The following is a 45,117-nucleotide window of genomic DNA, read 5'->3' on the forward strand; positions in this document are numbered from 1 at the left end:
TCCAAAACGACGCACACCAACGGCAAGCCCACACGCTCGCGGCTTGACAAACATAAGGGAACCTCTGGCCATCTGCCTGCATTGCACGGACGTCGATACCGGTGTCGGGCCATGAGGAGCCCGGTGTCGCTCGGCCACGGCCCTGATGCGATCACCCGCTGAACCATCCCGGCAGGGAAGGGGAAACGGTATGCACCGGACTGGCTGACACCAGGACGGAGAGCGGTGGGTGCCGCAATGGCGCTCGCCGGCAGGCCCAGGCTGGATCGAAGGATCAGCGGCCAAGGGCCAAGAGGTCGGCCCCCTGAAATGCAAAAGGGAGGCCAGGGGTCTCACGGCTCGTGCCGGTGAAGGTCAAAGCCGCAGATCGGAGGCCTCGGGCGTACGTCGAAGGGCCAGAAGCGGAAGCAGAGGAAGGAGGCGGCAGGAACATGACGATCACAACCATGACCACGCCCTCCGCTGGCTTCTCCCGCATCGCCGCCCGCCCGGCGCCGGGATCGAGCCGAACCAGCCCGGCCCACCCGATAGCGACGCGACCGACCCCGCTCCGGCGACCCACCCCCGGGCCACCTCCCACCACTCCTTCGCTGAGTGCCTGAACCTCGCGCCAGACCCGGCTCCGGCCAGACACCCTCGGGCAACCACTCACCACTCCGTCGCTGATCGGTTGAAGCCCCATCGAATACCAGCCCGGGTCGGTCCCGCCCGTGCGCAAGACGTCCGCCACCGAGTCCGGCGGGAACCCTGTCACTACTAATGAACGACGACACCCGGCGATCACCAGGCATGACACCCTCGCCAAACCCGTAACCGAACAGCGTTGCGCCTAACCGCCGTAGTTCCGTTGGAGCTCGCGCTTAAGGATCTTCCCGCTGGGGCCCAACGGGAACGCCTCGACCACGTGGACCACGCGCGGGTACTTGTACGCGGCGATCTTCTCCTTCATATAGGCCACGAGTTCGGCAGGATCGGCCTCGACGCCCTCGGCCGGGACGACCGCCGCGTGCACCTCCTGGCCGTGCGTCTCGTGCGGCACACCGAAAACCGCGGCGAGCGAGACCGCCGGGTGGCGGGAGAGCACGGCCTCGACCTCGGTCGGATAGACGTTGTAGCCGTTGCGGATGATCATGTCCTTCTTGCGGTCGACGATCGTGATCACCCCTTCCTCGTCCACAGTGCCCAGATCGCCGGTGCGGAACCAGCCGTCGACCACGGCCGTGGCGGTCGCGTCGGGGCGGCCGAGGTAGCCCTTCATCAGGTTGTGGCCGCGCGCCACGATCTCCCCGAGCGCGCCCGGCTCGGGCAGAAGCACGATGCGGTCCTCGACCTCGGGGTCGGCGATCGCGACGTCCACGCCCCAGATCGACTTGCCCACGGTGCCGGGCCGGATCGGCTCCGATTCGAGGTTGAAGCTGCACACCGGAGAGGTCTCGGTGAGCCCGTAGCCCTCATGGACCGGCGCGCCGAACGCCGCTTCGAACGCCTCCAGCAGCGCGGTCGGCAGCGACGCACCGCCCGAGAGCGCTGAGCGCAGCGGTGGGCGATCGGGTGTGCGGTTCGCGGCCGCGACCATCGCCGCGTAGTTCGTCGGCACGCCCGCGAACACGGTCGCCTTGTGCTGCACCAGAAGCCGGAGTGCTTCGTCGGCGTCGAACTTCGGCAGCAGGATGATCGCCGCGCCGCGCCGGAAACCGGCGTTGAGGACGACGGTCTGCCCGAACGTGTGGAAGAACGGCAGCCCGCCGTAGAGCACGTCGTCGGGCCGGTAGGTGAAGGTGTCGATCAGCCACGTGTGGACCTGCTCGACCAGCGCGAGGTGCGAGCCGACCGCGCCTTTGGGGGTGCCGGTGGTGCCGGAGGTGTAGAGGATCGTCGCGGCGGCGAGCGGGTGCATCGAGGCGTAGCGCTCGATCGGTTCGGCCACGAGGGCTTCGTCTTCAAGGCGCGCAACGGGTTCGCCGTCGAGCGCGAAGCCTTCGGGTGTGAGGACGGTGAGGAGAGGGACCCCGGCGAGCGCGGCCGCAGGGGCGGCTTCGGCGAGGAGCGGGGCGGCGGCGACCATCAGGTCGGCTTCGGCGTCTTCGAGCACGAAGCGGATCTCTTCGGCCTTGAACAGCAGGTGGACCGGGACGACGACGGCGCCGAGGGCGAGGGCGGCGTAGTAGACGCGCGGGAAGTCGGGGACGTTCGGGACGAGCATCGCCACTCGCGAGCCGCGTCCGATGCCGCGCGCGGCGAGCGCGCCCGCGTAGGCGCGGGTCTGCTCCCAAAGGGCCCCATAGGTGATCGTGTGATCCATGAAGTGCAGGGCGGGAGCTTCGGGTCTGCGGCTCGCGGCCTCGGCGAGGACGGCGGCGATCGAGAGGGTCCCCTGGCCGGGGCCGTCGACCGCGTCGTCGTGTGCGCGTCCCGGCGCGTCGTCCTGTGCAGGTTCTGGCTGGTGCGACATTGCACGCCTCCTTCGTTCACCGCTCATCCTGCCCTGCTCGGGCGGGATTTGTCACCGTGTGGAGGCGAGCCAATCCGTGGGGTCGCGGCGGATGCGGTCGACGACGGCCATCGCGGCGCCGATGGCGGCGGCGTCGGGGCCGAGGGTGGCGGGGCGGACGGTGATCGGGGCCCAGCGGGCGGAGAGGACGCGCTGGTTGATCTCGGCTTCGACACCGGCGATGAGCCAGGAGGAGAGGAGGGCGAAGCTGCCGCCGAGGAGGACGGTGTCGATGTCGAAGAGGTTGAGGACGTTGGCGACGGCGACGCCGAGGGCGGTCGCGGCGGTGTCGAGGGCGGCGATGGTTTCGGGGCGGCCGGCGTCGGCCCAGGCGAGTAGGGCGGCGTCGGCGGTCTGTCCGGCGGGGGGTGTCTCGCCGCCGAGGATGGCGGCGAGGCTGGCGTAGGTCTGGAGGCAGCCCCGGGAGCCGCAGCGGCAGGGTTTGCCGTCGGGGTCGACGGTGAGGTGGCCGAGTTCGCCGCCCCAGCCGTGGGAGCCGCGCATGAGGCGGCGGTCGAGGATGATGCCCGCGCCGATGTCGAGTCCGCCTGAGACGTAAAGGAAGTGGTCGGGTGTGGCGCGGTGAAGTTCGCCTCGGGCGGCGAGGTTCGCCTCGTTGTCCACAGAGGTGTGGAGGTCGAGGTGGGCGAGGCGTTCGGCGAGGAGTGCGCCGGCGTCGACGTCGCGCCAGCCGAGGGAGGGGGCGGTGCGGACGATGCCGCCGTCGGTCGGGCCGGGGACCGCGAGCGTGGCGGTGACGACGGTGAGGCCTTCGGCGGATGCGGCTTCGGCCGCTTCGTTCGCCATGTGCGCCAAGCGGTCGAGTACGGCGGGGGCTTCGGCGTCGGTGAACGGCGCGAAGGCGAGGTGGCGTACGGCGCCGCTGAGGTCGACGACGCAGGCGGCGAGGCCGTCGGTGCGGATGTCGAGGCCGAGTCCGGCGGGGCCGCGGCGGGAGACGGTGAGTCCCATGCGGGGCCGTCCGGCCCGGCCGTCGGGGGTCGCGCCGGTCTCGGTGACGAGCCGGCCGGCGATGAGTTCCTCGACGATGCGGGTGATGGTGGGCCTGGTCAGGCCGGTCGCGGCGGCGAGTTCGGTGCGTGAGACCGGGTTCTCGGCGGCGAAGACCTGCCGGAACACGAGTTCGAGGTTCAAGGCGCGCAGGCGTTCTTGGCGGGCGGGGTCGTTCGAGCGGGTGCTCCCGGGGGCGTTCATGCGGGGGGCCGCGCTGCTTCGGCGAGCGCGGCGGCCGCGTCTTCGGTGAGGTTGCCGTCTGCCACGACAGCGAGGATATGCCGTTCGATCTGCTCGCCCGGATCCAGCACCATGGGGCGGTCCCAGGTGAGCGATGAGCCGACGCCGAGGTAGTCGCGGGCGCGCACGAACCAGCGGTCCCCGGCGGTGGTGGCGTCGGCGGGCACGAACAGCATCGTCCATTCGCGACTTTCGCGGTCGGCGCCGGAGACGGAGAGCCACGGGGCGGTCGTGCCGTGGACGGCGCGCACGCCGGCCCCGGCCGGGCTCTGGACGCGGACTTCGCCGTAGAGGGCCGGGCCGCGCCAGAAGAAGCCGCCGTAGCCCGCACCGACGCGGCCGAGCGCGGCGGGGCTGCGGATCTGCAGCGGCCGGTCGGTGGCGTTGGTGAGCCGGGTCTGGACCGAGAGGGTCCAGGCGTTCGATGTCAAAGGGACGCAGGCGATCGCGCGGCGTTCGCTCAGCAGTGCCGCGCCGTCCCGGTCGATCCAGTTGAGTGTGTGCGCGAGTTCGGCGTCGGTGTGGCGCAGCCAGCGGCGGTGCCGCTGGGCGCCGTGGTCGTCGAGCCAGGCCGGGCCGTGCCCGGCGACGAAGGTGCGGCCGCCCCAGAAGTTGCGGCCCCCGATGTCGGGCGCGGCGATGCTGATGCCGAGCTGGTGGGTGTGCGAATGGGGGCGGGCGTCGGTGACGACGCATCCGGCGAGGGTGCGCACGGGGTGGAGGAACGGCCGGGGCGCCGTGGAGGCGGGCAGCTCGGAGTGCCACACGTAGCTGGCCACTTCGCGGCCGTCGACCTGCAGCGGGACCGGCTGGTCGGCGTCCAGGGCTCGGACAGTGCCGGAGTGCTCCATTGCGGCTCCAATCACTTATGCCTCGCGGGGTGCGGGGCTCGCCGCGACGGCTTCCACCAGGCCCTCGATCGATCGGGGACCGAGGTCGCCGTCGGCGACTACCGTGATGATACGACGACGCGGGCCCTCGCCCGGGGCGGCCGTCAACGGCTCCGACCAGGCGAGCGCGGGGCCGACGCCCACGTAGTCGCCGCCGCGCACGAACCACGGATCGCCTTGGCCCGCAGCGTCTATGAAGACGAGCGTCCAGGGTTCGGGGCCGGTGGCGCGGAGTGCGAGCCATGGGGCGGTCGAGCCGTGGAGGCGTTCGACGCCGGAGACGCCGGGGCCGAGGATCGTGACGGTGCGCAGCCCGCGGCGGGCCCGCCAGAAGAACCCGCCGTATCCGGCTCCGGTGCGGCCCTTGGCACCTGGGCTGGAGATGACGAGCGGTTCGGGCGTGAGGTTCTGGAGCGAGAAGCGGAAGTCGAGGGCCCAGGCGCGGTCGTCGACGGGGCGGGCGGCGATGCGGCGGCGTTCGCGCAGGAGTGCGGCGCCGTCGGGGCCGATCCAGTGCAGCTCGTGCGCGAGGACGCTGTCGCCTCGCGCGTCCCAGCGGTGGTGGCGCTGCACGCCGTGGTTCGGCAGCGGCACGGAGCCTTTGCCGCGCACGTAGGTACGCCCGCCCCAGAAGTTCGCGCCGCCCGCGTCGGGCACCGCGAGGCTCACCCCGAGGTGGTGGAGGTGGTCCGGCGGCATCGCCTCGGTGACCGAGGTACCGGCGAGGGTGCGCACGGGATGCAGGAACGGCCTGGGCGACAGGGTGTTCGGCACGTGTGGTCGCCACACGTACTCCGCTACCGTCTGGCCGCCCAGCGTCAGCGGGTGCGTCTGGGCCAGGGTCAGTTGTTCATCCATGGGCGTCCGGGGCGGTGGGGCACGGGGTGGTGGGGCGCAGTCGCACCGCGCCGAATACGCCCGCTCCGCTCCCCTTGCCGTGGGCGAAGAGTCCGATGGCGGCGCCGACCCAGCGTCCGGCGGTGGCCTGGAACGGCGGCCCGACCGGGCGCAGCGGGGTGCCGGCGAGGAACTGGCAGCGGCCTCCGGCGTCGACTTCGACGCCGAGCGCGATGGTGTCGCCGTCGACCGGAGTCGCTGGGGCGGCGTCGTGCTCGATGTCGCCGTCGGCGGTGCGGTGCACGAGTTCAAGGCCCGTGTAGGTGCGGGCCAGGCCGATCCAGGCGTAGGTGTCGCCGACTACCGCGAGTCCGGCGCGGGCGCCCGGTTCGGCGTCGTCGAGGCGGAGCGTGGTCTCGGTCCGGCTGGGGTCGCCGGGCAGGTGCCGTCCGAGCAGGTTCGGCAGGTGCCGCAGGTCCTCGGTCCCGGTGTCGACGCAGGCGAGGCGGAGGTCGGGGCCGGTGCGCGCCCAGTGCGGCTCCGGGTTGGCCTGCCAGGTCCATTGCAGACCGATGCCGTTCGTGAAGTCCTCGGGGGGAGCGGTGGCGGTCCCGCCGGGGACGGGGACGGGGCCGTGGGCGACCGGTGTGCCGTCTTCGCCGATCACGGGCCAGCCGTCCTCGCCCCAGCGCATCGGCTGGAGGTGCACGACCCGCCCGAACGGGCCGCGGTCCTGAAAGTGCAGGAACCAATCCGATCCGTCCTCAGTGGTCACCCAGGCGCCTTGGTGGGGCCCGTTGACGTCCGAGTCGCCCTGTTCGAGGACGATCCGCTCCTCGTAGGGCCCGAAGGGATCACGGGAGCGGAACGCGGACTGCCAGCCGTTGGTCACACCCCCGGCGGGCGCGAAGATCCAGTACCAGCCGTCGCGCTCATAGAACTTGGGGCCCTCGAGGGTGCGGTAGCCGGGCAGTGCGTCACCGTCGATCACGACCGCACCGTCATCGAGGAGCGCGGTCGCGTCGTCGTTCATGCGGTGCACGGTGAGGCGGTTGCTGATCCCGGAGCGGCTCTTGGCCCAGCCGTGCACGAGGTACGCCGAACCGTCCTCCGCCCAAAGGGGACACGGGTCGATGAGTCCCTTGCCGGCCTTCAGGAGATGCGGCCTCGTCCACTCCCCCGCCGGGTCCTCGGCGCTGGTGACGAACAGGCCGCGGTCGGGATCGGGGTAGACGATCCGGTACCGGCCCGCGTGGTGACGGATCGCCGGGGCCCACACGCCGCCGCCGCGCTGCGGGGTGCGGAAGTCCGCTTCGGGCACCTGGCGTTCGAGCGCGTGGCCGATGATCGTCCAGTGCACGAGGTCGCGGCTGTGCAGGATCGGCAGGCCCGGCACCCGGTGGAAACTGGAGGCGGTCAGGTAGAAGTCGCCGCCGACCCGGATCGCGTCGGGGTCGGACCAGTCCGCGTTGAGGACCGGGTTGCGGTAGACGTCGTTCAAGGCGTTCCCGTTCGTCGGTTGCGGCCGCTTTATTTCAGGCCGGTTGTGGCGATGCCCTTGACCAGGTATTTCTGGCCCGCAATGAAGAAGCCGATGATGGGCGCGAGCGACAGGACCGACATCGCGAACATCTGGCCCCACTGCGACTGGCCTTCGGAGTCGATGAACTGGCGCAGCGCGAGCGGCACCGTGTACAGCTCCGGGTCGGTCAGGTACAGCAGCGGCCCGAAGAACTCGTTCCACACCGAGATGAACGTGAAGATCGCGGTGGTGGCGAACGCCGGGCGGCACAGCGGCAGGATGATGCTCCAGAAGGTGCGGAACGGGCCGCACCCGTCGATGCGCGCCGCGTCGTCGAGCTCCTGCGGGAGCGAGCGCATGAACTGCACCATCAGGAAGATGTAGAACGCGTTGGTGGCCAGGAAGTTCGGCACCAGCAGCGGGTAGTACGTGTTGAGCCAGCCGAGCTTCGCGAACAGGATGTACTGCGGGATGAGCAGCACGTGGCCCGGCAGCATCATCGTGCCGAGCATGAGCGCGAAGAAGAGCTTGCGGCCGGTGAAGTTCAACCGCGCGAACCCGTACGCCGCAAGGGAGCACGAGAACAGGTTCCCGACGATGCTCAAGACCACGATGACGATCGAGTTCGAGAAGTAGACCCCGAAGTCGTACTCGAGGGCGTTCCAGCCCTCGGTGTAGTTGGACGGGCTCCACTCGGCCGGCCACAGGGACAGGTCCGAGAAGATCAGGTCGTTCGGCTTGAGCGAGCTGGAGACGAGCCACAGCAGCGGGTACATCATGACCAGGCCGATGACGCACAGGATCACGTGCCGGGAGAAGCGGCTCTTACGGGTGCTGCCGAAGCGCTCGATGAGCGCGTCGGCGTCCTCGTTGGGCTTCGCGGCCCGCGGGGATTGCAAGGTCGATGACATGGGAGGGACCTCAGCTGTCGTAGTTGACCCAGTACTTGGCGGTGAAGAAGGTGATCGCGGTGAACACGGCGATGATCACGAGCAGGGTCCAGGCCATCGCCGAGGCGTAGCCCATGTTGAACTGGCCGAAGCCCTGCTGGTAGAGGTACAGGTTGTAGAACAATGTGGAGTTCGCCGGTCCGCCGCCGCCGTTGTTCATGACGAAGCCCTGCGTGAAAGTCTGGAACGAGGCGATGAGCGACTGGATCAGGTTGAAGAAGATGATCGGACTCAAGAGCGGCAACGTGATCGAGCGGAAGCGCCGCCATTTGGAGGCGCCGTCGACGGCCGCGGCCTCGTAGTACATGACAGGGATCTGCCGCAGGCCGGCCAGGAAGATCACCATGGGCGAGCCGAACGTCCAGATGTGCAGGATGATCAGCGTCGTCAGCGCGTAGTCGGGGTCCGAGGTCCAGGAGATGGCGTCGACGCCGAACCAGCCGAGGAACGCGTTCACGATTCCGTCGAATCCGAAGACGTAGCGCCACAACAGGACGACGGCCACGCTCGCCCCGAGGAGCGAGGGCAGGTAGAACACGGCCCGGTACCAGGGCAGGCCCCTGATGCCGCGGTTGAGGATCATCGCGACGCCGAGTGCGGCCGCCAGCGACAGCGGCACCGACACGAAGGTGTACACAAAGGTCACTTTGAGCGACTTGAGCAGCACCGGGTCGCGGAACATGTCCGCGAAGTTCTCCAAGCCGATCCACTGTGGCGAGTTGAGCAGGTTGTAGTCGGTGAAGGCCAGGTAGAGCGAGGCGAAGAACGGGACGATCGTGAAGAGCATCCCGATGAACCACGGCAAGAGGAACAGGTAGCCGGCGCGGTCCTTTCGCGCCCTCCGGCCGCGGCGAAGCTTGCGAGCCGTAAATTGGCTCAGTCGCTTGCGCCGCGGCGCAGGAGGGGCGACCGCCCCCGGCATGACGGCGGTTTCGGTGGACGTGGTCACCCTTCGATCGCCGCCGTCGCCTCGGCGATGAACTGGGCGGCTCCGTCGGCGGGCGTCTGGCGCCCGAACTCGACTTCGACGGCGATGACGTCGAGGAAGTCGGCGATGGCGCTGCCGCCCGGCGGGTAGGTGTAGGAGCGCGGCAGGTCCTCGGCCTGGAGGCCCATGAGGTATTCGGTGGCGACCAGGTCGTCGGGCTCCAGGGCGTCCTTGATCTCCTCGGCCACCGACGAACTCGCCGGGACGCCGCGGGTGGTGCCCGTCGCGAGCGAGGCCTCCGGGTCGTTGGTGAGGAAGTCGAGCAGCCGCACGGCCTCCTTGGGGTGCTTCGAGGCCTTGGCGACCGACCACAGGTGCGGGCAGTCGACCGACTGGCCGCGGCGTACGGCCTGCACCTCGCCGGGAATGCGCAGGAGCACGAGGTTCCCGCCGCAGGCCTCGTTGTAGCCCAGGAAGTTGTTGGTGGGGATGATCTGCGAGGCGAGCTTGCCCTGGGCGATGTAGGAGGACTCGGGGCCGCCGCCGATCTCCTCGAAGAAGCCCGCGGGCGGGTAGGCGCCGGACTGGCGCAGTCCGTCGATCATCGTGAACCAGGCCTCCATAGTGGCCGCGGAGGCGCCCAGTTTGCCGTCCTCGGTGAACAGGTCCTCTCCCTGCTGGCGGACCCAGACCACCACGTTCTGGAGGGTCTGCGCGTCGAAGCCGGTGCCGTAGACCTCTTTGCCGGAGGCGTCGCTGATCGCCTGCGCGAAGGCGCCCAGGTCGTCCCAGCTCCAGGTGTCGCCGTCGGGGATCTCGACGCCGTACTGCTCGGCGAAGTCCTTGCGGATGACGAAGCCGACGGCGTTGAGCCCGGCGGGGACGCCGAAGACGCTGCCCTCGACCTCGGCCAGGTTGGCGGCGTTCTCGCTGAGTCCACTCAGGTCGATGTCGTCGCCGTACTCGTTCAGGTCGAGGAGCGCGTCGCGGTCGGCGTACTCGCGGAGTGAGTCCATGCGCATCGCCATGAGGTCGGGCGCGTCGCCCGCGGCGAAGCGGGTGGCGAGCTTGTCCTGGTAGGGGCCGGAGTCCTGGTATTCGACCTTGATCTCGATGCCGGGGTTGTCCTCGAGGAAGATGTCGAGGGCGGCTTGGGTCTTCTCGGCGCGGGTGGCGTCGCCCCACCAGACCATGTTGAGGGTGACGCCGTCACCGGATTCCTCGTCGCCGCCTCCGCCGAAGCCGCGCCCGCAGGCGGCGAGCCCGGGGACGGCGGCCAGGCCGAGGCCGGAGAGCTTCATGAGGTTGCGGCGGTTGAACTCTGAGCCGGAGCCGGGGGGTTGTTCACTGGTCACGCTGGTGGTCCCTTCACGCGGACGAGGGGTCCGGGGTATCGATCGGACTCTATGAGTGGGACCAGGCTAGAGCGCTTGCCACAGTTATGTCAAGCCATGAAAGAAATTGGAGCGAACTTATGGCAACCCATTGACGGTAATCGATGATCGCCCTACGCTGAGCCGAGAAGACGCCCACCCTCCATCGTTAGGAGCGTCACGTGAACCCTTGGCAGACAAGGAAACTGCGCCGAGCCCTCGTCGCCGCGACGGCCGCCGCGGGCATGGTGCTCGCCGGCCTCGCCGTCGCCACGACCCTCCCGAACGCGAGCGCCGAACCCCCCAGCCGCCCGCGGCAGGGCTGGTCCGACACCGCGGACGGCTTCGCGTCCCTCCCGGGACTGGGACGCGGACCGACCACCGGGGGCGCCGAAGGCGAGACGGTCACGGTCACCACCCCGGAAGAGCTCAACCGGTACGTCACCGCCGAAGCGCCGTACGTCATCCAAGTCGCCGACGCGATCGACATCAGCCCCAAGGGAACCGAGCTCAAGGTCGCCTCGAACAAGACGATCATCGGCGTCGGGACCGAGGGCGAGATCGTCGGCGGCGGGTTCTTCCTCGGCACCGGCGTCCACAATGTCATCATCCGGAACCTGACCATCCGCGACACCCTCATGCCCGAGGACGACCCGGACGACAAGGAATACGACTACGACGCGATCCAGCTCGACACGGCCGACCACATCTGGATCGACCACAACAAGCTGACGCGCATGAACGACGGCCTCCTCGACAGCCGCAAGGACACCACGTTCCTCACCGTGTCGTGGAACCGGTTCTTCGACAACAACAAGACCTTCGGCATCGGCTGGACGTCCAATGTGACCTCGCAGATCACGATCCACCACAACTGGTTCAAGAACACCGTGCAGCGCAACCCCAGCGCGGACAACATCGCGAACCTGCACATGTACAACAACTACCTGCAGAACGCCTCCGCGTACGGCAACTACGTGCGCGGGGCGACGAGCGCGGTCATCGAGAACAGCTACTACGAGGGCACACACAACCCGTACTACACCGTTTCGGGCGAGCTGGTCCAGCGCGGCAACGTCACCGTGGACTGCACTTGGGACGATGACGTCATCACCGAGCAGGGCGACGCCTTCGACCCGAGCGACTTCTACTCCTACAAGGCCGACCCGGCTTCCGCCGTCCCGGCCCTCCTAGGCGAATTCAGCGGCCCGCAGCCCGAGATTGGGACCTGAGCTGCGAGGGGTGTTCCTAGATAGACACTGCCACTGAATTCCGGATGCGGCCCTGGCACTGTGCACCGGTGTCGGGGCCGCGTCGCCTCTCGGCGGCCCGCAGTCCGCCGTTGCGCTCGCCATCGCATGAGATTCCGGAATCGGTCGGCGCGTTCTAGCCGCAGCAGGCGCCTCCATTTGACAGGCTGTCCGAATGCCACACATCCTGTCCAAATTGTCATTGACTGCCGCATTCGGACTGGTCGGCGCCGCCGCAATGGCGGCCCCGGCACAGGCGCAGGCGCAATGGACGCCGCCCGCTCTCGAACTCATCTCGGCCTCCTGCACCATCGACGGTGAATGGGCCCTCGAATGGTCGCTGACCGACACCACCGGCACGGTCGACGAGCCCGAGGAGTACACCTACACGGTCGCCGAGATCATCACGCAGATCGGCGCCGACTCCGGCCCTTGGGAGGACGCCGTACTGGAGGGCGCCTTGCAGGTCGGCGCGGTGCTGCCCCATACCGGCGAAGGGTCCCTCATCGGCGTCCAGATCGTCCCGGGCGACACCGAGCGGGTCAAGCTGAAGGCCCAGTCCGACCGCACCGTCCCCGTCGTCGACGGCAGGCGCAACGAGGGCCGGGGGCTGAAGAACTCCCTCCAGCACGCCGTCGAGCTGGGCGACTGCTCGGTGCCAGCGCCTCCGGAGCCCGAGGACGTCCCTGAGCTCGACGTCGGCGTCGGCATCGTCATCGCCGACGACATCGCCCCGGAGCCCGAGGAAGTGGGCGTCGAGGCGGAGTGGGTCGTCGACTTCTCGCTTCCCGAAGACGCTCCGGACACGACGATCGAATATGAAATCTTGGCGGACGTCGGTATCGGCGACGGCGGCAACAACGACGTCACCGTGGTGGGCCAAGTGGATACCGGCGATTCGACGCTGCGCATCCCGGTCAGCGGCCCAGTGCAGGAAGTCGAGCTCGTCGCGCTCGAACTCGTGGTCGACGACGGCGACGGCGACAGCGAAGCGATGCTCCTCGAGGCCGAGTTGCCCGCGATCGATCCCGGGACCGGGACCGGGACCAGGACCGGGAGCGATCCGACCACGCCCGCCGACCCGGACCGGTCGACGCCGACGGCGCAGCCGACGCTGCCGACAACGGGAGTGCCCGTCGGGGTGACCGTCGGCGCCGCAGGGGCGCTCATCGCGGCAGGTGCCTTCGTGCTCAGTCGAGCGAGGGCGCGGAAGCGGCACGAAGGCGCCTCCTGAAAGCCGGTCCGTTGCGGAACCGGCCGGTATTCACTCCATTGTGGGATATTTACGCGCTTCGGCACCGCGCTGCCGAGGCGCGGTCAAATCTGACTAGGTTCAGCGGCCTTGTGATTTGGGCCATATCTGTTTCCTCAGAAGGGTGATGCCGTGGGCGACCACAGGACAAGAGGACCGAACCGCTACTTCATGGCGACGGCTACCGCGACAGCGGTCACGTTCGCGATCGCGCTCGCCGCCTCGCCGGTCGAGGCGCGGACCGCCGAGATCGTCGGCGCCGACAGTCCCGACGCGATCCGCGGCGAGTACATCGTCGCGTTCGAGGAGACGACGACCGAGGCAGAAGACCTCGTGACCCGGTTCGACGGCCGAGTGGAGTCCCGTCTCGACTCCATCGACGCCGTCTTCGTGCACATGTCGGCGGCCGACGCCGAGCGCCTGGCCGCCGACCCGGCTGTGGACTACGTCGAGCAGAACACGCGGGTCCAGACCGCCGCGACCCAGCTCAATCCGCCGTCCTGGGGCCAGGACCGCGTCGATCAGCGCACGCTGCCGCTCGACGCCTCGTACACCTACCCCAATACCGGGACGGGCGTGCACGCCTACATCATCGACACCGGCATCTGGCTCGACCACCCGGACTTCTCGGGTCGGCTCGACCCCGGGTACAGCGCCGTCGTCCCTGATGGCAATGCCCGCGACTGCCACGGCCACGGCACCCATGTCGCCGGCACGGTCGGCGGCACGCTGCAGGGGATCGCCAAGGAGGTGCAGCTGGTGCCCGTCCAGGTGTTCAACTGCAGCGGCACCGCTGACGCCGTCTCGGTCATCGGCGGCGTCGAGTGGGTCACCCAGAACGCCGTCAAGCCGGCGGTCGCCACGATGAGCCTCGGCGGGAGTGCCAGTCAGGCGATCGACACCGCCGTCGAGGCCTCGATCAACTCGGGGGTCACGTACGCCGTGGCGGCGGGCAACGGCAACGCCGATGCCTGCTCCTACTCGCCGGCCCGAGTGCCAGCGGCGCTGACCGTGGCGGCCACGGACGTGAGCGACGTGCGGTGGGGCTCTTCGAACTACGGGTCCTGCGTCGACCTCTTCGCGCCGGGGGTCAACGTCCGCTCTGACTACATCTTCAACGTCACCGCGAGACTGACCGGTACCTCGATCTCGACGCCGCACGTGGCAGGGATGGCCGCGCTCTATCTGTCGGCCAACCCGACCGCTAGTCCGGCGACGGTGGCCTCGGCGTTGATCGGGAACGCCACGACAGGGGTGGTCACCGATCCGGTCGGCAGTCCGAACCGACTGCTCTTCGTGACGCCTTAGGTCGCGCGGTCGGCGTTCCTGCCGCCGGTGGTCACGCCCTGTTGCAGGGCGCGTCCTCCCTGCGCAGGAACGCCAACCGGGCGGTCTTCTCCGGCAGCTGGATCTCGGGCCCGAGGGTGAACCCGGTGCGGCGCATGCGGACCGCGGCCTGCTCGTTCCGGGCGTCGGGTTCGACCACGATCCGCCGGTGCGTTGGGTCCGCGAAGAGGTAGGCGGCGAGGACTCCCATGAGGACACCGGTGAAGCCGACCTGGGTCTTGCCGCCGGCGGAGGCGACGAGCAGGTGGGCGCCGATGTCACCGGGCTCGACCTCGTAGCATTCGCCGACGGGATCGGCGTCGGGCTCGTAGGTCTGGAAGAGCGCGATCGGTTCCCCTTCACGCAGCACGAGGAACGCGTGATGCGTCTCCAGCGAGTCGAGGAACTCGTAGATCTCGAGCACGTGCTCGCGGGCATGCCCGGTCATCCCCCAGAAGCGGGCCCGTTCCTCGGTGACCCAGCCGTAGATGAGGTCGAGGTCCTCGGTCGGATGCACAGGCACAATGGACACTCGGCCGAATCCGTCGACGGACTGCTCGAACACTGCCGGACGGTCGATCATGCGGTACTCCTCATGCAGCTCATTCCAATCGGTCACGACGGGCACCAGTTCCCCGCGCCGCCACAGCGGGAACTGGTCGCGGAAGTGAGGCCCCGGCACTCCGGAGGCTCCGAAGGGGACGATCCAGAGGCTCTGCTCCCGGTCCGCGAGGTCCCAGACCCAGCGGGCGGCCGGGCCGCGGGAGAAGTCCTCGGTGATCCCGGGGGCGCCCGAGGTCGACAGGACGCAGTCGGCGTCGCCGGACACGCCGGTCAGCGCCTCCGGCGGGTCCGCGTCGCGCCAGGGGACGAGCCGGTGGACCTCGCCCCAGGTCGTGGACGGCCGTGCGGCGGCCGCTTCGATGGCGTCCCGGAGCGCGGCATCGCGCTCGTCGAGGCCGATCAGGTCGCCGTTGAGCAAGTGCTCCAAAGCGAACCCGATCCGGACTTCGAGCACGAGCCAGGGCGCGAACACCTCCGGATACCGGGAGGGCTCGGCGAGCGGGGCGAAGACCGGCAGCGCGGCGAAGCTCCGAACGAACGCGGCCCGGAACGCGGCGAAGGCCGCGGCCTCGGTGCTGTCGGCGTCCATCCGGCAGTCCCAGGCGAGCAGGCGTTCGCGCAGCAGCGCGGAGGACCCGCTCAGGTCGAGCCCGGGCAGAAGTCCGAGCAGCGTTGCGGCCGTGGGCAGGTAGGTGTCCGTATGGATTGCGGCCATGTCGGCGGGGGTCCAGTCGCCGCGGGCGTCGAGCAGTTTGCCGATCCGCTCGACCCGATACGGCGAGCAGAACTCGACGCCGAGCTCCCCTGAGATCCCGCGGTCGTTCGCCATCGCGGCGAATCCGCTGACGTTGTTGGAGGCCAGGGGCTTCCAGCCGTTCCAGGCGAATTGCGGTTCCCAGGCGGGCACGGGCCGGACGAAGCTGGCGGGGTCTCGCTCGGGGACGCGCCCGGCGACGCGGTGCAGCAGTCCCCCGGCGGTGTCGGCGGCCATGACCACGTTCACCGGGAGCACCCAGCCGTCAAGCGCGGCATCGACATCGGCGACCGTGCGCGCCCGAAGCAGCTTCGGCAGCGCGGCGAATCCGAGCTCTGGGTCGGCATGCAGCGGGCTGCGCAGGCTGAGCGCCGCGCCGTCGTCTTCGGCGATGACGGAGCCGCGTCCGGTCACGGTCACTGCAACCGTGGCGGTGGCGCCTTCGGCGACTTCGATCGTCTCGGTCCAGGACCGCGCAGGCTCCCAACCGTCGGGCCCGAATGCCTCGACGTCGCCGTCCTCGGTGCGGCGCAGGCGTTCGTGGAAGAGGTCCTGGGTGTCGGCCATGGCGTTGGTGATGCCCCAGGCGACGCCGCCGGTGTGCCCGAAATGGGCGATGCCGGGTATGCCGGGCATGGCCAGTCCGACGACGTCGTACTCGTCGCAGGCGAGTCGGATCTGCTGGTAGGAACCGGGAAGCTGCAGGAACCGGTGCGGGTCTCCGGCGAGGATCGGGGCGCCCGAAGCGGTGCGTGTCCCGTCGACGATCCAGCCGTTCGATCCGGTCGGGGCGGGTCCGTCCATGGCGAACCGTCCGACCGCGTCCTCTCCCAGGTGCTCGATGACGCGCTCGCGCCAGAGCTTCGCGGGGAAGCCGGACCCGAAGAGCAGGTGCTCGGCGTGCCAGACGGCGAGCGGCGTCCATGGGTCCCAAAGCCTTGGGGGCCTGGTGAACTCGGGTGCGGCGGCCGCCGCTTTCGGCAAGGCGGCATTGACGCCGGCGACGTACGCGCGCACCCAGTCGGCGGTCTCGTCGTCGAGTCGGTCGTAGGCCGAACGCGCGGCGTCGAGGATGCCGGTCTGGCGCGCGAGCCGGTCCCAGGGCAGCCATTCCTCGCCGAAGATCGCGGCCGAGGTCCCGGCCGCGCGCCGGTGGAGGGTCTCGAGCTGCCAGGCCCGGTCGGTGGCGGCGTTCGAGCCCTGGGCGAAGGCGAGCGACAGGGGGTCGGCCGCGCGCAGATGTGGGACGCCCCAAGCGTCCCGATAGCACACGAAGCTCATAGTTAGGTTAGTCTAACCTAAGCGTTCGAACATTGATCTTGACTGCGACCCGGGAGGATTCGGCATGGGGCACGGCTGGGAAGGTGCGGTGCTGAAGCTGCTGCGCGCCAAGGACTTCAAATTCACCGTCACGGGCGCGGCGCAGATCACCGAACACTACCGCCGCCTCACCTTCACCGACGGCGGCCTCCTCGCCGAACTGCCGCTGCACCCGACGATGTGGGTCCGCCTCTGGTTCGACAACGACGGCAAACCGCACCAGCGCGGCTACACGATCGTCGACCCCGACCCCGAGAACGGCACGTTCGCCATCGAGTTCGCCCTGCACCAGGGCATCGCGAGCGACTGGTCCCAGAGCGTCGAGCCGGGCGAGTCGATCCAGGCCACGGTCTACGGCACCGGCTTCGAACCCCTCGACCCCGCCCCGGAACGCCTTCTCATCGTCGGCGACGCCGCGTCGCTGCCGGCCGTCAACTCCCTGCTCGACGCCTTCCCCGACACCCCGGCGACGATCTGGTTCGAGACCGCGAACGACGACGAACTCCCCCACCGGATCACCGACCGCCACGACCTCAAGCTCGTCCCCCGGGCCGACGACGGCGAGTCGCTGGTGACCCAGGTGCGGAAGGAGCTTCCGGAACTGGCGAAGGACACCGCTCGGGTCTACTTCTGGATCGCCTGCGAGGCGAAGTCGACGAGGGCCCTGACCACCTTCGCCCGCAAGGAGATCGGCTTCCCCAAGGACCGTATGCACTCCATGGCCTACTGGCGCGGGTAACGCCTCCGCCCTGAACACGGCGGCGGACGGTCCCCCGGCCGGGAATCGATCCGGCGGCCGCGTCTCCGCCTTCGGTGAAGATGCGCCGGGCCACATCTGACGTTCGGGCATGTCGTGCAGCAGGTCAGGGGCTGGATGGGCGGTTGCGGTAGGCCGTCGGGGAGCTGCCGTGGGATTGCGTGAACTGGCGGGAGAAGTACATGGCGTCGTCGTAGCCGACCGCTCGGGCGACCGCCGCGATCGGAAGCGTCGTGCCGTCGAGGAGTTCCCGGGCACGTCCCATCCTGAGCTGGGTCTGGTAGCGAAGCGGTGAGACGCCCAGGTGCCGCCGGAAGAGGGCGGTCAGCTGGGAGGTGCTGAGGCCGACCATCGAAGCCAGCGCGCTGACCGAAGTTCGCTGCGGCGCAGTCGAACGGAGATGCTCGACGGCGCGTTCCAAGGGGCTGAGGCTCGGGCCGGGCGCTCTGCGGCCGTTCGCGATCACCTGGGCCAGCGCGTTCCAGGCCGCGCCGGTCGCGCGGGTGAGGCCCGCGGTGGTGGGGCCGGAGTCGAGGGCGTCGATGACTTGGGAGACGAGGCTGGCGACCGGGGCGGGGTCGCGCAGGTGGGTGACGGGGCCGCCGGCGGCGGCGCGGGCGGCGTGGGCGAGGTCGGCGGCGTCGGTTCCGGTGAAGTGGAACCACCAGAGGGTCCAGGGGTTTTCGGGTGTCGCGCCGTAGGCGTGGGGGCGGTCGGCGGGTAGGAGGACGACGCCGCCGGGGGTGACGGGGAATTGGCCTTCTTCGGTTCGGCACCAGCCGTTGCCGTTGGTGCACAGGAGCATCAGGTGTTCGGGAGCGCCTCGGGGGCGGTCGCGGCCGTGGCGGGCGGCGTGCGGGAACCAGCCGGCGTCGGTGACGAGGAGTCTCCCGGTCACGGGGTGCTGGAGGGCTTTGCCGATGAGCCGACGGGGGACGACGAGCATGCGCTGGCCTTCGAAGCCTTCGGGGATGGTGTCGAGGTCGGCCGTCGTTTCGTCCATGTCGTCGATTGAATCGGCTATCGACGTGGCATGTCAAGCGGCCATATGGTCGCATCTATGTCTGAGCGTGAATCGCGGATCGTCCTGCCCGAGCCTCCGGCCGCCGTCGCGGGGCTGCCGGTGCGGGCTTGGAGTTCGCCGGTGGTGATCGACTCCTACGAGCCGGGTGTGCCGGATCGGTTTCCGGCGTATCTGGATCGGCGGGTGTACCAGGGTTCGTCCGGGGCGGTGTACCCGTTGCCGTTCATCGACGGTGTTTCGCGGGAGAAGGCGCCGCGGGCGTGGGAGGCGGTGCATCTGGAGAACGAGTACGTGCGGTTGATGATCCTCCCGGAGCTCGGAGGACGGATCCACATCGGACTCGACAAGACGCGGGGCTATGACTTCTTCTACCGCAACGAGGTCATCAAGCCGGCGCTGGTCGGTCTGGCCGGGCCGTGGGTGTCGGGCGGGGTGGAGTTCAACTGGCCGCAGCATCACCGCCCGGCCACGCATCTGCCGGTCGAGTTCCGGATCGAGGCAGAGGACGACGGCGCGGTGACGGTCTGGTGCTCCGATCATGATCCGTTCGCGCGCATGCAGGGCATGCACGGGATCCGGTTGCGGCCCGCGAGCGCGCTCATCGAGTTGCGCGGGCGGCTGGTCAACCGGAGCGATGACGTGCAGACGTTCTTGTGGTGGGCGAACGTCGCCGCCGAGGCGGGTGAGGACTACCAGTCGTTCTTCCCGACCGATGTGCGCGTGGTGGCCGACCATGCGAAGCGTGCGACGACGGCTTTCCCTGCGGCGCAGGGCCACTACTACGGGGTGGACTATCCGGCCCGGATGCTTGAGCGCCCTGGCGGCGACCGTCTCGACTGGTATCGCAACATCCCCGTGCCCACGTCGTACATGTGCTTGGACAGCGAGGACGATTTCTTCGGCGGCTACGACCATGGTGCCCGCGCCGGGTTCGTGCATTGGGCCGATCACCGCATCGCGCCCGGGAAGAAGCAGTGGACTTGGGGCAACGCGCCGTTCGGGTGGGCTTGGGATGCGCATCTGACGGACTCCGGAGGGCCCTATGTGGAGCTCATGGCCGGGGTCTTCACCGACAACCAGCCGGACTTCGCGTACCTCGAACCTGGTGAGACCAAGACGTTCTCGCAGTACTGGTATCCGATCCAGGAGACCGGGCCGGTCCACCAGGCCACCCGGGACGCGGCCGTGCGCCTGGACATCGTTGCAGCTCAAAGTGAGACGCGTCTGCGCATCGCCGCGGCGACGACCGGCCCGCGCCCGGAGGCCCGTGTGCTGCTTCGCGCGGGCGAGCGCGTCCTTCACGATGTCATCGCCGATCTCGCGCCCGGCACGCCCTACGTCCACGAATTCACTGTCGCCGGGGCGGTCGACCCGACCAACTGCGAACTCTCGGTCGCCCACGAGGGCGATCTCCTCGTGGCATGGCGGCCCCGACCGGAATCGGCGGTGTCCGAACCGCCGGAGCTGGAAGCCGAGCCGGCGACCGAGCCGCCGCTGCCCGCCGACGTCGCGTCGACCGACGAGCTCTTCCTCACCGGCCTGCACCTCGCCCAGTATCGGCATGCGACCCGCTCGCCCGAGCCGTACTGGGAGGAGGCCCTCCGGCGCGATCCCGGCGATGCCCGAAGCCATACCGCCCTCGCCGCTCGCCGCCAGCGCGAGGGACGCCTCGGCCAGGCCGAACGCCACCTCCGCGCTGCCGTTGCGCGCTTGACTCGTCGGAACGCGAACCCGCGGGACGGCGAGGCTCACTATCGGCTCGGGTTGGTGCTCGCCCGGCAAGGGCGGCATGGCGAAGCACGTGAGGCTTTCGGTAAGGCGATGTGGGATCAGGGCTGGCGCGACGCGGCGGCGGTCGCGACGGCTCGGATCGATCTCGCGGCGGGCCGGGAGCCGGAGGATCTCGATGCGGTGCTCGAACGCAACCCCGAGCACCCGCAAGCCCGAAACCTCGCCGCGGTCGCGGCCCTTCGACGCGGCGACGAGGCTGCTGCGATCGCCTTGGTGCGCGGCACGATCGGCTGCAACCCGCTCGACGCCTGGGCGCGAGACCTCGAAGCCCGCCTGGATCGCAACGCCACCGCCACGAGGGTCCTCGATCCCACGATCGTCCTCGATGTCGCCCTTGAATATCGGTCCGTCCACGAGGACGACGCCGCCTTCGCGCTGTTCGAGCGCGCCGCCTCTCTGCCGGTGCTTCCCGGTCGGACCAATATCGCGCCGCTCGCGCTCGTCCACCGCGCCGATCGCGAACTCGAGCGCGGCGACCGGCCCGCCGCCGAACGCACGCTCGCGCGCATGCACGCCATGGACCGGACTTGGTGCTTCCCTTCCGTCTTGGACAACGACGCACTCGAACGGCTGCGCCGAGAATGGCCCGAGGACTCGGCCCTGGCCGCCCTCTGCGGCCACTGGTACTACGCGGCGGTCCGCCGGGAGGAAGCGATCGCCGCGTGGGAAACCGCCGCCAAGCTTTCCGAGGACCCGGTGGTCCTGCGCAATCTCGGCATGGCCGCGTTCAACGTTCAGGCCGATCCCGACCGCGCCGCCGCGTACTACTCGCGCGCCCGCGCCGCAGCCCCCTACGACGCAAGACTGCTGTTCGAGGCCGACCAGCTCGACGATCGGCGCGGCGTCCCTGCAGCCCAAAGGCTCGCGGTGCTCGAGTCGCACCGCGACCTGGTCGCCGGCCGCGACGACCTGTCGGTGCAGTTCGCCGAGCTGCTCACCGCCACCGGCCGCCCGGCCGAAGCGGTCACGGTCCTCACGGGCCGGGCCTTCCAGCCGTGGGAGGGCGGCGAAGGCCGGGTCCTCGCCGCGTGGGAAGCCGCGCACCTCGCCCTCGCACAGGCCGCGCTCGCCGTCGGCGATCCGCACGCGGCGGTCCAACATGCCACGGCCGCATTGGAACCGGTCGCGAGTCTCGGCGAGGCGCGCCATCCGATCGCCAACACCGCGGACCTCCATTTGATGCTCGGCGACGCCCTCGCCGCTGCCGGAGCGGACGCCGCGGCGGCCTGGTCGACCGCGGCCGCGCAGCAGGGCGACTTCCAGGGCATGAGCGTCCAGGCCTACTCCGAGCACACTGCGGCCTCGGTGAAAGCCATGCGCCGGCTCGGCCGCGGCAAGGAGGCCGAAGCCCTGCGCGACGGCTTCGCCCGCTACATCGACGAGCAGGCCGCCATGACCGCCCGCGTCGACTATTTCGCGACGTCACTGCCCGAGATGCTCCTGTTCGACCAGGACGTGCAGGAGGTCCACGACCGCCGCGTGCAGGTGCTGCGGGCCCAACTCGCCGACCTCGACGCCACCGCCCCTCGACAGTCCGAAGGAGAGCGATGAACCCCGAGATCACGGTCAAGGCAAGGTGGATCGAGCGAGCCGGCCGGCCCTGGTTCCCCGTCTCCGGCGAGATCCACTTCTCGCGGCTGCCGCGCGGACGCTGGTCCGAGGTGCTCGGCCACGCCCGCGCCGGAGGCGTCGATGCCGTTGCGACCTACGTGTTCTGGAACGCGCACGAGCCCGAACCCGGGCAGTTCCGCTGGGAGGGGAACCGCGACCTGCGGGCGTTCGTCGAGCTCGCCGCCGAGCACGGTCTCGGCGTCGTCGTCCGGCTCGGCCCGTGGGCGCACGGCGAGTCGCGGTACGGCGGCTTCCCGGACTGGCTGGTCGCGCGCGGCCTGCCGGTACGCACCAACGATCCCGCCTACCTCGAACTCGTGCGGGCCTTCTATGCCGAGACGATCGCCCAGCTCACCGGGCTCGCCCACCACGAGGGCGGGCCGATCGTCGCCGCCCAGGTCGACAACGAGCTGTACGACCGGCCCGAACACCTTGCGGCCCTGAGAGATCTCGCCGAGGAACTCGGCCTTGACGTTCCGATCTGGACGGCCACCGGATGGGGCGGCGCGCAAGTGCCGGATTCGCTGCTGCCGGTGTACGGCGCGTACGTGGACGGCTTCTGGGACGACTCCGAGACCGAATGGCCCTCTTTCGGGCCGGTCCACTTCAGATACAGCGAGGTCCGCGACGACCTCACCGTCGGCGCCGACCTGCGCGAAGCCCTCGACGGCGTGGAGGCCGGCACCGCGCGCGCGAGGCCCGAACTGCCGTTCGCCACTTGCGAACTCGGCGGCGGCATGCACGTGGCCTACCACCGGCGGCCCCTCGTCGCGCCCGAGGACGTGGCCGCGCTGGCGCTCGCGAAGATCGGCAGCGGCTCGGTCTGGCAGGGCTACTACATGTACGCGGGCGGCACCCAGCGCGTCGGCCAGCGCGGCACCGAACAGGAGTCGCAGGCCACGGGCTACCCCAATGACGTTCCGGCCCTGAGCTACGACTTCCATGCCCCGATCGGCGAGCACGGCCAGATCCGGGCCCACCACCATCTGCTTCGGCGCCAACACCTTTGGCTGCGCGAGGAGGGCCACCGCATCGCGACCATGACCACGACGATCGGCGGCGGCAGCGACGACCCGGAGGAGCTGCGGTGGGCGGTCCGCTCGGACGGACACAGCGGCTACCTGTTCCTCACGACCTATCAACCCGCGAAACGACCGCTCGCGGCCCAACCGGGCGTGCAGCTCCACGTCGAGTTCGACGACGGCACCGTCACTGTCCCCAGTAGACCAGTGGATCTGCCGTCCGGGGTCTCGGTCGCCTGGCCGCTGCACTACCGGCTCACGCCGGACCTCGAACTGCGCAGCGCCACAGCCCAACTGGTCACCCGCATCAGCGACGACGCGGGCGAACTCGTGGTCCTCGCCGCCCATGACAACGTCCCCGTCGAGCTGGTGGTCGACGGCGTCGACGGCGTGAAGGTGATCGAGCCGGACACCGCCCCGGGGCCCGCATGCGTCATCGACCTGCCCGGCGTTCGCGTCCTCATCCTCGACGAGCCCGCCGCGAACCGTCTCTACCGGCTGCCGGTCGCCGGACGCGACCGCCTCGTCCTCTCGGACGCACCCGTGTACATCGAGGGCGGCGACCTGGTGCTGCATCCCGACACCAGCCGGTCCACGATCGCGATGCTCCCGCCGGTCACCCTGAGCGGCGCGGGCGAACCTCGAGATGAAGGACTCTGGCGCACTTGGGAAGTCGCGGCGCCCGACGCGGGCACCAGGATCATCGCGGCCGACCTGCGCCCCGAACACGGCCCTCCGCCACCGCCGCGTCGCGGCGGTCCGATGGACCGGCTCAGCGCACCCGTCGACTACTCGGGTGCGGCGCGCCTCCGCGTCGACGTGCCCGACAGCGCGTTCGCCGCCGACCGCACACTGCTGCGCGTGACGTGGACCGGCGACACCGGCCGGGCCTTCGCGGGCGGCGCGCTCATCGGCGACCACTTCTGGCACGGCCGAGCCTGGGACCTCGACCTGACCCCGCACGCTGCAGCGATCGCCGTGCACGGGCTGACCCTCGAACTGCTGCCGTGGCGGCGCGCCACGGGCGTCTGGGTCGACCCGTCGGTTCGCGACCTCCCCGACGGCATCACGGTCGACGCCATCACGGCCGTCAACGTCGCCAAGATCCGCCTCCGCCCCGAACCGGCATGAGTCCGAATCGCACCATGAAAGACCACGACACACCGATAGGAAGCACCGCCATGACCATTCCCGACCATCTTCCCGAGCGGCTCGCCATCACCCTCTGGGACTTCTCCTGGTACGTGCGCACCGGTCCGGGCGAGCCGTTCGAGGACCTCGACAAGGCGTTCGCGAGCGCCCGCGAACTCGGCTACAACACCGTGCGCGTCTGCGCCATGCCGTTCCTGCTCTTCAAGTCCGGTGTGGACACCAAAGCGCTGCGGCTCGAACCCCTCGGCGGCGACTACGGCCAGCGCGTGCGCTGGTACGACCTCAAGCAGCCCACCGTGATCGACGCAAGGGAGCACCTCCTGGCGTTCTTCCGCGCGGCCGACCGCCACGGCATGGTCGTCATCGCCTCCTCGTGGGAGTACCAGCAGAGCCCCGCGTTCGCGGCCGACTCCGCCTGGTTCGAGGCACTGAACGCCGTCGCCCCGGAGCAGCGCCTCACCGTGCTCGGCGAGGCGATGGCCGACCTCGTCGACTTCCTCGCCGCCCACGGCCTGGACCACACTCTCGCACTTGTGGAGCCGCACAACGAACTCCAGATCGGCTACCTCACCGAGGGGCTGCCCGGCAAGGAGGACGCCGTGGTCGAACTCCGGGACCGCATCGAGGCCGGCATCGCCGCGTTCCAGGCCCGCCATCCCGGTGTCCTGTGCGCCCCGAACTACGGCGGCGTCCCGGTCGCCGCGATGCGCGGCCTCCCCCGCAACGCGACCGCGCTGGCGTTCCACCCGTACGTCTACGGGGTGTTGAACGATCTCGTCGAGGAGTTCGCGCTCCGCCGCGACCCGGCCGAGTTCCCGCAGGAGCGCGCCGACGCCGAACTGCTCCGCCCGGGCGCACCTCGTCTGGCGGACTGGGACATCCCGGAGGCGTCGGAGTGGAAGCGCCGCGCGTCGATCATGCAGCGCACCGAGGTCTACGTGCACGACTGGTGCGACCCGGAGAAGGTCGACCGCTGGCTGTACGAACGCTATGGGGCGCAACGGTTCGCGATGGCCGCGCAGCTGCGCGACTGGATCGGCGTCGCCGCCGATCACGCGCGGCGGCTCGATGTGCCGGTGATCTTCGGCGAAGGCTGGGTCGGTTACACGCCCCGTGACTGCCGATTCGAGGAGGGCCCGGTCGGCGCGCAGATCTGCCGCGACGCGGTCGACCTGTCGGTCGAGGCGGACGCGTGGGGCACCGTCGTGTGCTCCAACGCCGCCCCGCATCACCCCATGTGGGCTGATGTCGAGCTGCAGCGCGAGTGCAACGCCCGCTTCATTGCAGGGATCGCGTAACGGAAAGTGTCGTACCCGGCGGGCATCATCGGGTTCGCGGTGGCTGCCGAAGGTTCCGCTCCGGGACGGCTGCGGATCACTAGGTCGCGGTGACGTCGGCGAGGTAGAGGCCGACGATCGCGTCGACGAGGCCGACGCCGGCGTCATGCCAGGTCGCGCGCGAGGTGGGGCGGCCGGCGGCGATGGAGGCCTCGCGGACGGCCGGGACGACGACCATGAGCTCGCGGATCATGTCGTCGCGTTCGGCGCGCGCGGTGGCCGGGAGGTCGGCGAGGCAGCGGTCGAGGCCGGCCTTGATCCGCTGGATCGAGGGGGCCCGGAAGGACTGCTCCTCCACGATCACGCGCAGGGCCGGGTCGGTGAGGACCTGGGCGGCGAAGCGCGCGAACCAGGTCGGGTCGCCGAGGGACCCGAGGTGCTCGGTGGTGGGGAGCACGAAGCATTCGACCCAGTCGCGGAGCCGGTCGGAGTCGCCGATGGCGTCGAGCCGCGCGATGCGCAGGCGCTCCATCGGTTCCATGTGGCGCTGGACGATCGCGCGCACGAGATCGGTCTTGGTGCCGAAGTGGTAGCCGACGGCGGTGTTGTTGCCCTGGCCCGCGGCCTCGGAGATCTGGCGGCCCGAGACCGCCGCGACCCCGTGCTCGGCGTACAGCCGCTCGGCGGCGTCGAGGATCGCCTCGCGGGTCGCCGCGGCCCGCGAGCCCCGTGCGGTGGTGCCGCTCATCGCCGTGCCTCCTCGGATCCTGCGTGTGGTCGCAGCAGCAAGCGTATCAGTCAAGTGACTTAAATGTTCGGGTCGGTGACGCGCCGACCGGAAATCGGGTCGCGATGCCACTACGGTGAGCGTGGCACGAGCAATCCCTAGACGAGGAGTCGGCGCATGGCCAGCACCGCAGAGATCAAGTCGCAGATCCAAGGCGCGATCGAACAGGTTCAGGAGGCGATGGGCGCCATCGGCGGCGCCCAGTCCCAAACCGAGACCGCGATCGGCACCGGCACCGCCGCCACCCAGGACACCGGCAGCTCCCTCCCGGGCGAAGCGCTCGGGCAATGGCAGCAGGCCAAAGGAAAGCTCGAAGAGGCCCTCACCCTCTACCAAGGCGGCGCGGACACCTTCGAGCAGTATGCGAACTCCATTTAGCGACAACGCAAGGGCTCGGCTCGCGCCGAGCCTTGCGGACGCTATTTCGCCTTGTAGGCCTTGCTGCGGTGGCCGACCGCCACGACGAGGACGACAAGCCGACCGTCCTCGATCAGGTAACTGACGCGCCAGTCGCCGATGCGAATGCGCCACCGGTTGTCGTAGCCCTTAAGCTTCTTGACGCCATCCGGCCTCGGGGTCGTCTCCAACTCGACGAGGGCGCGAAGGATGCGACTGTGAATCGTTTTGTCGAGCTTCTGGAGTTGTTTACTGGCTTCGTTCGTGAAGTCAATGCGGTACCGCTTTTCGGTCACGCGATTTCCTCACCGTACTTCTCGGAGTACTCCGCAAGCACCTCGGCCAGCGTCTTGTACGGCTTGTCGCCCTGAGCCTCGATAGCCTGATCAGCGAGCTTGTTCAGATAAGCGTCTTCAGCCTCTTCGAGCATGTCGGCCTCGTCGGCCGGAACCACGGCCGCGATCCGCTTGCCCGCGCGCGTAATAAAGGTCCGGGCGCCGGTGTAGTTCGCCTCGTTGATCACCTCTGCGAGATGAGCCCGCAGTTCACTGACCGAGATCTCGTTCATGACATCAACCATGCCACAATCGTACGGTCTGTACAAGCCGTACGCTCAGATGACACGCCAGCGTTTTGGCGATTTCGGTCAGAACCAGCTCCCGAACGACGGCCCCGGCCCCGGCTCCTCCGAACGGCGGAAGACCGGACCCACGCGCCGGGCCCGTCGCAGCTCACCGCAACCGCCGACCGCCATCCGGACCCGGCCGAACCGAGCCCGCAGCCGCCCGAAGCCGCTCATGACCGCGACCCGGCCAGCGCGGGCACCACGTCGGCGACCGCCGCGACCGAAACCGCGCCAGTCGCGACCGGGACGGCAGCGCCGTCCACTTCCGGAACCGTTGCGGGCGTTGCGGTCCGATCGATGACCGCGACCCTCGTCGAGTTCGCCACCAGCATCCACACCAGCGCCGACAGCACCACCAGCAGCACCCGCTGCCCGATCCCGCGCCATTCGCCGCCGTTCAGAAAGCCCGGCAGGAACGTGTTCACCGTCGTCGTCAGGAACGTCAACGCCGCCAACGCCGTCACCCACCAGGTCCCCCGCCGCACCCAGTCCGGCACCTCGGCGTCCCTCATGCGCACCGCGCACAACGCGGCCACCACGGTGAGGATCACGAACGCCGCCCCGGCCGTGTAGCGGTGGATCTGCGCCCACCACGTCAGCCCCGACTCGGGCGTCCCGGTCCGGAAGATCGCGGCGCACAGCAGCATCACCGCAGTGGAGCCGAGCAGGAAGCGGATGAAGCCCTCGCGGGCCAGCCCGACCCCGCGACCGGCGAGGATCGCGCAGGCCAGCGCCAATGCCAGGACCGAGGCGGGGAACAGCACGATCCCCGGCCAGGTCAGCACGTAACTCGAGACCGGCGTCGCCACCGGGTCCACCGAATCGGACTGCGTCAAGTGCATCACCGCGAAGCCCGCCTGACTGGCGGCGACCGCGGCCATGGCGGTCACTTCGGCTGCGCGCGAACGGAAGAAGGAGCGGTTCATGCGGCGAACGGTAGGTTCCGGGAAGCGCACTTCCCTCAAGCCGAGGCGTGGAATCGGGCCTCATACCCTGGGGTGAGACACGCGGCCCGGACCCGTACCGCAGAGTGAGGCCGCACAGGCCGGACCGGCATAGGTTGGTGCCGTGAAGTCCAAGACCAAGCCGACCAAGCCCGAGCGACGAGCCAGGCGCGCCAAGCCCGAGCTGACCGAGCCGGGCCCGGTCCGCACGCTCATCAGCTACCTGATCCCCGCCGCCCCGGTGGGCAACGGCACTTGGCGCTGGCGCTTCACCACGACCCTCGCGATCTTCGGGCCGGGTTCGGTGCCGTTCGGCCTGTTGCTGTTCGCGATCGAGAACCAAGTGCTGCAGGCGGACTACGGCATCGCCTGGAGCGCACTGCCTGCCGCGGCGACCGGCGCCGCGGTGGTCCTCGCCCGCTTCCGGCCGCTCGAGGCCTGGGCGCTGGTCCTGGCCTCGTTCCTGGCGACCGTGTTCGGCGCGAGCATCAGTCAGTGGGAGCCCTGGCCGTTGACGAGCGCGAACCTGTTCGCGTTCCTGGTGGCGCTCTTCGCAATCGGACGCGACCGCCGGGCGTGGTACGGCGTCCTCGCGTGGCTGTCGTACCTGCTGGCGGCGCTTTTCGCGGTCTGGTCGGTCAACGCGCACCGATTGGATCCGGTGGCCGAATCCCCGTACGCGGTGGTCCCGAACCCGGCCTCCGACAACATCCTGCTCGGCGCGATGCTGGGCGCGCTGGCGTTCCTGATCGGCTTCACGGTGCGGATCTGGCGGCAGGGCCGGGAGCGGGTCGCGGAGGAGGAGCGGGTCGCCGAGACGGAACGGCATCAGCGCCGGCTCCTCGAAGAGCGGACGCGGATCGCGCGGGAGCTGCATGACATCGTGGCTCACCACATGTCGGTGATCACCGTGCAGTCCTCGACGGCCGAGTACCGTCTCGCCGACCTCACCGAGGAGGCGAAGGCGGAGTTCCGGTCGATCAGCGGCCAGGCTCGCGAGTCGCTCGCGGAGATGCGGCGACTGCTCGGGGTGCTGCGCAGCGAGGACGAGGCGGGCGCGCGCGAACCGCAGCCGGGCCCGGAGGCGTTGCAGGGGCTCGCGGAGGCGGTGGAGCGGGCGGGGACTCCGGTGTCGCTGGAGGTCGGCGCGCTGCCTGAGGATCTGCCGGAGACGGTGGCGCTCACTGTGTTCCGGGTGGTGCAGGAGGCGTTGAGCAACGTGGTCCGGCACGCGCCGGGCGCGCAGGCCGTTGCCGAGGTCAGGACCGCGAACGGGCGGATCACCGTTACGGTGGTGAACGGGCCGCCTCCGGAGGGCGGTGTGGCGCCCGATCCTCACGGGTCGGGGCTGGGCCTGGTCGGGATGCGCGAGCGCGTCACTTTGGACGGCGGGACCGTGGAGACCGGGCCGACCGCTGACGGCGGCTTCCGCGTGCACGCGGTACTGCCGCTCGAGGACCGTTCGACCATTGAGGAGTCTCAGTGACGATCAAGGTGCTCATCGCCGACGACCAGGCCATGGTCCGAGCGGGTTTCGCGGCGCTGTTGAACGCACAGGCGGACATCGAGGTCGTCGGCGACGCCGAGGACGGGGTCGGGGCGGTGACGGAGACGTCGCGGCTGCGCCCGGACGTGGTGCTCATGGACGTGCGGATGCCGACCATGGACGGCCTGGAGGCGGCGAAGCGGATCCTGTCGGTACCGGAGGAGCGGCGCCCGAGGGTGCTCATGCTGACGACGTTCGACCTCGACGACTACGTGTACGAGGCGCTTCGCATGGGCGCCAGCGGGTTCCTGCTGAAGGACGCGCCACCGGGCGACTTGATCGCGGCGGTGCGGGTGGTCGCCGCCGGGGATGCGCTGCTGGCGCCTTCGGTGACACGGCGGCTCATCGAGCAGAGCTTCAAGGCGAAGCCGGCGCTGCAGCGTTCGACGAAGCTCGACGCGCTGACGCCGCGCGAGGAGGAGGTCCTGCGGCTGATCGCGCGCGGCCTGTCGAACCCTGAGATCGCCGCGGCCCTGTTCGTCTCGGAGCAGACGGTGAAGACCCACGTGGGCAAGGTGTTCGCGAAGCTCGGCCTGCGCGACCGCGCCCAAGCGGTCATCTGCGCCTACGAGACCGGCCTGATCACCGCAGGAGACCCGCGGGAACGCTAGGGCGGTAACGCCTCCCACCCCCGCCTCGCCTCGCCTCGCCCCGCCTCGCCTCGCCTCGCCTCGCCTCGCCTCGCCGAAATGTCGCACCCGCGCGCCATTCTCGAACCGGGGACCTTCCGTCCCGACACACCCGACCCCGGGGACCTGGGTAAACATCCTCGTAAAGAAATCGTCGCGCCCTACTGGAACAGATCATTCCGCTCTGCTATTATTGGAACATGTCATTCCGTTCCAAAGTTTCAAGCGAGGAGAACCCCATGCGCATCCTGATCACCGGCGCCACCGGAACCGTCGGCCGCAACGTCATCGAGCAGCTCATCGCCCTCGACGCCGACGTCCAGCTCCGCGCCCTCACCCGCAACCCCGAAGCGGCCCTTCCCGAAGGCGTCGAGATCGCCGTCGGCGACCTCACCTCCCCCGAGACCCTGACCGAGGCCTTCAAAGACGTCGACGCCGTCCACTTCATCAACTTCGCGGGCGACCAGTACGGCCCGCTGCCCGACCCCGCCGGGCTCGTCGCCCTCGCCGAGCAGGCCGGCGTCCGCCGCGCCACCGTCCTCGGCGGCATCGCGACCGGCCCGCTCGAACAGGCCCTCGCGGCCAGCGCGATCGAGACGACCTACCTCCACCCGGTCGAGTTCATGTCGAACACGCTCATGTGGTGGGCCGCCCCGATCAAGGCCGAGGGCAGGATCCGCGAGCCCTTCGGCGACCGCGTCAGCGCGATGGTCCACCCCGCCGACATCGGCGCGGTGGCCGCGAAGGTCCTGCACGACGGCGGGTACGACGACCGGTCGCTGATCATCACCGGCCCTGAGGCGGTCGCGATCCAGGAGAAGGTGGCGATCCTCGGCCGGGCGATCGGCCGCGAGCTGGAGTTCGTCGAGCTCACTGTCGAAGAGGCCAAAGAGAAGTGGAGCAGCGAGGGCATGGGCGAGGACATGATCGCGTTCCTCATCGACGCTCTGGGCAACACGCCTGACGAGGGGAAGACCGTGATCGGCACCGTCGAGGAGGTCACCGGCCGCCCGGCGCGGAGCTTCGCCGAGTGGGCCGCCGAGAACGCCGAGGCGTTCTGCTAGACCCGCGAGACCCGAAGGGGCGCTGCCGCAATCGCGGCAGTGCCCCTTTTCGACTGTAATTCTGTGAAATCACAGGACTCGTGACAATCCTGAAACAACACACCACTTAGGTTGATATTCACTGAATTACTTTGAATTACTTCTATCTTTAACTTTTTCCCGTTTGGCTCTAATCTCCTTGTATGGCATGGCTCACCATCATCTCGGTCTCGTCCGCAACCAGCGGGCGCCGCCGGCCTGCCATGGCGGTCACCTCCCCGTCGACCGCCGATGCCCTCACCCGAAAGGCATACATCACATGAAACGCCAACGCGCGCTTGCAGTCACCGCTGCCGGTGCCATCGCCACCGCTCTCTCCCTCGCCGCCGGGGCCGCACCCGCCTCGGCCGAGATCCTCGACGTCAAGGCCGAGGAGGCCCGCGCCGAACTGACCGGCGAGGTCGCCCCGGCGCTCATCGACGAGCTCCAGGACACCTTCGGGATCACCGAGGCCGAGGCCTACGACCGCCTCGCGGTCGAGGACGTCGCCGCGGACCTCCTCGGCGAGATTCCCGACTCCCTCGACAGTTCCTATGCGGGCCTGTGGGTCTCGGAGGACGCCGACGAGATCTTCGTCGCCACCACCGACGCCGCCGACACCAACGAGCTGCGCGCCGAAGGCGCGACCCCGGTCCTGGTCGAGCACGACCTGGCCGCGCTCGAGGACGCCGCCGCTGCCGTCAACCCGATCTCGATGGAGGGCTACTACGGCAACTACGTCGACGTCGTCGCCAACACGCTCGTGATCGAGACCGCCGACGCGGCCGTCGCCGCCGACCTCATCGAGGCCGCCGGCATCGACCCGTCGCTCGTCACCGTCGACGCCGGAGCCGAAGCGCCCCAGACGTACTTCGTGCGCGGCGGCGACGCTTACAACATCGAGAACTCCTGGCGCTGCTCGGTGGGCTTCTCGGTCCGCCAGGGCTCGACCCCCGGCTTCGTCACCGCCGGCCACTGCGGTGCGGCGGGCGACTCGGTCACCGGCGGCGAAGCCGCCCCGGGCACCTTCCGCAACTCGGTCTTCCCCGGTGCCGACCGCGCCTGGGTCGCCGTCGGCACCGGCGAGCAACTGCTCGATGACGTCAACATGTACTCCGGCACCCGCGACGTCGCCAACGCGACGCAGGCCGCCGTCGGCTCCTCCATCTGCCGCTCCGGTTCGACCACCGGCTGGCACTGCGGGACCGTGCAGGCCTTCAACCAGACCGTGAACTACGCCGAAGGCGCCGTCCGCGGCATGACCCGCACCAACGTGTGCGCCGAGCCCGGCGACTCGGGCGGCTCGTTCATCTCGGGCAACAGCGCGCAGGGCATGACCTCCGGTGGTTCGGGCAACTGCTCCTCCGGCGGCACGACCTACTTCCAGCCGATCGGACCGGCCCTGAGCGCCTGGGGCCTGACGCTCGTCACGAGCTAACGGCAACGCCATAACCGAATACCGTTGAGGGCCTTCCGCAAGGGAGGCCCTCTTCGCTGCCCCCAACCGTTCACAGCGAACGCATGCAGCCGCCCGCAGCCGACCACTGCGCCGAGCACGGCCCTCTCCGACCAGACCTGCGTCCTCACCACCGAGGTGACCGAAGGCCCCTACTACCTCGAATCCAACCGGCGCACCGACATCACCGAAGGCAAACCCGGCGTCCCGCTCATCACCGTCGGCGTCCAGGCCGGCTAGTCTCCCTCGCCAACGGCCCCGGTCGCCTCCCGGCGATCGGGGCGGTGCCCGCCCCGGAGCGCGCCCACATACACGCCTATCAGGATGAGCGGCGTCCCCACCAGCAGCGACACTGTCAACGGCTCGTCGTCCAGCCACGCCGACACCACGATCGCGACCAACGGAATCACCACGAAGACGTACGCCGCGCGCGAAGCGCCCCAATGCTGGATCACCGTCAGATACAGCACGAACGTGAGCACCGAGCCCGCCACCACCACATACGCCAGCGCCCACCACGTGTCCGCGATCTCCGGCAGCGCCCACCGGTCCCCGATCGCGAACGACCCTGCGAACAGCAGCACCGCCGCGGCCGCCATGCCCACCGCGTTCATCGTCACCGGGTGGACCTTCGGCAGTCGCTTCACGAGCACCGCCGACTCGGCGAACGACAGCACCGCACCCAAGGCCGCCAACAGGACCGGCACTGGCACGTCCGCGCGCAGCGGCGCCTGGGACACGACGGCCACCCCCACCACGGCGACGAGCGTGCCGACCAGCGCCGCCCCGCGGAACTGCTCCTGGCCCTGGGCGACCGCGAGCAGCAGCGCCGCCAGCGGCACGAGCGCCAGCAGGGTCTGGCCGAGCCCGGCGTGGATGTAGACGAGGGCGTAGTACGCGAGTGAGAACGACACGCCGAAGTTGAGGACCCCGAACAGCAGCGTCCCGGCCAGCGCCTTCCCGCGCGGGAAGCGCAGCCGCAGGACGGCCATGATGGCCAGGAGCAGGAGCGCGGCGGCACCGAACCGCAGGGACGCGCCCCACAGCGGGTCGAGTTCGCGGTTGCTGAACCTGATGCCGACGGCGTTGCCACCGGCCAGCAGGGTCGCGCCTGCGAAGGCGGCCAGTGCGGCCCGGTCGCGGGTGGGCTGCATACCTCCACGATAGGCCCGAGCGGCGAGTAGCGGCCCGAAACCGCAGGTCACGCGATCATCCACGCCTATGCCGATGCAGGGCGGCGGGCAGCGCCGTTTCGGGAGGTCGCAGGAAGCATTCCGCGACTCATCGGCGCCTGTAGGCAGGGCCGGTTCAGGCGGTTGGGGGCACCATCCGCTGCTCGTACGGCGCCGCGATCCGGCTCAGGGGACGAGCGCCGCCAGCGCGCTCGCGGAGAGCGCGAGACCGCCGCCGACGATGGCGGCCGCGCCGAACAGTGGTGCCACGGCGCCGAACCGGGCAAGCGGCCGGTGCGCCTTCGCCTTGCGGCCCAGCCAGTCCCGGCCCGCGATGACCATGAGGCCGACCGCGAGCACCGTCGCGGCGAGCCCGATCCCGAAGCACGCCACCATGACCACTGCAAGCACCGTCCGGCCCGTGAGCAGGCCCGAGACCAGTATCAGGAACGCCGCGGGCGAAGGCACCAGCGCCCCGGCGGAGGCGATCCCGAGCAGCCCGGCCCAAGACCAAGGCTCGACCCCGTCGGGTGGGCCGTGGTGATGGGCGGCCCCGTGAACGTGGTCGTGCTGGTGCCCATCGAGATGTGCATGGCCATGGCCACCAACGCCAACGCGGTCATGGTCTCGACGGTGGAAGACCTTTCCGCGCAGTCTGAACGAACGCCACTGGCGGCGCAGCACCACCGCACCGACCCCGAGCACCAGCAGCGCGGCGGCCAGGCGGCCCCACACCGCGACCGGCTCGATCGACCCGGTCCGCTCCCCCGCGAACGCCCACCAGACCAGTCCGATCGCCAAGACCGACACCGTATGCAGCCCGGCGACGATGACCGCCAACGCGACCGCGTGCATCCACCGGCCGCGCTCCGCGACGAGATAGGCGGCCACCAGCGTCTTCCCATGGCCCGGTCGCAGCGCGTGCGCCGCGCCGACGAGCAGGGCGACGCCGATCGCGATGGGCCACAGCGCATGGTCGACCGCGGCACCGTCAAACGCATCAAGGAGTCGCGAGTCGAAGCCGGTCACCGACGGGCCGCCGTGCGAAGCCGCCGCAAGCCCACCGCGGCGGTCGTGACGACCAGGACCAGGACGCCGCCGAGCGCGGCGAGCACCGGCCAGCGCGCGCCGCCTGGGGCGTTCCCGTCGAAATGCCAAGTGGCGCTTGGCGCTTCCTGGGAGTACAGCTGCTGCTCTGGATCAGAACCCTCCGCGAAAGCAACGGTGCGGTAGGCCGGGTCGGCGTCGGTGAGCATGGTGACCGCGACGTCGACCGTCTCGACGTCGCGCTCGCAGGTGAAGACGAGTTCGGCGCCGTCCTCGATGAGGCCGCTCAGGTCGACCTCGGCCGGGCACGCGCGCCCGTCCTGGGCGACGGTGATGTTCGCGGCCAGGTAGTCGGCGACTTCGCTTGCGGCGGTGAGCTTGTCGGCGTCGGTGTCCCCCACCGGCTCGGGCTCGCCGTCCGCGCCGAGGTCGAAGACGTACTCACGGCGGTCGGCGAGCACCCCGGTGGCCGACCCGAGCACGAGCAGGTCGTCCGGCGCCGCCGACCAACGCGCCGTGACCTCGTTCCCGGCGGCGGTGAGCCGCACGGTCTGCGGGTCGCCGAGCGGATGCGCGGCGACCGGGCCCGGTACCGCGGCGGCGAGGGCCGACGCGGCGAGGCCGAGCGCGAGCAGTCGGGTGGTCAGTCGCATTCGCGCCCACCGCGACCGGTCACTTCGAGCCGTACTGCGGCGGAGCGGGCGGTGCGCCCGTTCACGTCTACTGCGTCGGCGCTCCACACGTAGGACGTGCAGAACGCGAGGTCGTCCCAGGTGGCATCGACGGTAGCGCCGTCGGCGGCGGCCGCCGAACCGATCGCCTCCGAGATCGTATGCGGGGCCATGAGATCGGTGGCGATCCGCTTGTCGTAGCTCGTGTTGAGGTCCACTTCGACCACGAACTCGTCGGTCGCGTCGTCGTAGTCGTAAGGGAGGTCGTCGGGTTTGTACTCCCAGGCGTTGTGCTCCTCGCGGATCGGCGAGTACGTGTTGACGGCCATGAGCCCGGCGTCGAGGTCGAACTGCAGCAGGCGCAGGAACCCGGCGTTGAAGCGCCCGTTCGGGTCCTCGAAGTTCTGGTAGTTCGCCATCATCTCGACCACCACCCGGCCCTCGACGCCGTTCACGTTGCGCCGGATGTTGAGGGCGACGCCGTGGTGGTGCCCGGCGAGGACCATGAACACGTTGTCGTTGGGCAGGATGATCTCGTTCCAGTACCGGTCCGCGAGGGAGGTCCACCGGTAGTTGTCCGGTGTGGACAGCGAGCCGTCGGGGTTGAGGTACTCGTGGGTCGCGAAGACGACGTTGTGGTCGGGGTGGGCCTCGATGACGTCGTTGGCCCATTCGATCGAGCCCTCCCCGGCGAAGTAGCCGAGGTACACGAAGAGGAACTTCGCGCCGTCGGCCTCGATCACGTCGTAGTGGTTCTGCGCGTCGTTCTCCCTCCAGGCCTCGCCATACCAGTCCTCGTCCTCGTAGCGCTCGGCAGGGAAGTACTGGTTGTACAGGTCGGCCTCGCGGCCCCACTTCGTGTCGTGGTTGCCGGGGATCACTCCATACGGGACTCCGGCCTCGTCGAGCACGCCCATCGCGTCGGAGGCGAACGCGTACTCGTCGTTGGCGCGCTCGGACGAGTTGGTGCCGTTGAGCCAGTTCTGGATCAGGTCGCCGGTGTGGGCGGCGTACTCGATGCCGCGGGCGTCGGCGTTCGTCGCGAGCCAGCGCGGCATCTCGGCGTAGGCGTCGCGGTAGCCCTCGGAGAGGAACTGGGTGTCGGTGACGTACCCGAACGAGAAGTCGTACTCGGCGGGGTCCTTGAACGCGAGGTTCGGTTCGCTCGCGTCGTCGCTGAACGCTGTTGCGGTCTCGGGGCCGTCCATGACGAGGATGTCGAGGTTGCGGCCGCCGCGCACATACGTGTCGACGTCGATCGCGCCGGTGAGCGTGATCTGCCCGCCGGTGAGGCCGCCGTCGGCGGCGAGGAGGTCCCAGCGCACCAGCCGGTGGTTCCAGGCGTACATCTGGAGTTCGCTGGTGCCGGTGGAGGTGCCCGACCAGGTGAGCTCGAAGTCCTGCCACTGCTTGCCGTCGGTCTTGAACTCGAAGCGCTGGAACGGGAAGCCCGCCAGCGCCTCGGTCACGACCGGCGCCACCGCGCCGTCCGCGAGGCCGTCGTCGACGACCTGCTCGCCGTCGATCTCGAGCGTCGCGGGCGGCGTCTCTTCGGTGGTCCCGGTGAAGACCTTCGAGGCGTCGGCGTTGAGCTGGATTGCCTCGCCGCCGGTGAACGCGATCTCGCTCGCTTCGCCCGTGGTGTGTTCGGCGGTCGCGGACAGCTCGGCCGCGGGCCCGCCGATGACCTCGTCGTTCACGCTAGGGCTCAAGGGCCTCGGGGCGGGATCGACACTGACGGGTGCGAGTTCGGCCTCGGTGTAGTCGGCCGGGTGCCGCAGGTCGTCGGGAAGCGTGCCGGGACTGCGTTCGGCCGGCACGAAGTCGTCGGCGTTGTAGGCGGTGTGGTCCAGTCGCTGAAAGGAGTCGCCGTATTCGGATTCGATGACGTTGAACAGCGCCAGGCCCTGCGCGCAGGGGCTGTACAGGGCGCTGAAGACGCCGACCGAGTCGGCGAGGCGGCCTTCTGCGTCGAGGACCATGAGGCCGTAGCCGTTCACGGTGTGCCCGGACGAATAGGCGGCGTCGAAGCCGCCTCCGGGAAACAGGCTCGATCCGATATGGACCGAAAGATAGGTCTCGCCTGGTGCGAGTATGACGTCGCCGATCGCGGGGATCAGCGGGGCCGGGGCGCGGCGGCCGTCCTCGGTGCAGCGGTGGACCCGCCAGCCGGACAGGTCGACCGGTTCGTCCCCGAAGTTCGCGAGCTCGAAGAACTCGTCGTCGACACCCGCGGGGCCGGCGTTGACCAGTTCGCTGACACGCACGCCCGTGTCGACCGGTTCGAGATCGCCCACGGGCACCGGGTCGTCCGCGACGCCGATGGTGCGCTCGGCCTTCACGAAGTCGGTGGCGTTGTCGCCGGTGACCGCAGCGCGCTGCCAGGTCTGATTCCAGCCGAAATCGAGCCGGTTGGGCAGCGCTTCGCCTCGGGTGCAAGGACTGTCGACGGCCGACTGGTGGTACCCGTCGGTCTCGTAGACGCCGACCGCGTCGCGCACGAACCCGGCGGGGTCGACGAGCATCGCGCCGAAGCCGTCGTTGGCGAGGTTCACCGAGAAGCGGACGGTCGTCACGCCCGGCGGCACGGCCACCGAGGTGTGGGCGGCGACCACGACCTCGCCGGGTTCCAGGACCGTCCCGAACGGGAAGACCGCCTGGAGACCGCCGTTGTCGGTGCGTCCGGCCCCGAAGCAGCGGTAGAACTTCCAGCCGCTGATGTCGACCGTGTCCTCGCCGTAGTTCGCGAACTCCACGATCTCGTCCGAGCTGCCCCTGGGGCCGCCGTTGCCGAGCTCGGAGACGAGCACGTCGCTCGCGGCCGAACTCGAGTCGGGCACGGTCGCGTTCGGCTCGTCAGGGGTGCGCACGGCCCGGATCCAGTCCTCCGCCAGGACCCCGGAGTCGCCGGTGCGCTGCCACGACTGGTTCCGGATCCCGTTGAGGTCGTTGGGCAGCGGCGTATCCCCGATCGCGCATTCACTGTCGCCGGGGGCCGCGTAGGCGGCGACCGCGTCGACCAGGATGCGGTCCGCGTCCTCGAGCCAGATCCCGAAGCCGTCGTTCGCGAGACCCGTGGCGAAGAACGCGTCGGCGTCCGGGAGGGTCCCACCCGTGTTCGCCAGCAGGTACGTCTCCCCAGGTTCGAGCGTCACCCCGTTGAACGGCGGCACCTGCGGGTCATAGGCGCGCGAACCCGTGGCGGCGCACCGGAACACCTGCCAGCCGGTGAGGTCCACCGGCTCGTTCCCGTAGTTGGTGAGTTCGATCAACTCGTCCGCACTCCCGGTGGGCCCCGCGTTCGCGATCTCGCTGATGAGCACGCGTGGGCCGGTCTGCGCCTGCGCGGACGGCGTCGCCTTGTAGGCGAGCACCGAGAGCACCAGCGCGGCGATGAGACCGAACGCGAGGGCTGGGAGGCGCCAGTTGCGGCGGATGCGGGGTTGCCAGGTCATATGACGCAGCGTGGCGGAGGAGTGTGAATCACGCGTGAATCGTAAGCGGCGTCCACACAGCACAACTGTCAATTCATAGACAATGCCTGGTCTGTCCGGCGTGTCCCGAGTCCATGAAGGACAACTCCAGATAAACAGGATCTGCTGAGCCCCACCGAAACACGCAACAGGTTCCGTCGCCTAAACGTCGACCTTCCAGCGCACCTCGGCGCCGACCCAGGACGCGGCCCGGTCGACGGCGGCATGGAGATGCTCCCGGTCGGCGCGTGCCTCGTCCCACTGCACGGCCTCCACGACCAGGTCGCCGTTGCTGCGGCGCAACGCGACCCGCCCCGGCAGATCGTCGCCGACGAAGATCGGCAGGCAGTAGTAGCCGAAGGTCCGCTGCGGCTCGGGCACGTAGATCTCGATCTTCCAGCCGTGGCCCCACAGACGCTCCATGCGCTCGCGCAGCCACACCAGCTGGTCGAACATCGACACGGCCACGGCACGCTCGGCCCCGGTGACCCGGGTGCGCCGCACCTGCGGATCGATCCAGGCGCGGCCCTTCCAGCCCTCAACCGCGACCTGCTCGATCTCGAGTTCGCGGAGCACCCGCTCGGTGTCGGCGATCTTGAGGCGGAAGTAGTCCGCGATGTCCCTGCTGGTTCCCACGCCGAGGTTGCGCAGGGCGGTGGTCACCATGTGGCGCAGGCATTCGTCGTCGTCGGCGTCCCAGAGATGCTCGGCGGGAATGGCGCGCTCGGCGAGCTGGTAGACGCGTTTGAACCCGATCCGGTGCGTGCAGGCGACTTCTCCGAACCAGAGCAGCCGCTCGACGGCGTGCTTGTGGTCGGTGCGGAAGTTCCAGCTGTCGCCGATGTTGCCGGTGCTCTTGTCGCGGTGCATCGCGCCGGACGGGAAGTCGGACACGGTGATCGCGCCACGATCGGCGAGGAGCTTGAGCACCTCGGCTTCAGCGACGGCGAGCGAATCGTCCTGGTACCGATCACGCCAATTGCGCCGACGCCGGGCGAGGTAGGGCCAGGCGGAGACGGGCAGGAGCGACATGGCATGCGCCCAGTACTCGAATGCGACGGGGCTGCGACGCCGGTCCAGACTCCGCACCGCTTCGTCGACGTCCAGGTCGCGCGCGAGCAGGGTCAACTCGTGTGCGCGACGGACGGCGGAGATGGTGTCGAGCTGGATGCACCCGAGCCGTTCGAGGACGGTCTTATAGCGGGCGGCCTTGGGCCGCAACTGCGCGGCGATGGCGATTCGACGGGCATCGGCAAGCCGCAACGACTCAGGCACAGATCCGGTCCTCTCCAGGCGATACGGGGGTCACCCCCCAGACCGTACAACCGACCCCCGACAACCCGCCTGACGCCAACACCGCCGGCGCGACCCCGGAGCCACTGCACCCAGCACCGACCGATTGTCGTACCCCCGAGCCAACCTTGAAACGGGGGCCTTTCGTCCTGACACACCCGACCCCGGGGACCGCCGCCCCGGGACCGCCCGGCACACGAGCTCACACCGCCGCTAATTCGGCGCGACCGCCACGGTTCCCGTCTCCGCCCGCGGATCCGCCGCGCCCTCGACGTGCCCGCCCTCGTCGACCTCGATCAGGTGCGCGTGGCCGAAACCGCTCCCGGCCTCGGCATCTCGCACGGCGAACCCGCGCTCGCCCAACCCGTCGGCCCAAGCCTCCGGGCGCCCGGCCTCCAACTCGACGTCGATCTCATACTCGCCCGTCCAAGTCCCGAACCCGGTCTCTCCTGGGTGCAACCGCCACCGCGCCGCACCCACGGCCGCCTCCACCGACTCGCCGCCGTGCAGCACCCGCGCGATCAACTGCGCCACGATCTGCGGCTGAGAATCGCCGCCCATCGACCCGGCCACCAACCGCAACGAACCATCCGCCCGCGTCACCAACGCCGGCACCAACGTGTGCGGCGGCCGCTTCCCCGGCCCGAACTCGGCCGGGTGGCCCGGCTCGAGGTTGAACCCGGTCCCCCGGTTCTGCAGCCCGATCCCCGTGCGCGGCTCGAACAGCCACGTCCCGAACCCGGCCGCGTTCGACTGGATGTACGAGACGCCCATGCCGTTCCCGTCGAGCACCGCCATGTACGTCGTCCCGCCCGCGGCCTGGTGCACCGGCACCTCGGCCTTCCGCTCCGCCCTGATCCGAGCCGCCCGCTCCCCGGCCGCGGCCGGCAAGTCCGAGACGTCCGCGCCCTCGAACAGCCGCTCCGGCCGGTCGTACCCGGCCTGCCGCGAAGCCTCCACCAGGTAATGCGCCCACAGCGGGTCGCCCGCGTCCGTCGGCAGGTCGAGCCGGTCCAAGATCCCCAGCGCGAGCAGCAGCAGGTACCCCTGCGAGTTCGGCGCCGCAGACCAGATCCGGTGCCCGAACGCCTCAACGCTCAGCGGCTCTTCCCAGTCCGCTTGGGACGCAGCCAGATCAGACTCAACGAAAAGACCTTTGCCCAGCTCGATCAGTCCTTGCCCGAAGTCACCCAGGTAGAACCCGTCCCGGCCGCCCTCGGCGGCCGCCCGCAGCGCACCCGCGGTCCGCTCGCGCCGCACCACCGACCCCGGCTCCAAACCGACCAGATCCTCGGCGCCCTCGACCCCCGCAAGCGTCTTGCCCGCCTTGGCGAGCATCGCCGTCGCAGGCCAGCCCCCCGACGCGAGCGCGATCGCCGGAGCGAGCAGCTCGCTCATCGGCCGGGTCCCGTACCGCTCGTGCATCGCGAACCAGCCGTCCACGCAACCCGGAACGGTCGTCGAACGCAGGTCGTCGCGGAACGGCATCGCCGCATGCCCCTCGGCACGCAAGCCATCAGGGTCGGCGCCGGAACCGGCTCGACCGGAGGCGTTCAGATAGGCCGGAACGGGCTCGCCCGGCACGTGGACCAGCGCGAACAGGTCGCCGCCGAGCCCGCACAGGTGCGGGGCCACCACGGTCAGGGCCGCGCCCGCCGCGATCGCGGCGTCGACGGCGTTGCCGCCGTTCGCGAGCACGTCGCGACCGATGCCGCTGACGAGCGGATCGACCGAACAGACCACACCCTGATCGACCACGGGGCTCTCCTTCTGCACGACCAGCGGGCCGCGAAACGGACCGCCATGGGGATCGAAGCACGCCGAACCGCAGGTCCGACGTGCTTGCCAAGAACGACTCGAAGCCTACCTTGCCGGTCGGCTAGTAGAATCCACCGCTATTGCTCCGAGCCGGCACCGAACACCCGCCGCCCGGAGATCTGCGCGGCCCGCCAGTACCACTCCGCGTACCCGCCGATGATGAGCGCGAGAATCCCCAAGTGCTGCAACGCGTTCAACTCCCCGAACAGCACGAGGACGATCCCGCCGAACACCAGCAGCGTCCGCACCAAGGCCCCGGCGAAATGCCCGCGCCTGCCCTTGCCCACCAGGTCACGGCGGCACTGCGGCGGCAGCACGAAGAGCGAGCGAATCCACCCCGCCGCGTACACCGCCACCAGCACACCCGAAAGCACCGCGGCGACGGCGAGCGGCGTCGGGAAGATCCAGTCGATGACGTTGAGCAGCAACACCGCCCGCAACGCCCACTCGTACCAACGCCACGACCACCGCCGCAACGTCACCTCGTACAAGCTCTCCTCGTCAGCGTCCACCGCAACCGCATCGCCGACCGCTCCCGGCTCAACCGCTGCTTCCTCACCACCCGCGTCCAGGTCAGCCTTTTCCCGCTCGGCAGCCTGCGCTGTCTCCCAAGCGACCCGCACTCCCGCGCTCAACCGCCCTCGTGTCTGCAGAAGCTCGGCCAAGTCGTCCCGCACCGCCGCATCGTCCGGATCAAGCTCGAGTGCCCGCGCATAATGCGCATGGGCCCGCCGGTGCCGCAAGTGATGGTCGTAGATCCGCCCTGCCGTGTGCTGAACCCAAGCGTCATCGGACGCACGCTCCAACGCCTGCTCCACGAGCTCCCGAGTCTTCGTGAACTCCTGGTCTTCGTAGTGGTACCAGGCCAACTGCATGTAGTACCGGCCGTTGTCCGGCGTCAGCTCCACAGCCCGCCACAGCGACTCCTCGGCCTCGTCGGCCCGCCCCAGCTCGAACAGGATGTTCGCTCGCAGCCAATGAGCGTCCGCGTTCTCGGGCTCCTCCTCGACCGCCGGCACCGCCCATTCGAGCGCGGCCTCCTGACGCTCGGCCATGTGCAGGCACCAGGCGAGCAGCAACTGCGAAACCGAAGCGGCCCCGAACCGTTCGACACCCATCTCCAAGACGTCGGCGGCCTCCTCGTACCGGTCGTCCTCGATCAGATCGCGCGCGCGTCCTTCGACGGCACCGGAAATGAACCCCGGCCAGGTCTTGTTCACCGCTTGCAGGACCCGACCTCGCGCACGCGGGGACGGGATCTCTGACGGGCGGGCGGCATCGCTCATTCCCGACTCCAGATCGCTCGGAGGGCATTTCAGCGGGGGCAACGCAGGAGCATCTCGGGCGATCGCGGGCTTTCACGGGACTCGAACCGCGTGCCGATGCTCACGACAGGTGCTTTTGTCACCCGGGGCCCCTAGCATAGAGGTGGACCGCGTCCACCTGTACGGCCAAGTCTCTTGTACCGTGGAGTGACTGCGGTGGGGACGAGAGGAAAGATCGGAACTGGTCATGGAAGAGCCGACACAGCCTGCTGACTCAGCCGGGCCGATCTCGTCGACGGTGCACCGCTGGCGGCGCCTGGCGGTCCGGCACGACCTCGAGTGGAGCGAACTCCTGCTCATCGCGTTGAACCTGTATGGGTTGCGCGGCAACAACACCGAAGGCATGCGCCTGCGCTTGAACTCCGAAGACGAAGAGTTCATGCTGGTCCTGCCCGCTGACCGCGCGACTTCGCCGTTCAGCCTCCGCGCCCACGTCGACCCCTCCTCGCCTCAGCACGGTCTGAGCGAGCTCTGCGTCGACGGCACTCCGGTAGCCGAGATCATCGAAGCCGAACCCGGCGAAGAGGTCCGCGGCTACCTCCGCGCCGACGGCACCGCCGCGACCCTGCTCCTGCAGACCGGCACAGAATCAGCCGAACTGGTGAAGTGCTACCGCGACCTGTTGCAGGCCTTGGCCTCCGACCTGGCCGACGACGGCGAGCCCCACCTGTTCGACGAAGTGACCCTCTCCGCCGGCGGCGTCCACGACGAGGCCCTCGTGGTCGAGCACCTCGTGGCCGTCCGCGAAGCGATGACGGCCGAGGGACTCCCCGAGTCGACAACCCTCGGCGTCCTGACCCCGGCCCTCCACAGCCAGTCCGCGTTCACGGAACTGGCATCGAAGGTCGGGCCGGTCCTGATGTTCCTGACCACCGAGACGTTCGAGGACGACAGCCCGGCCGCCGAGGCCGAGCCGACCGTCCCCGAGGACGCCGCGGCCGCCGACCCACTGGTTCCGGCCACGAGCCGCCAGTCGGAACGCCTCTCGGAGATCCTCGCCGCGGCCCGCGAAGCAGGTCACCGCACCTCCTTCACGTACACCGTCGGCAGCGAACCGCTCGACGAGATGCGCGCCTGGCTTCTGCCCCTGGCAGAGCAGACCACCATGTGGCCTTCGCTGACGATCCTCCCGGCCGAAACACCGGTCGACGACTCGCAGCACGTGGCCGCCCCTGACGAACGCCTCGACTTCTTCCTCGAAGCCAGGCGCCTCCTCGAACAGATCTTCGCCCCGACGCAGCTGCGCCCGCAACCGTGGCGCTGCTATCGAGGCCTCTGGTACCGCCAGCACGCCGGCGAGCACCTCGACGGCCCGTACGTCTAAGAGCAAACAGAAAGGGCCGCAACCCGATGGGGTTGCGGCCCTTCTCTATATGCGTCAACGTTCTCCGGGCACACAAAAGCGCCCCACCGCAATGCGGTGGGGCGCTTCTATAAGTAAATGTTTGGCGGTGTCCTGCTCTCCCACACCCTCTCGAGTGCAGTACCATCGGCGCTGGAAGCCGTAA

At 69.6% G+C, this 45,117-nt stretch carries 34 protein-coding genes; 13 read left to right on the top strand and 21 right to left on the bottom strand.

From position 1 onward, the window contains the following. Positions 1 to 829: 829 nt before the first annotated feature. From ACFO8M_RS14220 to ACFO8M_RS14255, 8 genes are read right to left on the bottom strand one after another with little or no spacing between them, the layout of a single operon-like run. Positions 830 to 2,452 (bottom strand): long-chain-fatty-acid--CoA ligase, encoded by a 1,623-nt coding sequence (locus ACFO8M_RS14220; protein WP_387976414.1) that lies wholly within the window; start codon positions 2,450 to 2,452, stop codon positions 830 to 832. 51 nt (positions 2,453 to 2,503) lie between these two features. Next, positions 2,504 to 3,706, bottom strand: a complete 1,203-nt coding sequence (locus ACFO8M_RS14225) for an ROK family transcriptional regulator (RefSeq protein ID WP_387976417.1) — start codon at positions 3,704 to 3,706, stop codon at positions 2,504 to 2,506. Next, positions 3,703 to 4,596, bottom strand: a complete 894-nt coding sequence (locus ACFO8M_RS14230) for a DUF6807 domain-containing protein (protein ID WP_387976420.1) — start codon at positions 4,594 to 4,596, stop codon at positions 3,703 to 3,705. The genes ACFO8M_RS14225 and ACFO8M_RS14230 overlap by 4 nt, the downstream gene beginning before the upstream one ends. 15 nt (positions 4,597 to 4,611) lie before the next feature. Then, on the bottom strand, positions 4,612 to 5,493 hold the full coding sequence (locus tag ACFO8M_RS14235; RefSeq protein WP_387976423.1) for a DUF6807 domain-containing protein: 882 nt from the start codon (positions 5,491 to 5,493) through the stop codon (positions 4,612 to 4,614). Beyond that, positions 5,486 to 6,973, bottom strand: a complete 1,488-nt coding sequence (locus ACFO8M_RS14240) for a glycoside hydrolase family 43 protein (RefSeq protein WP_387976426.1) — start codon at positions 6,971 to 6,973, stop codon at positions 5,486 to 5,488. Before ACFO8M_RS14240 ends, ACFO8M_RS14235 begins: the two co-directional genes overlap by 8 nt. Before the next feature lie 29 nt (positions 6,974 to 7,002). After that, a complete protein-coding gene (locus tag ACFO8M_RS14245) occupies positions 7,003 to 7,905 on the bottom strand; it encodes a carbohydrate ABC transporter permease (RefSeq protein ID WP_387976429.1) in 903 nt (300 codons plus the stop codon). Positions 7,906 to 7,915: 10 nt separating this feature from the next. Further along, positions 7,916 to 8,866, bottom strand: a complete 951-nt coding sequence (locus tag ACFO8M_RS14250) for a carbohydrate ABC transporter permease (RefSeq protein ID WP_387976511.1) — start codon at positions 8,864 to 8,866, stop codon at positions 7,916 to 7,918. Positions 8,867 to 8,889: 23 nt separating this feature from the next. Next, positions 8,890 to 10,227 (bottom strand): ABC transporter substrate-binding protein, encoded by a 1,338-nt coding sequence (locus tag ACFO8M_RS14255; protein WP_387976432.1) that lies wholly within the window; start codon positions 10,225 to 10,227, stop codon positions 8,890 to 8,892. Between the two features lie 200 nt (positions 10,228 to 10,427). Here ACFO8M_RS14255 and ACFO8M_RS14260 point away from each other — a divergent pair, with 200 nt between their 5' ends. From ACFO8M_RS14260 to ACFO8M_RS14270, 3 genes are all read left to right on the top strand, one after another. Next, the gene (locus tag ACFO8M_RS14260; RefSeq protein WP_387976435.1) at positions 10,428 to 11,477 is read left to right on the top strand and encodes a pectate lyase family protein; all 1,050 of its coding nucleotides are present in this window, start codon (positions 10,428 to 10,430) and stop codon (positions 11,475 to 11,477) included. 220 nt (positions 11,478 to 11,697) lie between these two features. After that, positions 11,698 to 12,729 (top strand): hypothetical protein, encoded by a 1,032-nt coding sequence (locus ACFO8M_RS14265; protein ID WP_387976437.1) that lies wholly within the window; start codon positions 11,698 to 11,700, stop codon positions 12,727 to 12,729. A 189-nt stretch (positions 12,730 to 12,918) separates the two neighbouring features. Beyond that, positions 12,919 to 14,055 (top strand): S8 family peptidase, encoded by a 1,137-nt coding sequence (locus ACFO8M_RS14270; protein ID WP_387976440.1) that lies wholly within the window; start codon positions 12,919 to 12,921, stop codon positions 14,053 to 14,055. 31 nt (positions 14,056 to 14,086) lie between these two features. On the opposite strand, the gene ACFO8M_RS14275 is transcribed toward ACFO8M_RS14270, so the two are convergent. Beyond that, a complete protein-coding gene (locus tag ACFO8M_RS14275) occupies positions 14,087 to 16,672 on the bottom strand; it encodes a GNAT family N-acetyltransferase (RefSeq protein WP_387976443.1) in 2,586 nt (861 codons plus the stop codon). 64 nt (positions 16,673 to 16,736) lie between these two features. Between ACFO8M_RS14275 and ACFO8M_RS14280 the strand changes: the two genes are divergently transcribed. Next, the gene (locus tag ACFO8M_RS14280) at positions 16,737 to 17,450 is read left to right on the top strand and encodes a siderophore-interacting protein (RefSeq protein WP_387976446.1); all 714 of its coding nucleotides are present in this window, start codon (positions 16,737 to 16,739) and stop codon (positions 17,448 to 17,450) included. Positions 17,451 to 17,574: 124 nt separating this feature from the next. Here ACFO8M_RS14280 and ACFO8M_RS14285 read toward each other — a convergent pair whose 3' ends face one another. Continuing rightward, complete coding sequence (locus tag ACFO8M_RS14285) at positions 17,575 to 18,471, bottom strand: helix-turn-helix domain-containing protein (RefSeq protein WP_387976449.1); 897 nt, start codon at positions 18,469 to 18,471, stop codon at positions 17,575 to 17,577. 57 nt (positions 18,472 to 18,528) lie between these two features. On the opposite strand from ACFO8M_RS14285, the gene ACFO8M_RS14290 reads away from it, so the two are divergent. The 3 genes from ACFO8M_RS14290 to ACFO8M_RS14300 are packed head-to-tail and all read left to right on the top strand — an operon-like array spanning position 18,529 to position 25,366. Beyond that, a complete protein-coding gene (locus tag ACFO8M_RS14290; protein WP_387976452.1) occupies positions 18,529 to 21,834 on the top strand; it encodes a DUF5107 domain-containing protein in 3,306 nt (1,101 codons plus the stop codon). Then, positions 21,831 to 24,047, top strand: a complete 2,217-nt coding sequence (locus ACFO8M_RS14295) for a beta-galactosidase (RefSeq protein WP_387976454.1) — start codon at positions 21,831 to 21,833, stop codon at positions 24,045 to 24,047. Before ACFO8M_RS14290 ends, ACFO8M_RS14295 begins: the two co-directional genes overlap by 4 nt. A gap of 50 nt (positions 24,048 to 24,097) precedes the next feature. After that, positions 24,098 to 25,366: a cellulase-like family protein gene (locus tag ACFO8M_RS14300; RefSeq protein ID WP_387976457.1), complete on the top strand. Its 1,269-nt coding sequence runs from the start codon at positions 24,098 to 24,100 to the stop codon at positions 25,364 to 25,366. 79 nt (positions 25,367 to 25,445) lie between these two features. Here the strand turns inward: ACFO8M_RS14300 and ACFO8M_RS14305 are convergent, their stop codons facing one another. Next, entirely contained in the window at positions 25,446 to 26,093 is a 648-nt protein-coding gene (locus tag ACFO8M_RS14305; protein ID WP_387976460.1) for a TetR/AcrR family transcriptional regulator, read from the bottom strand. A 156-nt stretch (positions 26,094 to 26,249) separates the two neighbouring features. Here ACFO8M_RS14305 and ACFO8M_RS14310 point away from each other — a divergent pair, with 156 nt between their 5' ends. Next, entirely contained in the window at positions 26,250 to 26,510 is a 261-nt protein-coding gene (locus ACFO8M_RS14310; protein WP_387976463.1) for a hypothetical protein, read from the top strand. Between the two features lie 41 nt (positions 26,511 to 26,551). On the opposite strand, the gene ACFO8M_RS14315 is transcribed toward ACFO8M_RS14310, so the two are convergent. From ACFO8M_RS14315 to ACFO8M_RS14325, 3 genes are all read right to left on the bottom strand, one after another. Further along, positions 26,552 to 26,824 (bottom strand): type II toxin-antitoxin system RelE family toxin, encoded by a 273-nt coding sequence (locus ACFO8M_RS14315; RefSeq protein ID WP_387976466.1) that lies wholly within the window; start codon positions 26,822 to 26,824, stop codon positions 26,552 to 26,554. Then, on the bottom strand, positions 26,821 to 27,108 hold the full coding sequence (locus tag ACFO8M_RS14320; RefSeq protein ID WP_387976469.1) for a type II toxin-antitoxin system Phd/YefM family antitoxin: 288 nt from the start codon (positions 27,106 to 27,108) through the stop codon (positions 26,821 to 26,823). Before ACFO8M_RS14320 ends, ACFO8M_RS14315 begins: the two co-directional genes overlap by 4 nt. A 215-nt stretch (positions 27,109 to 27,323) precedes the next feature. Then, a complete protein-coding gene (locus tag ACFO8M_RS14325; RefSeq protein WP_387976472.1) occupies positions 27,324 to 28,079 on the bottom strand; it encodes a DUF998 domain-containing protein in 756 nt (251 codons plus the stop codon). Between the two features lie 142 nt (positions 28,080 to 28,221). Between ACFO8M_RS14325 and ACFO8M_RS14330 the strand changes: the two genes are divergently transcribed. The 4 genes from ACFO8M_RS14330 (at position 28,222) to ACFO8M_RS14345 (ending at position 32,792) form a co-directional block, all read left to right on the top strand. Then, on the top strand, positions 28,222 to 29,583 hold the full coding sequence (locus tag ACFO8M_RS14330) for a sensor histidine kinase (RefSeq protein ID WP_387976475.1): 1,362 nt from the start codon (positions 28,222 to 28,224) through the stop codon (positions 29,581 to 29,583). Further along, the gene (locus tag ACFO8M_RS14335; protein ID WP_387976478.1) at positions 29,580 to 30,254 is read left to right on the top strand and encodes a response regulator; all 675 of its coding nucleotides are present in this window, start codon (positions 29,580 to 29,582) and stop codon (positions 30,252 to 30,254) included. The genes ACFO8M_RS14330 and ACFO8M_RS14335 overlap by 4 nt, the downstream gene beginning before the upstream one ends. A gap of 257 nt (positions 30,255 to 30,511) precedes the next feature. Then, positions 30,512 to 31,336 (top strand): NmrA family NAD(P)-binding protein, encoded by an 825-nt coding sequence (locus ACFO8M_RS14340; RefSeq protein ID WP_387976481.1) that lies wholly within the window; start codon positions 30,512 to 30,514, stop codon positions 31,334 to 31,336. A 298-nt stretch (positions 31,337 to 31,634) separates the two neighbouring features. Beyond that, complete coding sequence (locus ACFO8M_RS14345; RefSeq protein ID WP_387976484.1) at positions 31,635 to 32,792, top strand: S1 family peptidase; 1,158 nt, start codon at positions 31,635 to 31,637, stop codon at positions 32,790 to 32,792. Between the two features lie 254 nt (positions 32,793 to 33,046). On the opposite strand, the gene ACFO8M_RS14350 is transcribed toward ACFO8M_RS14345, so the two are convergent. The 7 genes from ACFO8M_RS14350 to ACFO8M_RS14380 all read right to left on the bottom strand — a co-directional run bounded on the left by ACFO8M_RS14350 (position 33,047) and on the right by ACFO8M_RS14380 (position 43,570). Continuing rightward, a complete protein-coding gene (locus ACFO8M_RS14350) occupies positions 33,047 to 33,964 on the bottom strand; it encodes a DMT family transporter (RefSeq protein ID WP_387976487.1) in 918 nt (305 codons plus the stop codon). 204 nt (positions 33,965 to 34,168) lie between these two features. Further along, complete coding sequence (locus ACFO8M_RS14355; RefSeq protein WP_387976490.1) at positions 34,169 to 35,011, bottom strand: nickel/cobalt transporter; 843 nt, start codon at positions 35,009 to 35,011, stop codon at positions 34,169 to 34,171. Beyond that, positions 35,008 to 35,682 (bottom strand): hypothetical protein, encoded by a 675-nt coding sequence (locus tag ACFO8M_RS14360; protein WP_387976493.1) that lies wholly within the window; start codon positions 35,680 to 35,682, stop codon positions 35,008 to 35,010. The genes ACFO8M_RS14355 and ACFO8M_RS14360 overlap by 4 nt, the downstream gene beginning before the upstream one ends. Next, entirely contained in the window at positions 35,673 to 39,155 is a 3,483-nt protein-coding gene (locus ACFO8M_RS14365) for a lamin tail domain-containing protein (protein WP_387976496.1), read from the bottom strand. The genes ACFO8M_RS14360 and ACFO8M_RS14365 overlap by 10 nt, the downstream gene beginning before the upstream one ends. A 180-nt stretch (positions 39,156 to 39,335) precedes the next feature. Next, positions 39,336 to 40,448 carry a DNA glycosylase AlkZ-like family protein gene (locus ACFO8M_RS14370; RefSeq protein WP_387976499.1) on the bottom strand — a complete coding sequence of 371 codons (1,113 nt, stop codon included), beginning with the start codon at positions 40,446 to 40,448 and terminating at the stop codon, positions 39,336 to 39,338. A gap of 231 nt (positions 40,449 to 40,679) precedes the next feature. Next, complete coding sequence (locus tag ACFO8M_RS14375) at positions 40,680 to 42,224, bottom strand: gamma-glutamyltransferase family protein (RefSeq protein WP_387976502.1); 1,545 nt, start codon at positions 42,222 to 42,224, stop codon at positions 40,680 to 40,682. A 137-nt stretch (positions 42,225 to 42,361) separates the two neighbouring features. Further along, positions 42,362 to 43,570 (bottom strand): tetratricopeptide repeat protein, encoded by a 1,209-nt coding sequence (locus ACFO8M_RS14380; RefSeq protein WP_387976505.1) that lies wholly within the window; start codon positions 43,568 to 43,570, stop codon positions 42,362 to 42,364. 226 nt (positions 43,571 to 43,796) lie between these two features. Here ACFO8M_RS14380 and ACFO8M_RS14385 point away from each other — a divergent pair, with 226 nt between their 5' ends. Then, entirely contained in the window at positions 43,797 to 44,933 is a 1,137-nt protein-coding gene (locus ACFO8M_RS14385; protein ID WP_387976508.1) for a hypothetical protein, read from the top strand. Positions 44,934 to 45,117: the final 184 nt, after the last annotated feature.

This window comes from Glycomyces rhizosphaerae (assembly GCF_042647865.1).
In the GTDB taxonomy this organism is placed as follows: domain Bacteria; phylum Actinomycetota; class Actinomycetes; order Mycobacteriales; family Micromonosporaceae; genus Glycomyces; species Glycomyces rhizosphaerae.

Coding starts and splice junctions, on each gene's coding strand:
- ACFO8M_RS14235 (WP_387976423.1), bottom strand. CDS start 5,493: ATGGATGAACAACTGACCCTGGCCCAGACGCACCCGCTGACGCTGGGC.
- ACFO8M_RS14225 (WP_387976417.1), bottom strand. CDS start 3,706: ATGAACGCCCCCGGGAGCACCCGCTCGAACGACCCCGCCCGCCAAGAA.
- ACFO8M_RS14340 (WP_387976481.1), top strand. CDS start 30,512: ATGCGCATCCTGATCACCGGCGCCACCGGAACCGTCGGCCGCAACGTC.
- ACFO8M_RS14310 (WP_387976463.1), top strand. CDS start 26,250: ATGGCCAGCACCGCAGAGATCAAGTCGCAGATCCAAGGCGCGATCGAA.
- ACFO8M_RS14360 (WP_387976493.1), bottom strand. CDS start 35,682: ATGCGACTGACCACCCGACTGCTCGCGCTCGGCCTCGCCGCGTCGGCC.
- ACFO8M_RS14320 (WP_387976469.1), bottom strand. CDS start 27,108: ATGGTTGATGTCATGAACGAGATCTCGGTCAGTGAACTGCGGGCTCAT.
- ACFO8M_RS14350 (WP_387976487.1), bottom strand. CDS start 33,964: ATGCAGCCCACCCGCGACCGGGCCGCACTGGCCGCCTTCGCAGGCGCG.
- ACFO8M_RS14325 (WP_387976472.1), bottom strand. CDS start 28,079: ATGAACCGCTCCTTCTTCCGTTCGCGCGCAGCCGAAGTGACCGCCATG.
- ACFO8M_RS14305 (WP_387976460.1), bottom strand. CDS start 26,093: ATGAGCGGCACCACCGCACGGGGCTCGCGGGCCGCGGCGACCCGCGAG.
- ACFO8M_RS14345 (WP_387976484.1), top strand. CDS start 31,635: ATGAAACGCCAACGCGCGCTTGCAGTCACCGCTGCCGGTGCCATCGCC.
- ACFO8M_RS14280 (WP_387976446.1), top strand. CDS start 16,737: ATGGGGCACGGCTGGGAAGGTGCGGTGCTGAAGCTGCTGCGCGCCAAG.
- ACFO8M_RS14295 (WP_387976454.1), top strand. CDS start 21,831: ATGAACCCCGAGATCACGGTCAAGGCAAGGTGGATCGAGCGAGCCGGC.
- ACFO8M_RS14365 (WP_387976496.1), bottom strand. CDS start 39,155: ATGACCTGGCAACCCCGCATCCGCCGCAACTGGCGCCTCCCAGCCCTC.
- ACFO8M_RS14385 (WP_387976508.1), top strand. CDS start 43,797: ATGGAAGAGCCGACACAGCCTGCTGACTCAGCCGGGCCGATCTCGTCG.
- ACFO8M_RS14220 (WP_387976414.1), bottom strand. CDS start 2,452: ATGTCGCACCAGCCAGAACCTGCACAGGACGACGCGCCGGGACGCGCA.
- ACFO8M_RS14285 (WP_387976449.1), bottom strand. CDS start 18,471: ATGGACGAAACGACGGCCGACCTCGACACCATCCCCGAAGGCTTCGAA.
- ACFO8M_RS14290 (WP_387976452.1), top strand. CDS start 18,529: ATGTCTGAGCGTGAATCGCGGATCGTCCTGCCCGAGCCTCCGGCCGCC.
- ACFO8M_RS14245 (WP_387976429.1), bottom strand. CDS start 7,905: ATGTCATCGACCTTGCAATCCCCGCGGGCCGCGAAGCCCAACGAGGAC.
- ACFO8M_RS14270 (WP_387976440.1), top strand. CDS start 12,919: ATGGCGACGGCTACCGCGACAGCGGTCACGTTCGCGATCGCGCTCGCC.
- ACFO8M_RS14275 (WP_387976443.1), bottom strand. CDS start 16,672: ATGAGCTTCGTGTGCTATCGGGACGCTTGGGGCGTCCCACATCTGCGC.
- ACFO8M_RS14380 (WP_387976505.1), bottom strand. CDS start 43,570: ATGAGCGATGCCGCCCGCCCGTCAGAGATCCCGTCCCCGCGTGCGCGA.
- ACFO8M_RS14300 (WP_387976457.1), top strand. CDS start 24,098: ATGACCATTCCCGACCATCTTCCCGAGCGGCTCGCCATCACCCTCTGG.
- ACFO8M_RS14250 (WP_387976511.1), bottom strand. CDS start 8,866: ATGCCGGGGGCGGTCGCCCCTCCTGCGCCGCGGCGCAAGCGACTGAGC.
- ACFO8M_RS14230 (WP_387976420.1), bottom strand. CDS start 4,596: ATGGAGCACTCCGGCACTGTCCGAGCCCTGGACGCCGACCAGCCGGTC.